The sequence below is a fragment of the Chryseobacterium sp. FH2 genome, assembly GCF_001045455.1.
Taxonomy (GTDB): Bacteria; Bacteroidota; Bacteroidia; order Flavobacteriales; family Weeksellaceae; genus Chryseobacterium.
Map to the genome: position 1 here is coordinate 57,672 of NZ_LFNE01000012.1, position 45,835 is coordinate 103,506.

Below are 45,835 nucleotides of genomic sequence, written 5' to 3' on the forward strand. Positions count from 1 at the left end.
ACGAATAACACCGTCCACAACGAAGCCGACTTGTCGGGGAATTTTCCCTGCTTCTGAAAAATACTCGTCTTTGTGAAGTTCTATTTCGGTGGCTTTGCTTGTGACAAGGTCAAGTTGTTGCTTATTCAAGTTGCCAAACTGTAAAATATATTCTATCAATTCTTTCATTGTCGCAAAATTAGCAAATGGCTTTGGCTATGATTTACCATTTGGTAAAAAGTGTTGGTTTGTCTTACTGATTGTTATTGTTAGGTGATTGTCTGTAGGGATAATTTTTTCTAAAAGTCAGCGTTGGACTGTCCACCGCAAAAGTTGATAGGAGAACTGCCGTTAAAGTTTAGGACAAAGTCCAATGAAAGTTCGTCAAGGACAGTCTTACGATGAGTTTTTCAAGTATCGGGCTGTGTGGTCGTCTAACATTGCCTGTAACTTGTTTATATATCTCGCAAAATTACACAAATATTCTAAAAATGGTCGGCTTGGTGTAGTTTTTTACAGTACCTATTTCAAACGTATAACTTTTTATTTTATGGATTTTATTGGTAAAATCAAAAACAGAGAACCAACGCTTAGAGATGCTGCAATTATAAACAGTGGATTATACCCCATCCCTAATCCTATTGCAAATGCGGAAACCATCGGTGCAAATACACCGCCCAAGCCATTGGCTACGCTTAAAAAGCTCATATCTTTTCCCTGCGAATTATCGTTAGGGATTACTTCAGAAGTTAATGCCGTGTGTACCGACAAATAAATTCCATAGCCTAAACCATTCAGAAATTTATACCAGGTGAACGAAGTAACGGTTGGAAAGAAAGCCATCAGCAAAATAGATGAACCGATTATAAATATCGACAAAACAGTCAATCCCTTACGTTTGCCGAGTTTGTCTGAAAGTGGTCCGCCAAGCAAACCTCCGATTAAAGCTCCCGTAGTGTAGGCAATAGCCGCATAATTCAATGCCTTTGCAGTTCCGCCTGCCTGTTGGTGCAAATGGTCGGTAATGATATAAAGCTGATAAGCCAGTATCATTTGTGTACCGAAAACAAGGAAAAAGCGGGAAACAACAGCCCAATAAAAATCAGGTGCATTTTTGGGCGGCAAAAACGATTTCCATATTGTTTTTGATTTTCCTTGAAATACTTCGCTCCTGTTTGATTTTTCCCTGATAAGGAATACAAAGGAAACGGAGATTAATATTTGACCACCGCCTGTAACCATTAAGCCCGTATTTACATTATCTACAAATAAACCTCCCAATGACAAGCCAATCGCCATACCGATTAATGAGCCGATTGCAATAGATGCGGCTAATGTTCCCCGTCTTGTAATGGGTACACGGTCGGGGATAATAGCTGAGGTTACTACATTACTGATGGTAACGAATACCAGAATTAGTGACGAGCTTAACGCCAGCAAAAAAGTATCGTTAGCCCACATCAGAAAAAGAAAGGACAAAAAAGCACCAATACCAGAACCTGCAATCCACGGATTGCGTTTGCCAATCAGCGAACGGGTACGGTCTGAAAGATGCCCTGCAAATACGGCAATAACAAAACCGCTGATATTGGCTACTGTTGCAACCCACGCTAAGGTAGAAATCTTAGCTGTTTCTCCCACAACAATACCAATTTTTTGCGGAAGTAATACGGCTAACAAGGAAGATAACGCCCAAGAAGAACCAATGGAAAGAAATGCTAAACCTAAGCCTAATCTGAACAACTCTTTATTGTTTTTTAATTCACTCATTATATATAATTATTAAAAAATGCTCACGACCCAAGCTGATTACTGAAAAGGAAATCCGTTTGGATTGAGTGTGAGCAAAGTGATTTATTATTGCAAAATAGCTTTAGGTTCCAAATAAGTTTCCAAGCCAAACACACCGTACTCACGTCCGATACCGCTCTGTTTAAAACCGCCAAAAGGTGCTTGTGGGTCGTGGGGAAAACCATTGATGGAAACCCGACCTGCATCAATCTGTGCAGCTACACGTTCTGCACGTTCTTTATCAGAAGAACTGATGTATGCCGCCAACCCATAAGTGGTATCGTTGGCAATAGTGATGGCATCTGCTTCATTTTTGTAGGGAATAATGACTAAAACGGGCCCAAAAATTTCTTCCTGTGCAATCCTCATATCGTTACGGACATCCGTGAAAATTGTTGGTTTTACAAAATTTCCATCTTCAAGCCCTTGCGGTTTGCCCTCGCCACCAACCAATAATGTTGCTCCCTCTTCCTGTCCAAGTTTAATATAGCTTTGCACACGCTCATATTGTTTTTCACTGACCATTGGTCCTACAATAGTATCTGCTTCATTCGGATTGCCTACTTTCACTTTTTGTGCGGTATGTTTTGCCAATTCGTTTACTTCATCCAATTTAGTTTCAGGAACAAGTAAACGTGTAGGAGCAATACAAGCCTGTCCGTTGTTCATATATGCTCCGAAAACAGCCATAGGAATAGCTTCTGAAAGATTGGCATCGTCTAAAATTATATTGGGTGATTTTCCGCCAAGTTCCAACGTTACCCTTTTCATTGTATCAATAGCACCTTTGGCAATCGTTTTGCCTACAACGGTAGAACCTGTGAAAGAGATTTTTGCAATGTCTGGATTGCGTGTAATTTCTGCACCTACTATATGACCCGAACCGTTTACAATGTTGAATACTCCTTTTGGCAAACCCGCTTCGTGAAAACATTCTGCAATCAATTGGGTTTGCTGTGCACTCATTTCACTTGGTTTAATGACCGTGGTACAACCTGCCGCAATAGCTGTTGCCAGCTTAGTACAAACAAAACCATTGCTTGCGTTCCAGGGTGTAATGATACCTGCAACGCCTAATGGTTCCATACGTACTTTTGAATGACCGACTGTTTTTTCAAAGTCGAAATTTTTCAGTGTTTCAATAGCAGTTGTAAAAGCTGATATAGCGTTTTGTACGCTCATTTTGCAGAATTGCAATGTGCCTCCGTATTCTTCTACCATTACTTCTGCCAACTCTTTTTCACGTTTGCTTACCGCTATGTGTAGCTTTTCAAGATAAGCAATGCGTTCCTGTTTCGTTGTCTTTGAAAAAGTTTTGAAAGCCTCTTTAGCTGACGATATTGCAGCTTTAGTGTCTTCTTCATCGCCTAAAGTAACCTCGCCAATTTTTTGATTGTTCGCTGGATTAATAAGGTTGAATGTTTCTGTTCCGTGGGGCGTTACAAATTCGCCATTGATGTAAATCTGATTAATGCGTACCATTTTTATAAAATTTTGATACTGCAAAGTTCTGATAAAATGAAAGGCTAAGGTTTGCTGTATGGCTCAAAATTAGTTTGTTGTATGGCTCTGTTTTGGGGCTTTTGGTGCATATAGGTTTAGTTAATATATTTATCTACTGCGTTTCCAATTCTTTTCTAAACGTCCATTAGTAATTATTCCTGCTGCACCAAATGCTGTAAGTTCGGGTCATTCTTGATACGCTCTATTTCACTTTCAACAATATGCAGAATGTCCGTTTTTATCTGACGGTAATTATTTTCAATCTGCTCTTTCATTTTATCCTCGCCCTGTTCATCTATAAAAGACAAGATTTGCGGTATCTTCTGTACAGCGCACGTTGAACATATTACGTCCGTGTTTAAGATTGAAAAACTTGATGATAGAACTATAGACTATTTGGCATCTGATCAGTATCTTTTAAATAACCTCAGTGTGGGCAGGTGATTTTTCTCCGGTTGTTCTGCAATATGGAAAGGCCATGGAAAATGAACTAAAGAAATTGTTCAGCTCTGTCAATGCTACGAAAAGCTGGAAAATAGCTGTGATGCAGAGATCGCCTGAAAAATTTAAATTTGGAGCGAACACGATATCTCTTTGTTGTAATACATCTGAATTTAACTTATTGAATACAGCATTACATTCTATGTTTGTCGATCCTTTTTCATTGAAAATAGGCATGTTAAATGAACTAAGAGAAACTCGAAATAATGCTCGTCACCCCGGATTGATAATGGAGAAGACGGATGCTGAGCAATATATAGGATTAATGACCCAGTCTCTTTTAACATGATCAGATAATATTGTGTTATTTTAATAAATAGAACGTAATTTTTGCAAAAGATGGTTAGATTTTTTCGGACGGATAATACAAAACAGAAAGAGCAATGCTGTTAAATGAGGACTGTCCACCAAGTGTATAAATAAAAAATACGGAGTTCAGTTCTGTTCCTTATAACCGGACTTTTTTTTTAAATAAAGTTAAGAACTGATTTAGGATAATACGCCAATTATGAATAGGTATCGTCCACTTTTTAAGATTTCTCTCAAAGCCAAGTAATAGGAATGTAAAGGATATTTGAGGAAAACAGAAGGTAGTGGTGGAATCACTCATATTATTACTGCTATGTTGGGCATACAATTTGATGGGTAGCCCTGCCGATATAAAGGGAGAAATTATGGCAAAATCTGTTTCTTCAAAAAAAATAAGTCGATTAATGCTTAGATGTTAAAGGATTCATGGTTTATAGAATTGGCGGAAATAGCATTTCACTAATTTATGGAGATCGTTAGAATCTTTTTTTGTTCTCTGTTGATAAAGATATCGTTAAGAAATTTCAATTCCGTTTATTTTATCTTTAAGCGGTAGTCTTTGGGGCCAACCCCTTTATGTGTCTTAAAAAATTTATTGAGGTGGCTTTCGTCCGTAAATCCAAATTCATCTGCTATCTGGCGTAAAGTAATTGTAGGTACACAGAGGCGTTTTTCAATGATTTGCAACCTGTAATCGTTGGTGTATTTGCGGTAGCTTATCCCAAATTCTTTCTTGAAATAATCACTGAAATAGGTAGTGGAAATCGCAAAATTAGCAGCAATGTTTTTGATCTGTATCAAAGAAGGTTCATAAATATGCTGATGTATATATGATATCAGCTCCTCCTTCTCGGGCTGACCGTTGTCAATCCTGATGTTGAGTTTGGCCGCTGCTTCTTTGATTAATCCCAAAATAGAAAGTATCTGATAAAACATCAGTGGCGAACGGGCAATTTCCTTTTTACAATTATAAGCTACAATGTTCTCTACAGTATTTTTCAGAATGGAAATACAGGGCTCATCCATTTTCAGCTTTTCCTCTTTCAGCAATTTATTCCGCATAATATTTTCTGGCGTAAATGAAATGAACGCATCAGCCTCATAATACATCTTATATCCCGAGAAATAATCATCCATAAATTTTATAAACGTAAAACGGGTACTTTTGGCTATTTCAAAATAATGCTCATCTGCTGGGCCAATGATGAATAGATCACCGCTTTCATAAGGCAGCCGGCTGTTGTTTAAGAAATGAATGCCGTTACCTTTATGGATATAAACCAATTCATAATAGGTATGACTGTGTACAGGCAAATGGAACGCTTGTTCTTCAAAATCGTGGATGATAAGGGGTTCAAACTGTAATTTTTTCATACACCTTTTATTTAGGATAAAAGTACAAAAATAGCCTTTATATATACCAGTTCCTTAATCTAAACAATAAGGAAATTTGTAGTATGGAAAGAGAAAAAAGCGAAATATCTGCTTGGCAAACTATATTAATGTCTGTTACGGCAGGGGTCTGTGTAGCCAATATTTATTATAACCAGCCTTTGCTAAAAGATATGGCGGACAGTTTCCATACCAACGAGCGGATGATCGGGAATATGGCAGTACTGGCGCAGGCGGGTTATGGTTTAGGGCTGTTTTTCATTACCCCGCTGGGGGATAAGATGAACCGTCGTAAGCTGATATTGCTGTTGCAATGGCTGCTGGTTCTAGCTTTGCTGGGAATGACGTTTTCCGATAGCCTGCACGTAACGATGGCGATGAGCCTACTTGTCGGCATATTTTCAGTAGCTGCACAGGTAATCCTACCCATGGCCGCCGATCTGTCACCACACAATAAAGGGAAAATCGTAGACATTATTTTTATGGGAATCTTGACGGGAATACTTGCCGCGAGGGTCCTCAGCGGATTTATCGCGGAGTGGCTTAGCTGGCGATATGTATACGGCATTGCAGCCCCTATGGTACTGGCTACTTCCATTGTGCTGTATAAGTCTTTGCCGGATATTCCTGCTGTATTCAAAGGAAGCTACCCTGACTTACTTCGCTCCACTCTGCAACAGTTGAAACGTTTTTCTGTACTTCGCAGAACGGCTTTATTGGGAGGTTTGATGTTTGGGGTTTTTTGTTCGTTCTGGACTACTTTAACCTTTTACCTGAGTGGTACACCTTTCCGTTATAGTACCGATCAGATCGGGTTGTTCGGTGTTCTAGCTATTTTTTCGGCTTTACTGGCACCTATGTTTAGACTACTGGCTGATCGGGGAGGAGCCAACCGTTCCCGTCTTTTGGCAGTGATGCTGGTCATATGTGCGATCATTGTTTCGTACGGCTTTCCTGGACTTTTATGGGCAGCCCTGGTAGCAGTGTTGTTGCTCAACCTGGGTGTACAGGCAGTACAGGTAACTAATGTAGCAGTTATTTATACGCTTGATGAAACGGCGTACAGCCGCATCAACACTGTCTATATGACTTCTTATTTTTTGGGTGGTGCTCTGGGTACATACAGTGGTTTGTTCTTTTGGCAATGGGGACAATGGAGCGCTGTTTGTCTGCAGTTATTAATTTTTTCATTGGTGGGTTTTATACAGCTGCTACACAAAGTCCCACTCCCTTTATCGCTGAAAGAAGGAAAATAAATTTTTAACACCAAAAATATCAGATTATGGATTTAAAAAAAATGATACAAATCACATTAGTTACCGGTATTGCACTGGTGGCAATATCGTGTAATAATGGTCAAAAGCAAAAAGCCGCTGATGGTTTATTGCTTCAGGATGTTACTTTGATTGACGGAAACGGGGGTAAACCGCAAATACACACCGATATATTATTGCAGGGCGACAGCATTGCAGTTATAGGGCAAAACCTTGATACCACGAATATGAAAATCCTTGACCTGAACGGTAAAACAATTATGCCGGCATTGATTAGTGATCACGTGCATATTGGCAGCTTAAAGGGGACGGCAAACAAAGCCGAATATTATACCGAAGGAAACATCAGGACGCAACTGAACAAATACCAGGATTACGGAGTGCTGAATATTATGGTAATGGGAAGTGATCGCCCTCTGCTTTTTGAAAAGGGTATCCGTGACCGGTCTGTTGCCGGAAATTATCCGGGAGCAAGGCTACATTCGGCTGCTTACGGCTTTGGTGTTCCCAAGGGTGCCCCTCCGATAGAATTTGCAATGGATTATGTTTATCGTCCCGAAAAACCAGAACAGGTTGCGGCACAAATGGACAGTCTTACAAAGCTTAAACCGGATTTTGTGAAAATCTGGATAGATGATTTTGGTGGAAAATATAAAAAAATGGATCCTGCAATTTACAAGGAAATCATTCTTCAGGCACATCAGCGAAACCTACGTGTAGCGGCACACGCGTATTACCTTTCCGATGCACGACAACTGGTTGTCGATGGGGTAGACGTAATCGGACACAGCATCCGTGACAATGTAATAGACGACGCGTTGGTGCAGCAAATAAAGGCAAAAGGAGTCACTTATATTCCGACCCTTTCTTTAGATGAATTTGCTTATATCTATGCCCGCAAACCGGAATGGATCAACGATCCATTTTTCAAAGCTTCTTTGCAACCGGGCGTATATGAAATGATCACTTCCGAAAAATACCAGAACGACTTAAAAAATGCACCGAACTACGCAACGAACATCAAGGCTTTTGAAACGGCTTTAAAAAATCTCAAGAAACTGTATGATGCCGGTGTCTTAATCGCTATGGGTACAGATAGCGGAGCTATGCCACTTCGTGCACAGGGATTCAGCGAGCACCTGGAACTGGAGCTGATGGTGCAGGCAGGCTTGACCCCTCTGCAGGCGATAACCGTCGCCACAAAGAATGCTGCCCGAGTATTACTGATAGATAAGGAATTCGGCACCATTGAAAAAGGAAAAACGGCCGACCTGCTTATCCTGAATGGCAATCCTGTATCCGATATTAAACAGACCCGATCAATCTATGCGGTATATAAAGCCGGTAAGGAAGTGAGCAGAGGCCCGATTAAATAGATATCCATCAAATAAATATATAAAGTGATGTTGACTGTAATCGCAAAAATGACGCCAAGCAATCAAAGATTGAAGAAACAAAAGCTTTGCTGCAATCGCTGGTAGCTCCTAGATTAAAAGAGGAGGGTTACATCCAGTATGATCTGCAGGAGGGAAAACCAGAAAAGCATGTTTTCTTTTTCTACGAAAATAAAATGTACGGTTATGAAAAGAAGATTATTCATAAAAAAAAACACGTTGGTCGTTGCAGGAATTTTTTTACCCCGACAATTAACCGCTATGACAGCAGCAGAACCTCAAATTTATTATTTTAAGGATGATGGCAATATTCCTAATAGCCAATTCCCGTTGCTTGTCTATAAGAATGTTTTTCCGCAGCGAGGTCAGAAAGGGGGGATTGGCTGGAACAACGTTTTGCTGAAAACGGCTGGACTAATAGCTGGCGGTGCGGTGTTTATCCCTTTCACCATTATCACTGCACCACACACGAGGTCTTGGGCTGTTTCAGTGGCGAGGCATTAGTTCAGCTGGGCGGCGAAAGCGGAAAGAAAATGAAAGCGCAGGCCGGAGATATCATCGTTATTCCTGCCGGTGTCGGACACAAATGTATTACGCATAGCAGTGACTTTACGGTTCTGGGAGCCTATCCGTTTCATTTAAGTCCCGACCTAATGATAGGAGAAAAAAGGGAAAGGCCCGGTGCAGATGAACGTATAGCAAAAATTAGGTTACCCGATACCGATCCTTTGGTGGGTGCGAGGGGCTTACCAAAATCTGGAAAAAATGATAAAATTAACTGTAATATTCATTAGTATGGTAGCAGGAACATTTCATGCTTCGGCACAAATGCCCGAAATATATCCCCAGGGCATCAGCGTTGCAGTGAGTTTAGCATACGTAGAGCCGGCAGGTATTGCCATAAGCGAAACCGGGAGAATGTTCCTTGCGTTTCCGCGTGGAGGAATGAACCATTCTTATCCGTCTGTAGTAGAGGTTGTGGATGGTAATCCAAGGGCATTTCCCGACGAAAAGGTAAATGAAAATGTAAACATAGATTTGCCAGAACATTTGGTTTCCGTTTTAGGCATTACGCTTTATAAAAATACCCTTTGGATATTAGACCAGGGCAAAAGAGCGGGCATTAACGGTATCCCTGATGGTAGCGTTAAAATCGTCGCCGTAGATATCAATACAAAAGAGATCATCAAAAATATTCCTTTTCCCAAACCATTTTTCAGGGAAACTATACAACTCAACGATCTCCGTTTTGATCCGACGCACGGCAAGGAGGGTACGGTGTATATTTCCAACAATGGTTTTGCCAAACCAGACCAGTCTATTATAGTAGCAGACGTTGCTACCGGAAAATTGCGGGAATTGTTCCGGAATGCGCCCGAAGTGTCACCCCAAAAAGGCTTTATGTCTTTTGTGGAAGGGAAACCGCACCTATTGAATTACGAAAAACCTACAATGCCCCAGGGTGGCGTAAATGGCATCGAGCTCAGCCCAGACTTTAAAACCTTGTATTGGACAACACCCACTATCCCAATTATTACAGTATTCCGACTGCTGTGGCCAGCAACTTTGCAATACCGGAAGAAGAAATTAAAAAGGCTGTCCATTGGGAAGGACAAACCGTTTCTAACGGAGGTATTACAGTGGATGCGGACGGTACCTTATATTTCGGCGATGCCTCCCGGTATAGCATCATCCAAAAAGATAAAAGTGGAAATGTAGTTCTTACAGCGTATGATCCCAGATTGATCTGGCCCGATGGAATGGCTTTCCACAATGGATTTATTTATGTAACGATCGGGCAATGGCACAGAGCACCCGGATTAAACGGAGGCAAGGATCTCCGCGACGGTCCTTAACAGGTGCTGAAAATTCCCGTTAACAAAATAAAATAATGATGAATTACCAAAAAACTGAAGTACGTGCCATTGATGATATTGGCATTACTGTTGCGAATATTGAAGCAGCAGCCAAATTTTTGGAAGCAGCTTTAGGTGCAACGGCAATTTATGAAAATATCATACCCCCGGATGCGCCGACAACCGGAGCTCAGGCCGAGGCAAAACTGGGATTTAAAAAAGGTTCTGGCATTATGCATATGCGGATGATGCGGATTGGTGATGGCGCCTGCATCGAGCTGTTTGAGATGAAAGTGCCCGGAGCGCGTAAAAAAGATGTTATCTCTTCCGACATAGGCTTAGCATTTTCCAGTATATACCGAGGATATAGAAACTACCAAAGAAAAGATTAAAAAAGCAGGTGGAAGGTTACTTCAGGTATCGAATGAAATGCTTGGAAGAGAAGGCGGAAAAGGAAATCAGTTTATGTATGCGGTTACTCCCTGTGGTACATTTGTTGGACTGATTACTTATCCGTCAGAGCATGCAAAAAAAAGACGACACAGCTCCGTTGGAAAACGCAGCAGGATAAAGGCCAGAAAAAAAAGTATCTGTTATGAAAAGAATATTAGTATTAATCATCATCATCCTGTTAAAAGCAACGAATATGAACGCACAGAATTTAAAAGGAAATAACTGGTCTGCCCGCAAGGTGGAAAGCACTTATATTGTAAGTGTTACGGATAAAAGCAGTGTTTTGGATGCATTGACTGACTTCGTGATATCGCAAAAAATTCGGGCAGGTCAGATTGCCGGTATCGGCGCCACACTACGAATTTTTGAACCTGTTACCAAAAAATATGTGGATAAGACTTTTAACGAACAGATGAAAATCAGCAATCTTTCCGGGAATATCTCTGAAGTAGAAGGAAAGCCCATGCTGCACCTTCATGTTACTTTGGGCAGAAAGGATTACACTGGATTGGCAGGGCACTTGCTTGATGCAAAAATTCGAGGTGCGGGAGAATTTTTTGTTTATCCTATCAGCAGCAAAGTCATAAAAGTCAAAAATGAAGCGGTAGGATTGAATTTTTATGATTTTGAGAAAGAGTAAAACTGTTTTAAATGAACTGTTATGATTGATTTTAAACACTTAGACCATATTTTGATTACTATTCCTCCGGGAGCGATAGAAGCTGCCCGAATATTTTATGGACAAGTGCTGGTGTTAAAGGAAATACAGGGTAGCCACCCTAAAGGTGCGATTTGGTTTGAAATAGGCAATATACAATTGCACCTTCGGGAAAAAACCGCGCACCAGACAAATTCTGACCGCCATCCTGCTTTTGTGGTGAACGATTTTGCGGCAGCCAAAAAGTTTCTGGAACAACAGCAGATTTCCATTAGCTACTCATCTGAGATTGAAGGAAGGCAAAGGTGTTTTTTCCGTGATCCTTTTGGCAATAGGTTTGAGTTGATTAGTTACAAAAATAAAGCATTATGAAACATTTGATAAAGGCGGTAGGCATCATTATACTGCTCATAAAAGCTACATTAGCAATGGCACAGCAAGATTATACAGTAATAGCGAGGATATCAGCACCAAATCCCGATATGTCGGGTATTGCGGTAAGTTCGGACAACCGGGTATTTCTGGGTTTTCCACGCCACGCAGATGATCACAGCGAATTTGCACTTGCAGAGCTGATAGATGGTAAGCCCATTCCTTTTCCTAACAAGGAATATACTTATCCATCCAGAAAACCTTATTCGGAATGGCTGGTCTCACCGCACGGAATGTATATGGATAAGAACGATGTGCTCTGGGTATTGGACGATGGCAAACGCTCCGGTCAAAAGGAAATCCCAGAAGGAGCCGCCAAAGTGGTCGGCATTGATATTCATTCGCAAAAAATACTGCACACGCTGGTTATTCCAAAACCTATACTATCTGACGATGCGCACTACAATGACCTGCGTGTGGACTTGACACACGGAGAAAAAGGAAGTATTTATATAGCCAATTCAGGTTTTGGAGAGCGTTATTCGCTGGTCGTGATAGATATAGCTTCGGGTAACTGCCGGGAAGTATTGCTCAATCATTATTCAACTTCACCCGAACTTCAATTTATGGGCTTCCTAGAAGGCAAGCCACACGCTTATGACTTCAAAAACCAGACATTTCCCAATGGCGGCGCAGATGGTATTGCATTAAGTCCTGACAGTAAAACATTGTTCTGGACTACCATTACCGGCAGAAATTTGTATAGCATTTCCACGGATTTACTGAGCGACCCAAAGATCTCCAACCAAAAGTTAGCCGAAGCAGTGAAAAATGAAGGTCAGCATCCGGCTTGCGATGGACTGGCCGAAGATGAGAAGGGTAATATCTTTTTTGGTGCGTTTGAGCAACAGTCCATTATCCGGCGTTCAGCCAACGGTTCTTATAATTTGATTGTGTACGATAGAGAAAATTTTGTATGGCCCGACGGATTGGCTTACCGCAACGGTTATATATATGTGACGTTGGGGCAATGGAACCGTTTGCCGGGATTTAACAACGGAAAAGATTTAAGGAAGCCGCCTTATCTGGTGGTACGGATAAAAGTAAGTAATTAATAGAAAATAAAAAAATGATGAGGTCAATAATTGGAATATTGATGTGTTTCGGTCCCTCAGCCATAGCAGTTGCTCAGCAGCGGGCTCCTGAACTAAATGTGGTAGCTACTACCTCGGAACCCAACTGGAACGGCATAGCAGTTTCCAATGATAAAAGGATTTTTGCTGATTTTCCGCGTTGGGAGAAGGGTAACAATCCATCACTTATCGAATTAAAAGACGGAAAAGAGGTTGCCTTTCCAAGTAATGAATGGAACGAATGGCAGCCAGACAAAAAAACCGAAACAGCTTTTGTTTCTCTTAATTCACATTACATCAACCGTAATGACAATCATCTCTGGGTAACGGATGCAGGTGAGGAATTGGGGAAAGATAGAGTAACCGGCGCACCCAAATTGGTTGAAATTAATCTGAACAGCAATAAGGTTGTCAATGTATTTTTATTCGGGGGCCAATATGCTCCAAGTGGTGGACACCTGAACGATATCCGTGTCCTTGGTGATGATGTTTTCATTACAGAATCCGGAACGGGCGCAATCTTGTTGCTGAACCGTAAGACAAGAGAAATCCGCAGGTTACTGGCGAAATTAACATTGACAAAAGCCGACCCGAAAGTACAACTTGTCATTGATGGTTTCCCCTTGCAGGGTAAGGATGGGAAGACACCTTTTATCAATGTTGACCAAATAGAACTTTCAGCAGATGGCAAGATGCTTTTTTCTATGTCGCCGTTCGGTCCTCATCTTTACAAAGTGACGGTGAAAGACCTATTGGATAGAAAGCTCAGCGATGAAGAGCTGGAAAAAAGAATTGCAATAGACCGTAAGGTCAATCCTGTCGGTGGTATTATTATGGACGGTGAAGACAATCTTCATCTTTCAGAAATAGAAAAAAGTGGTATTCGCTGTGAAAGTCCGGATGGCACAACCAAATGGTTCCTCCAAGATTCTCGCCTAGTGTGGCAGGATGCGTATTCCATCACCCCTGACGGTACGTTTTACCTGGTGGTAGCCCAGATCTCCAATATGCCGTTTATGCACAAAGGAAGAGATCTGAGAAAACCGCCTTATTATATTTTTAGTTTTCAAGCTGAAAGCTAAATGATTAATTGAATTCAAATAATTAAAATTTAAGATAATGGAATACAGGTTTTTAGGAGCATCGGGACTGAAAGTACCCGTGCTTAGTTTTGGAACGGCCACTTTTGGTGGTGGCAATGATTTTTTTAAAGCCTGGGGATCTACCCAAGTGGATGAAGCAAAAAAGCTGATTGATATTTGCCTAGAAGCAGGGGTCAATCTGTTCGATACAGCTGACATTTATTCAGACGGGCTTGCAGAAGAAGTTTTGGGAAAAGCGATAGCAGGAAAGCAACGCAGCGAACTGCTTATTTCTACTAAAACGACGTTCACTTTTGGTGACGGACCGAACAACCAGGGATCTTCACGCCACCATATTTTAAACCAGATCGAAGGCAGCCTGAGGCGTCTTGGAACAGATTATATAAATATTTACCATATGCACGGTTTTGATGGCAATACGCCTGTAGAAGAAACATTGAGAACGCTGGACGATCTGGTTGAAAATGGTAAAGTGCGCTATATTGCTGCTTCCAATTTTTCCGGTTGGCATCTGATGAAATCATTGGGGATTTCAGAGAGATACGGATGGAACAGGTATGTTGCTCATCAGGTGTATTACTCGTTGCTCAACAGGGAATACGAATGGGAGCTGATGCCTTTGGGTTTGGACCAGAAAGTAGGATCTATTATCTGGTCGCCATTGGCTGGAGGAAGGCTGGGCGGAAAGTTCAGCAGGAAAAAGGAATTGCCGACATCAGGTCGTGTAGCGGCAGGCGGAAGTCCTGTTCCTATCGAAGTTACAGAGAAGGAACGTCTGTTTAAGATCACGGATGTTTTGGAAGATATAGCCGAAGAAATAGGTAAATCTGTATCGCAGGTAGCGCTGAACTGGTTGCTGCAGCGTCCTATAATTTCAAGCATTATTATCGGTGCGAGAAATGAAGATCAATTAAAACAAAATCTGGGTGCTGTCGGCTGGAATTTGACAACGGAATAAATTAAAAAGCTGGATGAAGCAAGCGATGTTTCGCCCATTTATCCTTACTGGCACCAATGGCAAAATAAATCTTTAAACCCAACACCAAGGTACAGATTTGAGAAGTGAGCGAAATTTGTTAGATAAGACGGCACCATTAATTGAAGGTAGAATCATTACTGTGATCGGCAAAAATGAAACCGGAAAAATGCAACTATTAAATAATCTGCCGTACGATCTTTCACAGAAAAATTAGATGCGTTAAATAAAAAAATATCCTACCTTTAACAAGGTTATTGCAATCTCCTATAGTGTTTTTGATAATTTTACTTTACTTCAAAAAAAATGTAAATCTTAACAAGAAAAAAAATTATTGCATCAGTTGTATTCAGGAAAAATTAAATTCAGGCGGTAAAAAGTTAAACGGTGAATTTGCGTTAGCTGATAGCAAATATACAGAAATTAAACATAAATACTCTTCACATCAATTATATAAAATTATCTTAAAAATCACATTTTTTTATACTCCACAGGTGTCATTCCTGCCAGCTTCTTAAAATAAGTCCCAAAAAAAGACGGTGAAGCAAAATTCATCTCATCAGAGATTTGGGCTACGGAAAGGTCAGAGCTTTTCAGCAGGGCTTTTGCTCCCGTCAGCACCATTTCATCGATCCATTCTCCTGCGGTTTTTCCGCTGATTTCCCTGATGATCTTTGAAAAATATTTAGGACTGAGATAAACCTGATCGGCATAAAACCGCACATTACGTTCGCTTTTATAGTACTGAAAAAGCAAAGACATAAATTTTCTGTAAATAGCTTCGTGGCGGGAATAATTCTGTTCTTTGTGCTGCTCCTGTTCCTCCGAATAACACCTTAATACCTGATAAATAATGGTGTGAAGTAAACTTTTTACGATTTCGGTTCTGTATATCGCCGGTTTTTCATATTCCTTCACAATCAGGTTATGAAGTACCAATAATTCAGAAAACCTTTCATCATCGAGCAGGATACAAGTCCGTTTTTCCACTTCCTGAACAATGGTAGCGAGCTCAGAAACCACATCAATATCTGAAATAAAATCGAAAGAGAAATACAAAAGCTCTACCTGAAGATCTTCACTTTGCTCCAATATCTGGATGACGGAATTCGGAGTAAAAATACCGATCGTTTTTTCACAGACCTCATATTCTGCAAGATTGACATTCAACCTCGCAGTTCCTTTTGTGCATAACGTGAAACCGATATTTTCAATCATCTGCGGATAACTGAAATCATAAGAAAGATCACGAATAAAAATCGGTTCTCTGGAAATGACCAGATCCGAAGTCTGGATGATCACATTCTTCTGCCTGGACATATTCTCTATGGAAACTCGTCCAAAATTGTTCTTTTCACGCATTGATTTATTTCTATTATTATACAAATATAATAAAAAACGACTTTTTGAACATTAACCCCTGCTTATTGATAACATTAGGGGAAACTGATTTATAGACATTTGCATCATAATTAAAACGACTAAAAGTTATGGAACAACTAAAATCAAACATTCTCTGTTTTTTCTGCCTGATCGTGGCAGCAGGTTCTTTTACTTCCTGTAAAGAAAAACAGAAAGAACCCGAAGCAAAATCCGTTGCCGTAGAGGTTCAGAAACTCAGTTATGATAACGGTACTTACAGTCAAGAGTATATCGGTACCATAGAAAGTGAAAATACCGTAGATGTGAGCTTCCTGACTATGGGAACCATCGAACGGATGTATGCGGCAGAAGGACAAAGAGTCTCCAAAGGCCAGCTTTTGGCAAGTCTCAATATGGCTTCGCTGAAAAGCACGCACGATTTGGCTGTCGCTACGTTGAAACAGGCGGAAGATGCTTACAAACGGATGACCGCGATGTACGAAAGCAAAAGTTTACCGGAAATCCAGTACATCGACTACCGTACAAAACTGGAACAGGCAAAAGCCACCGAAGCGATTGCCCGTAAAAACCTGAAAGACGGTAATTTATACGCACCTCAGTCGGGTGTTGTCAGTGTAAGGTATGTAGAGCCGGGAGCGAGTGCAATGCCGGGAACACCTGTGTACCAGCTAATGGACATCGGTTCTGTAAAAATAAAAGTTGCCGTGCCCGAAAATGATATTTCTTCCATTCGTGTGGGCAGTCCGTGCAAACTGAAAGTTTCTGCACTCGGCAATCAGTCATTTAACGGGATTGTCGTAGAAAAAGGCGTTTCCGCAAATCCGATATCGCACACCTATGACATCAAGGTGAAAGTCAACAACAGTGCAGGACAATTAAGACCGGGAATGGTTTGCAAAGCCTATCTGGATGATGATGTTTCCGAAAATGCACAGGGTAAAATCGTTGTTCCGCTAAAAGCTGTACAGGTTGATTATTCCGGAAAGCGTTTCGTATGGCTCAAAGGCAAAGACAACAAAGCGATTTATAAAGAAATAACGATTGGCAAATTGCAAGGAAATGGTGTCGTAGTAGAAAACGGACTTAACGAAGGGGACGAACTGATCACCGACGGTTATCAGAATATCAGCGAAGGTGTATTGCTAACGGCAAAAACTGCCACTAAATAATGTTGGATATGGAAAAGAAAAAAGAACAAACCGGGCTTATAGCATTGGCTATGAAGTACAATAAGATTGTACTGCTGTTGATTTCGACTTTGGTATTGTTCGGTGCTTATGCACTCTACCAGATGCCAAAACAGGAATTCCCTGCTTTTACAATCCGTCAGGGTGTGGTGGTCGGGGTTTATCCTGGTGCTACCTCTGCCGAAGTAGAAGAGCAATTGGCAAAACCATTGGAAAACTTCCTTTTTACGTATAAAGAGGTCAAAAAAGCCAAGACTTATTCCCAATCAAGGGATGGTATTGTCTATGTGTTTGTGGAATTGAACGATGAAGTGAATAACAAGGATGAAGTGTGGTCCAAAATCAAACACGGGCTCAGCACTTTCAAAATGCAGCTGCCGTCAGGTGTATTGGCATTGATTGCCAATGACGATTTCGGAGATACATCGGCTTTGCTGATTGCTTTGGAATCCGATACCAAAACCTACAGGCAGATGGGTGATTATATGGAACAGCTGGAAGGACAGTTGCGTGGCATAGAATCAGTATCTAATTTAAGAAGATACGGTGAACAAAAAGAACAGTTGAGTATCTATGTTGATAAAGAAAAAGTAGCAAGCTACGGCATCAATCTGTATAGTTTGTACCAGACTTTGCTGACAAAAGGAATGATTGCTCCCTCCGGACAGATCGACAACGATGAACTCGTGGTTCCGATACATATTACCCGTCCTTTCGCTTCGGAAACCGACCTGGAAGAACAAATCGTTTATTCCGATCTGCAAGGGAATTACATTCGTCTGAAAGATGTAGCTGAAGTGGTACGTGAATACCCGAAAGCAAGCAGCTATACATTGAGCAACGATAAAAAAGCCCTTATACTATCTACGGAAATGCGTAGCGGCTACAACATCGTGCAGTACGGAAAAGATGTCGAGAAAGTATTGGAAAAATTTGAAAAAACGTTGCCTGATGATGTGAAAATCTATCGTATCGCCGACCAGCCGTTAGTAGTAGATGCTTCGATTACGACCTTTTTGAAAGAGTTGTTGATCGCCATTGCAGCGGTGGTACTGGTAACGGTATGCCTCCTTCCCTTGCGTGTGGCGGGCGTGGCGGCATCGACCATTCCGATCACTATTTTTATTTCGATTGGTTTGATGTTCGCTTTTGGCATTGAACTCAATACGGTTACTTTGGCCGCTTTGGTTGTCGTTCTCGGGATGATCGTGGACAATTCCATCGTTATCGTCGACAGCTATCTCGAAAAATTGGATGAAGGAATTCCCCGTAAACAGGCTTCCATAGAAAGTGCGAAGGAATATTTCAAGGCGATTTTTTCGGCAACGCTGGCAATCGGAATTACGTTCTTTCCGTTTTTGCTGACTTTCAACGGACAGTTATACGATTTCGTGAAAGCTTTTCCCTGGACAATTTTGATTACGCTGTCGATTTCCTTAGCCGTAGCGGTACTGTTCGTACCTTATCTGCAATATGTATTTGTAACCAAAGGGTTGCACAATCCCAACGAAGAGAAAAAGGATAAAAAGCCATCCGTAATGGACAAAATACAATCGGCCTATGATAAACTACTTCATACGGTGATGCGTTATCCGAAATCATTTTTCGCATTCGGAATACTAACGGTGGTTGCCGGAATATGGATGTTCCTTCAAATCCCGATCAAGCTGATGCCGACTGCCGAACGTAATCAGTTTGCCGTAGAAATATTCCTGCCGCAGGCCAGTTCATTGGCACAGACCGAAAACGTAGCCAAAGATTTGGTAGCCGTATTGAAAAAAGACGAAAGGGTAACCTCCATCACGACGTTTATGGGAACGGGATCTCCGAGATTCCATACCACCTATGCCCCGAAAATCGGTGGTTCTAATTTCGCCCAGTTCATTGTCAATACGACTTCTGCCAAAGCAACGATTGAGATTCTGGATGAATACAGTACGAAATATGCGAATCACTATCCCGATGCTTTTGTCAAATTCAGGCAAATGGACTATCAGGCAGGCGTAGATGCCGATGTGGAAGTTCGTCTGACCGGAGACAACATTGCAGACTTGAAAGAGATTGCAGGTAAATTACAATCGGACATCAAACAACTGGATGAACCTATCCGTGTGTACACCAACTACGAAGAAATATTACCGGATATCCGTGTTGCGGTAGATCCGGTAGAATCCAACAGATTGGGTATCAACGAAGGTGTGCTGGGTGTCGGACTGGCTTCCCGGTTTGGAGGTTTGCCGATCACAACGATATGGGAGAATGATTATAATATTCCCGTAGTGCTCAAATCCAAATGGGAAACCAGGGACCCGCAACTTTCCGACGTGGAGAACGAATACATTTCAGGGTTATTTTCGCCCGCTGTTCCTTTGCGTCAGGTAGCCGAAGTGAATACAGGTTGGAACGAAGGACAGATTGTCCGCAGAAACGGTGTGCGTACGCTTTCGGTTTATGCCGATCTCAAAAGAGGAAACCGCCCGGAACCGACACAAAAAGCCGTAGAAGAAATCGTACAGAAATATTCGGATGAACTATCCGCAAAAAATATTACTGTAACCTATGGCGGGTTGCAGGAAAGTAATGCCGAAACCTTGCCTACCATTATTTCGGGATTGTTGATTTCCGTAGCGATCATCTATTTTATCCTGGTTTTCCACTTCCGCAAGATCAAGCTGGCGTCGCTGGTTTTTGCTTCGACCTTGTTCAGCTTCTTCGGGGCAGCAGCAGGATTGTTACTGATGGATATGGAGTTTAGTCTGACTTCAGTACTCGGGTTGGTCAGCCTGATCGGGATCATCGTCCGAAACGGAATCATCATGTATGATTACATCGAAGAACTCCGGCATAAGGAAAATATGCCCGTACTGGAAGCCTGTCTGCACGCAGGAGAACGCAGAATGCGTCCGATATTGCTGACTTCACTGGCCGCTTCGATGGGTGTAATCCCGATGATTATCAGCAAAAGTCCGCTTTGGGCACCGATGGGAACGGTTATCTGTTTCGGTACGCTGATCTCGATGTTCTTTATCCTCACGATGCTGCCACTGATTTATTGGTTGGCTTACAAAAATGAGGATAAGCAAACAGAAGTTGTAGCTGTAGAAGTTTAAAATGAAACATTAATCATTGATAAATAACCATTAAGGAATTAAGAAAATTAAGCCTTAATGAACCTTAACTCCTTAATGGTTCAATATAAAATTAGTCAGAAGAAATAATTCAAAAAATCAATAACCATTAATGGATGAACAGAATTAAGCCTTAATGAATCTTAGCTCCTTAATGGTTCGATGTAAAATTAGTCGGAAGAAATTAATTCAAAAAATCAATAACCATTAATGGATGAATAGAATTAAGCCTTAATGAATCTTAACTCCTTAATGGTTCAATATAAAATTAAAAAAAATGAAAATAAATCACATATACACCATTGCTTTGATGCTCCTGACATCCGTGTCTTACGGACAAACACTAACCTTGGAACAATGCAAACAGCAGGCATTGGAAAATAATAACAACGTAAAAAACAGCCGATTGGAAATTCAGGCTGCGAAGGAAATCCAAAAGGAAGCGTACACCAATTACTTTCCGAAAGTAAGTGCCGGAGCTTTGGGTATGCAGGCAATTGATCCATTATTGGAAATCAATATGGCAGGAGGAAATTTACCGGTTTACGACGGAAATCCCGCTAACCTTGCCAATCCAACCCAGTTTGCCTATATGCCCGGCGTGAATATGGGGCTTTTCAACCAAATGGGACTTGGGTATGTGAATGCGCTGCAGCCGATCTATACCGGTGGGAAAATCAAAACAGGGAATCAATTAGCAGCCTTGAATACATCCGTTAAAGAGAGCCAACAGCAATTATCGGACAAGGAAATATTGATGAAAGCCGAAGAACAGTACTGGCAGGTAGTCGTCTTGCAGGAAAAAGAAAAAACCTTGCAGGCATACAGTGATTTTCTGGACAAACTGCACAAACAGGTCAATAATGCCTACAAAAACGGTTTGATTGTCAAAAACGATCTGTTGAAAGTAGAGATAAAACAAAGCGAACTGAAAGTCAGTAAAATACAATTGGAAAACGGCAAGAAACTTTCGCTGATGCAGCTTTGCCAGACTATCGGACTGGATTATCAATCCGGAATGAATGTGCAGGGCGATCTGAGTTTATTGCAAACTCCTGAATCGTATTACGTTCCCAACGATGAAGCCCTAAAAGTAAGACAGGAATACCAACTATTGGAAAAAATGGTGCAGGCATCCGAACTGGAAACCAAAATGAAAAAAAGCGACTATATGCCTACCGTTGGGGTTGGCGTCAATGGTTATTACCTCGACCAGTTTGAGAGTGGAAACAAAGGTGCTTTTAACGGGATGGTCTATGCGACTGTTTCCATCCCAATATCGGATTGGTGGGGTGGAAAACACAAGCTGAATGAACTGAAATTCAGGGAAGATATGGCGAAAAATACCCAAAAGGAAAACGAAGGATTGCTCAAACTTCAGATGGAAAAAGCCTGGACAGACCTCAATGAAGCACACGACAAAATTCAGCTTTTGGAAGAAACTTTGGCACAGACTGAAGAAAACCTCAAAGTGAATCAGAACAGCTATAACAACGGCTTGATTCAGTTATCGGACTTGCTGGAAGCACAGGCTTTGAAAACAGAAACCGAGGATAAACTCACCGAAGCAAAAAGTACTTACAAAGTGAAAATAGCGGATTACCTGAAAGTAACAGGAAGATAAGTGATAATTAAAACCATTAAGAAGTTAAGATTCATTAAGCCTTAATTTTCTTACTGCCTTAATGGTTCAACAGATAAGTTTAAATACAAAAGACGTGTTAAGAAAAATAAATAATGATTTAAAATTCACTGAAAACATCAGGCTGTTTTCCGAAAAAGAGATGTCCGAAGTAGTCGATACCGGGCATCCGTTCCGTCCGAAAAATTCGGCTGTACTGTTTGTGAAACAAGGTGAATTGCAGATTAAGGAACAGATTACGCCTATCACCATTACCGGAGAATCGTTTTCGTTCATCAACAAAAAATATGTGTACGAAATAGCATCCATAAGCGAGGATATTGAATTGGTTATCTTGACTTATCCGCAGGAATTTCCGGATCGGATCATTCCCCATATAAACAAACAGAAAGTGTACCGCAATCTGGACAAGCAACATCTTTATAATTTTCCCATTACAAACGGTGAATCGGATGTGTTGTGGAAAAACCTTGACGTTATCGGATATTATCTCTCACACCGGCAAGAGGTTGATTATACTACGGAAATTGTGGAAAGCTATTTCACCGGGCTTGCTTATCGTCTTATGGAGATTGTAGATCGCGATAATCAGGAACTGCGTGATAAAATGACACGTACCGAAAAGATCGTGTACGATTTTACCTCCTTGGTTTCGGATTATTATCTGATGAACAAACACGTTTCCTTCTATGCGGATAAGCTGCTCATTTCTGAAAGGCATTTAGGTACTGTAGTAAAACGTGAAACGGGGAAAACGCCCCTTATTATCATCAATGAATTTTTAATCAATGAAGCCAAAGCACAACTGGCGGATTTTTCACTTAGTCTTGCCGAAATAGCCCACAACCTGCGTTTCAGTGACCAGTATTCATTTTCCCATTTCTTTAAGAAACATCTAAAAATAAGTCCTACACGGTATAGAAAAGAAGTTGAACGATTGATATAAATAAAAACGAAGCAGTGGATAGTAAACGTTGTAACTGAAAGTAGTGCAATGATTTATTTTTTTATTTTTGAAACTGAACATCTATTTCTTTTAGATTCATAAACCTGACAGTAAAATCATCCAAATTATTACATAATAATGACCGTAGAAGAATTAAAATCAAGATTGAGTATTCCTGTTATCGCCTCGCCAATGTTTTTGGTTTCCGGGACAAAACTCGTTATCGAATGCTGCAAAAACGGAGTTGCGGGTACCTTCCCTGCACTTAATGGCAGAACAAGCGAACAGTTTGAAGCAATGCTCAAAGAAATCACTTCCGAGCTGGAAAAGTTTGAACAGCAAACAGGAATTAAACCCGCACCATTCGGAGTAAACATTATTGTCAATAAGACCAATCCACGTATCCTTCCCGATCTGGAATTGTGTAAAAAATACAAAGTTCCGATTATCATCACCTCATTAGGTGCAGTAAAGGAAGTGGTAGATTCCGTTCACAGTTATGGCGGACTTGTCTTTCACGACATCATCAAAAAACGCCACGCCGAAAAAGCTGCCGAAGCCGGTGTGGACGGTCTTATCTGTGTTTCCGCAGGTGCAGGCGGGCACGCCGGAACTGCCAGTCCGTTTGCATTGGTTGCCGAAATCAAAAGTTTTTACAGCGGAGTACTATTGCTGGCAGGAAGCCTGAATACAGGTAGTGATGTACTCGCCGCACAAACCATCGGAGCCGATTTTGCCTATATGGGAACCCGTTTTATCGCTACCGCCGAATCTCTTGCACAGCAAGAATACAAGCAGATGGTCGTTGATTCGGATATCGATGATATTATCTATACCGACAGTATTTCGGGTGTAAATGCCAATTTTCTGAAAAAGAGTATCGAAGAACATCACGTCAATACCGATGCCAAAGTACAGGAAGATTTTTCTCAACTGAATAATGAGCACGCAAAAGCCTGGAAAGATATCTGGTCTGCAGGGCAGGGAAGTGCCGGTATTCACACGGTACCGACAGTTGCGGATTTGGTAAAGCAATTGAAGACAGAATACCGTTCAGCATTGGATAAAAACATGAAAATAGCAGGACACTTTAAGCATTAATAGATTAATGACAAGAATACTTAATGAATCTTAATGCCTTAATGGTTTTTATAAGAAATACCAACATAAGCATTAAACCATTAAGAAGTTAAGGAAATTAAGGTCTTTTTCTTAATGGACCTTAATCCCTTAATGGTTAAGAAAAATAAATAAAAAGTTAAACCATTAAGAAGTTAAGGGAATTAAGGTCGTTTTCTTGTCTTATCTTACTGTTAAAATCAAATAAAATTGTCAAATTTCAAAAATCAAATAAATATTATTTTATGAACCAGGAAACCTTTAAACAACTACTCACCACCCAAATTCCTATTGCCTGGATTGCCGGTGTAAGACTTGAAAGCTTCAGCGATAATGAGATGCAAACTTCAGTGGAACTAGATTTCCTGAACCAGAACCCTTTTAAAAGTATGTTCTGGGCAGTAGAAGGTATGGCTGCCGAATTTGCAGGCGGTATGATGTTGCTTTCCAAAATAGAACAGTCCGGAAAAAATATTGCCACATTGGTAATAAAAAACGAAGCCACATTTACGAAAAAAGCAATGGGAAAGATCGTGTTTACCTGCAATCAGGGAGAACAAATAGATGAAGCAATCCGCAGGCTGTAGAAACCAAACAGGGAATTCTTGTACCGCTTACCAGCATAGGAACGGATGAAGCAGGAGACGAGGTGGCCCGTTTTGAATTTACGTGGAGCATCAAACTGCGTAATTCATGATAGCAAGATATTGTGTATTAAGAGCTTCAGTAAAGTTTAATGCCCTTGAGTATTTTGTTGATTGCAAAAATATGTTGTTTAATAAAAACGACTTTCTGAACATTAATACGCTCTAATTGATAATGCTATAACTGTTTGTTTTTTAGAATTTTGTATCGTTAAACAGGGATTGTCCACAAAAACAAAAAAATCTCAAAAATATCATTATGAAAAAATCACTTTATAAACTGTATTATAGGACCTACCAATCGATATTAAGATTGGGTGCTCCTCTGTTGCCTTGGAGAAAGCCAACACTTGTTCAAGGTCCCGGAAGTTTGTCTCAACTTCCAAAAATCATAGCAGATCTGTCTATAAAAAGAGTTCTTATCGTGACTGACAAAGGGCTCATGCAGTTGGGAATGGTAGACCCCTTATTGGAAGGGCTTCAGGCGAAGGGAGTGACTTACACCATCTATGACGGCACGGTACCGAACCCCACCATAGACAATATAGAAGATGCGCTAAAACTTTATCACAGTGGTAATTGCGAGGCCATCGTCGCTTTCGGTGGCGGTTCGCCGATGGACTGTGCCAAGGTTGTAGGAGCCAAGGTTGCCCGCCCGAACAAACCGATCCCGAAGATGAAAGGGCTTATGAAGGTGTTGTTCAAAACACCGACACTTTTTGCCATTCCCACCACTGCCGGAACCGGAAGCGAAACGACTGTGGCCGCCGTGGTTTCCGACAGCCGTACCCACGAGAAATATGCCATCAACGATACGGCACTTATCCCGAGTTATGCGGTTTTGGATCCCGAGCTTACGGTAGGTTTGCCTAAACACGTGACCTCGGTCACAGGAATTGATGCCCTTACCCACGTTGTAGAATCTTATATCGGACAAAGCAGTACAAAAAAAACCAGAGAAGCCGGTTTGAAGGCACTCTCGCTGATACACGCCAACCTGTACGAAGCCTATATCAATCCGACCAATATCGAAGCAAGAGAAAATATGTTAAAGGCTTCCTTCCTGGCAGGTTTTGCCTTTACACGAGCTTACCTGGGTTATGTGCATGCTATTGCGCACACGTTGGGCGGGTTTTACGGCGTACCGCACGGACTGGCGAATGCAGTGGTCATGCCGTATGTCCTCGAATACTATGGTGCTCCGGCACACAAAAAGCTGGCAGAACTCGCAGACCACATCGGAATTACCGGGAAGGATGATGCAGAAAAAGCATCTAAATTCATCGCTTATATAAGAGAATTTAATCAAAAGATGGACATCCCTGACAAGATCAGTTGCATCAAAAAAAGTGACATCCCGAAAATGGTCGACAGAGCATTGGATGAGGGCAATCCGTTTTACCCGGTTCCACGGATATTTTTCAGGGAAGATCTGGAGATCTTATATAACCGTATCAGCGGCTGATCATAATTTGCAATAGACCAATATAATCGTCAATAAGTAAAAAATAATTATGAAAGTGACCTTTTGAACAGTATTAAGCTCCAATTGAAAGCGTTATAAGCTATTGGTTTACATAACTTTGTAGTAGTAACATTAAGAAGTTAAGGATATTAAGGCTTCCTTAATGAATCTAAATTCCTTAATGGTAAAAAAATAAACGAATGATTGAAAAATATTTGAGCAGACATTAAAAAAAAGAAAATCATGGAAAATATTGAAAAAATAGTAACCGACCAAAGAGCTTATTTTTCGAATGAAGCGACCAAGCCCATCGATTTCAGGGTACAACAGCTCAAAAAGCTGAAAAGCCTGTTGAAAGCTCACGAACAGGAAATGATCGAGGGCATCTACCTGGATTTTAAAAAATCCGAATTTGATGCTTATACCAATGAGATTGCACTATTGTACAGCGATATTGATGAGGCGATCCGTAAAATAAAACGTTGGGCAAAAGTTAGAAGGGTAAGCACCAATATGGTCAACTTTCCGGCAAAGAGTTACATCATTCCGGAGCCTTTGGGTGTATCACTGATTATTGGTGCGTGGAACTATCCTTACCAACTGTCGTTCGCACCGATGATCCCCGCTATTGCGGCAGGATGCACGGTCGTGCTGAAACCAAGCGAACTTCCGTCCAACACCAGCCGCATTATGGCAAAGATCATCAATGAAAATTTCGATCCGAAGTACATTGCGGTGGTTGAAGGTGGTGTGTCCGAAACAACAGCCTTGCTGGAGCAGAAATTCGACAAGATTTTCTTTACGGGCAGTGTTCCGATCGGAAAAATTGTCTATCAGGCAGCGGCCAAACACCTTACTCCGGTTACGTTGGAACTGGGTGGCAAAAGTCCGGCATTCATTACGGAGAAAGTCAATATGAAAATGGCAGTCAAGCGATTGGTCTGGGCAAAGTTTCTGAATGCCGGACAAACTTGTATTGCCCCGGATTATATCCTGGTACATCGCTCGGTCAAGCAACAGTTTCTGGACGCGCTGATTGCGGAAATCAATGCTAATGAATTCAGTTTTGAGGCAGGAACGTACACACAGATCATCAACGACAAAAACATGGAACGTGTGGCAGAGTTGATTGATCCTGCAAAAGTGTATCACGGTGGAAAAGTGAATCGGGAAAACCGTTATATTGAGCCAACAGTGATGACCGATGTGGATTTCAATGATAAGGTCATGCAGGAAGAAATCTTCGGCCCGATACTTCCCGTTATCGAATACGACAATCTTTCCGAGGCTATTGGCTGGGTGAAAGATAGGCCACGTCCGCTTTCTTGTTATGTCTTCACCGAAGATAAAGCTATCAAAAATAGGGTATTAAGTGAGATTTCCTTTGGTGGCGGTGCCGTAAACGACGGGATTATGCATATTTCCAATCCAAACCTTCCGTTTGGCGGTGTGGGTGATAGTGGCATAGGTTCGTACCATAGCGAAGCCGGATTTAAGGCGTTCACGCATTACAAATGCATTCTGGACAAACCGACTTGGATTGAATTCCCTTTGAAATACTATCCGCATACGCCTTTCAAGTTTAAATGGATTAAGAGGTTGTTGAGTTAATTTTGATAGAACTATTAAGAAGTTCCTGGTGTTAAAGCTTAACCTTAATGGTTTAAAATTCCCAAAATAAACAGTTCAAATTATGGTAAGCATCAAAAGCAAAATTTTTCAAATACTCCTTCGTTTGGCGAATACGAAAGGAAGTTGGGAGAGAGAAATGCTTTCCGGTCAGATCGACCTGAAAAGTTACAGACCCGAACCGCCTAAATGGTTACGTTATAGACTGCAAGTTGAAACCGAACGAATGAACGGACGGAAGGTATATACTTTGTCGCCAAAGAAAGATATAAGCGATACCGTTGTTCTATTTTTGCATGGTGGCGGATATATCCATCCAGCGGCATTGCAGCATTGGCAATTTGTTCGTGACCTTATTATCAAGAGCAAGTGCACCGTTATTTTTCCCGATTATCCATTAGCGCCAACATTTACCTATAAGGATTCATTTCAAATGATCGAACCGCTGTATAAGAGATTACTCGCTGAGCATGGCGCCAGGAATCTAGTTGTGATGGGCGATTCGGCAGGTGGAGGTTTTTCATTGGCATTGTCACAAAAAATGAAAAACGAAGGTATCGAACCGCCAGCACAGACTATTTTGCTTTCTCCCTGGCTTGATGCCAGCACGTCCAATCCCGATATGAAAGCCATTGATCCGGAAGATGCATTTTTGGGAATAGATGGATTGCAAATGGCAGGAAAAGCTTACGCCTGTGATACGGATGTCAGCAATTACTTGCTAAGCCCGGTCCATGGTACGCTTAAAGGGTTGGGAAAGATCAGCGTTTTCATCGGCACGCATGATATTTTTGTGGCAGATACCAGGAAATTCAGATCCTTATGCGAATCACAAGGCGTGGATATCAACTATTATGAATATGGGGAAATGCCACACGTTTTTATGATCCTTGGTTTTCCAGAATCCAGAAAGGCGATTAATGAGATTGTAAGATTGATTAAGGGCTGAAAAACTCTATGAAACTTGCACAAGATTTAACATAATTCCAATTTAGATGCTTTTTTCGAATTTACGCGTAATAAAATCAAGAGTAAGATACATTAAAAAATATCGAACTTTTGTTCAATTGATATCAGCTATGCCCTGTTTATGACTGCGGAGGAAGACGAGACTATTACCTGGCTTAATACGAAAATCAAACCAGTACATTAAACAGGTACTAAAAGAAAAATATTTTGGTGTATAATTTCAAAAAAGGATAACAAAGGGTAGGGTTGGACTGGAATCCTTGTCGCCAGTGAAAGGGATTCCAGTCCAACCCGTGGATGGCGCAAATGCTGAAAACAGGTAAATAGACGGAGCTTATCTATTGAAGTGATATAGAAATACTACATTACCGATATAAGCTGGTTTTACTTGATTCTTGATGATAAGTTTTGCCCCAATATTGACTTTTACTGTGCCGCGAAGGTTGCAGATGGATTTTGCAGTCGCCTGCAATTGTACCTCATTATCTACGGGAACAGCTTGTCCAAATTTAAAATTTTCTATTCCGTAATTGATTTCCATTGTAACGTTTCTTACATCTGCAATCTGTTTCCATAAGTATGAAATCAGGGATAAGGTCAGGTACCCATGTACAATAGTAGAAGTAAAGGGACCTTTCTCTTCGGCTTTTTTCCTGTCAACATGAATCCATTGATGGTCATGTGTTGCCTTGGCAAAGCGATCGATCTGCTGCTGGTTAATCATATGCCATTTGGAAACCCCTATCAGTTTTCCCTCATAGGCTTTATATTCGTCAAAATTGTTAATAATTACCATATAAACTAGCTTGGTCTGTCAATAACTGATATAGGACAAGTTTAAATAAATAGATGTTAAAATCATAATTTAAAAACTTATAAGTTTGCAAGACATTATAAGTTCAAAAAAATAATATTTGTGCCCTGGAGCGAAGTAGGAAATATTTGAGCGCTTTTTTGTAAATTGTTTTTAAATAAATTAAAGAAAAAATAATCAACAGGTCCAAGTACGGTGAATTGTTCCGAAAATTACCTAAACTTTGTTTTTATTTTGAAAAGTGCTTAGAGCTGCTATGTTAACTGTATTTTTTTTGTTTTTAAATAATTAATTATAAACCACTTAAAATAAAAATACGGTGTGCAATGAGAAAAGTGATAAATCGGGATTAGTACTGGGATTGGTGGTTTGCTCCAGTGGAGAGAAACGAGAAACAAAATTAAGAAAAAATCGAATGATTTAAAAGATCAGCCAAAGAGTAAATATGGAGAACTCTCGGATTCTGTGAAAGAGCAATACGATCATGTTGTGTCAGGTGTCGAAGAGACGTTGAGCAGTGTGGCTATTCCAAAGCTGAAAATGTAAAAGAAAATGCAGAGTCGAAACTGAATGATCGTAAAAAGCAATACTTATTTTCCAAATTATTATAGCTAAAAAAAGTACGTGACCAATCGTTATCCACTTTTGTTTTTTCTAATATCCATACTCTTTTGGATGGCTTTTCTTTGGCTGTTTTTGACAAATGATGATCCATAGAGGTTAACTCTGAATATGGTTTAAAATTTTTTACGACCTTTAAAGCACCAAATGCAGGATAATATGATAGAAATATTGTTAAGGGAGATTGAAAAAGCTGTCCATGTTGAGCCGCATGAAAAAGGACTTATTACCGGGCTATTTCATGAAAAAAAGTATAGGAAAGGTGATTACTTTTTGAAAGAAAGTGATGTGTGCAGACATGTCGGATTTATAATAAGTGGTGTGATGCGCTATTACATTAACGATGATGGAGAGGATAAAACCTACGGATTTGCGAAAGAATCAGATTTTGTATGCAACAATGAAAGTTTTCTTCCACAGCGGCCATCACGACAAATTATCCAGGCGTTGGAGGACTGTACTTTATTGGTTGTAGGATATAATGATCTTCAAACGTTTTATACGTCACTTAAAAATGGCGAGCGTTTCGGGCGGATGGTTATCGAACAGGTTTTTGTCAAGACTTTACGGGGTCTCAATTCTTTCTATACAGATTCGCCGGAGCTCCGTTATGAAAAATTTGTAAAAGAATATCCTGATCTGCTGCAACGTATTCCACAATATTATATTGCCTCCTATGTAGGAGTCAAACCACAATCGCTGAGTCGTATCCGAAGTCGAAACACGAGTAGGAAATGAGTTATTAACCCAGGTGCATGAAATTTGAAAACGGTACAAATAACTTTGTTGTCAACTTAAAAATTAAATATTATGACAACAAGAATTTGTTACAGCATTTCATTTTTGACCGGAATAGCGCTGCTATTTATAGGTCTACGGTTTTTGATTTCACCTATCAATGCTGAACTCGATTATGGAATCTCCACCAAGACGCATGCAGATTATTCCTTTCATTACATCAAAGGTATCCGGGATCTATTTTCAGGGATACTCCTGATACTTTTAGTATTGGCAAAGGAAAGAAAGGCTCTGGCAATCGCACTGCTTGCAGCCACTGTCGTACCTCTTGGTGATTTTATGATTGTAATGGGTGAAAATGGAAGTAATTGGCAACATGGCATAGCACATCTGATTGCTGTAGCTATCTGCATTATAATCGGTCCGATACTTTTTATTCAAAAAAATAAAAAGAGCAGACCTGAGAGCCAAATATCCTACAATTTAATCCAGTCTGCTGCTGATGGAGGACCTACGGTAAGTGAATGCGATTTGCTTGCAGGAGCAAAAACACCATGGCACTACCATACTTTATTTTCTGAAAAGTTTGAAGTCCTGGAGGGTGAACTGGAAGTGGGTAAAGCCGGTAACCTATACCAGCTCAAGGCCGGGGACGAGATTAATATTTTGCCATACGAGAAGCACCTTTTTAACAATAAATCCAAGAACGTGTGTCGGATACGAACAACTATAGAGCCTGGAAATATTCCATTTGAGAAGGCTTCACTAATTCTTCTCGGGCTTGCAAAGGATGGCCTAACCAACAGCAATGGAATTCCTAAAAAGTTTTCAGACCTTGCGTTGTTCATATATCTGAATAACTCCAAGATGACCGGAGTTATGGCTATTGCTGAACCATTTTTAAATCTGGTTGCAAAAATTGTTATACATCGAGGCCGGTTGAAATTTCTTGAGGACAAGTATTGCAAAACATTCAATGCCGGTTAATAAGTGGAAATTGTAATAATAGCCAACAAACAAAATTAATTATTGTCTCCAAAATACTTATATATGCTTAAACTTAATGAACTGCAAGATTTGAAAAAATGCTGAATGTGGCTACATGTCTTGAGTGAAATGTATAAATTTACATATGGATATATTACAAGCAAAGGAACGAAAGGGGCAATTCCGTGTAGCAGAAATAGGGGAAAACAAGTGTACGCTGGAATCTTATAACAGAAGAGATTTTTATAAAATCAGCCTGGTAACAAAAGGCTGGCCCCCTTGCGAGTTGCGTTACGGTGCCTTGGATCCCATTGAGGTTGACAGGCCAGCATTAGTTCTTCTCAATCCGCTTGTTCCTCATTCCTGGGTTGTTTCGGAACGGGAAATTGAATCGGAAGGTTATTTCTGTGTATTCGATTATGATTTTATCAGTCATAATACCGAATTGAACGGATTGTCAAACTTGATTTTTAACAATCAGAAATCTCCTGTTTATTTTCCTAATGAAAAAGAACTGAGTTTCCTTACCGTTCTTTTTGCCAGAATGCGAACTGAGGCCGATCTGTTCTATCCTGATAAGGACAATCTTTTCAGGAGCCATTTAAATCTTCTTTTTCATGAAGCTCTGCAGATACACTCAGATGACAGTAAGATAGAAAAAGGCAGTTCAAGGATTGCCAGTGCCTTTTTTACTATGCTTAGAAAGCAGTTTCCGGTGGACCTGCCCTTACAGCCTATTAAACTGAAAAAGGCTTCTGACTTTGCGGATCTTCTGGCGGTTCATGTTAATCATCTCAATACAGCAGTTACCAAAGCATCGGGAAAATCAACCACGGCCCATATCAATGAGCTTATCTTTGCCGAGGCCAAATCTTTGTTGAGTTATACTACATACAGTGTTGCAGAGATATCAACTGGTCTTGGTTTTGAATATCAGAGTTATTTTACACGGTTTTTCCGAAAGTTTGCAGGACTTACTCCTTCAGAATTTCGAAATACCTTTGAAAAGTATAAATAATACTTTGAAATGTCTTTGTCTTCCAAAAACAATGTGGATAGTTTTGCTTATATAAAAAAATAGTATGGACACATCAATTCAATCAACCTTTTTATTAGGTGGCGACCTTGAAATCAACCGTATGGGATATGGAGCCATGAGGATTACCGCACCAGATCTATTCGGAATGCCCGAAAATCCTCAAAACTCTATCGATGTATTACGAGCTGCTGTGGAATCAGGAGTAAATTTCATAGATACAGCAGATCAATATGGCCCATTTGTTTCTGAGCAATTGATTGCAGAAGCCCTACATCCTTATCGGGAAAATGTTATTATAGGAACAAAGGGGGGACTTGTACGTTTCGGGTCCTGGGCAGATATTAACAATGATGCAAGCCCACAACATCTGCAAGATGCATTGGATGGTAGCTTACGACGGTTAAAACTTGAACGGATCGATCTTTACCAATTGCACCGGATCGATCCTAAAGTTCCTGCTGAAATAAGTTTTGAGTTTCTTGCCGGTGCACAGCAACAGGGAAAGATCAGGCATATTGGTTTATCTGAGGTATCTGTTGACGAAATTAAACAAGCACAGCAGTATTTTAATGTAGTTTCCGTACAAAACCGCTACAGCGTCATGGAACGTCAATGGGAATCTGTACTCGAATATTGTCAGTCACAGGGTATCGCCTTTATTCCATGGTTCCCGATAGGCGGAGGAATGACTCTAATAAAAGATAGACTTCAGAACGTTGCGGACAGGAAAGGGGTGAGTATGCATCAACTTGCGCTCAGCTGGCTCCTAAACCGCGCTGAAAATATCCTTCTTATTCCTGGAACATCAAGTTTAAAGCATCTTAAAGAAAACATAGATTCTCAGAAAATAAAGCTCGATGAGCAAGATCTTAATGAATTGGATACTTTTGCTGAAAATGCATAAAGCCAATAACTTTAGATATTCTTTTAGCCAAGTATGGGGAATTTATGAGAAAAAGGTTTAAATATCTGAAAGATTTTACAAATTAATATTGTTACTATTTTATGCAAATAGCGAATTTGTATTTCTTAAATTTAGATATATATTGTCATATTCTAAATTAGATCCTGTTTTATATAGAGTAAAACAGGATCTTAATAAAAAAAGGGCTTTAATATGATATGCGCAGCAACCGAAATTGTCAAGCGTTAAAGCTATTATTTAGTTGAATAAAATCAGATAAGTGGCCAGAAAGCAAGAAAGCATACCTGTAAACTCAATGGATGATGAATTCGTCCAGGGTATTGACATAGACAAAATTTACATTGAACAATCTGACTTTAAAGCCAGTGAGTATTATGCGGAAGCGAGCTTGGCACATCGGGACGAGGGACATACATTCCATATTGTTGAGAAAGGAAGTGTTGTTATAGAAATTGATTTTCAAAAATATAAAATCGATGCACCAGCAATAGTTTATATGCATCCAAATCAAGTGCATCGAATTTTGGAATTTTCAAATATATGCGTATGGACTCTTGCTGTCAAAAATGAAAATCTAAATACAGTTTACTGTGACTTGTTGGAAGAGCTTGCACCTCTTAAACCATTGTCTTTATCAAACGATATCAGTGCAAAAATATTTGAAATTTTTACTATCTGCCTAAATTTTTCAAGAGAAAACAATGACCACCTTCATTATTTAATTTTGAAAGATAGTTGTAATACCTTAGTAGGCTTAATCATTTCAGTTTTTTTAAGTCAGAAAAAATCTCCAGTAAAACTTTCAAGAATGGAGCTTATTTCAAAAGCGTTTCAACAATTGTTGGAAAAGGAATATTGTACAATAAAGCGGCCTGGCAGATATGCGGAGCTGTTAAATATCTCGCCCCATTATTTGAACGAAAGTGTAAAAATACGACCGGTTTATCAGTTTCACAGCATATCCAGAATCGTATTGTACTGGAAGCAAAACGTTTGCTTTACCACACCGATAAATCGGTTAAAGAAATCTCTTTTGAGCTGGGTTATGATGACTACCCTTATTTCTCCAGATTTTTTACCAAAGCTGCAGGAATGTCTGCATTGAAGTTTAGGAGCAAAAGGCACAGATAGTCCAATACTTTCTCCGATTAACCATTTTCCTGCATTGTTTTACTTTGGATATTTGTACTATAAAGTTTAAACAAATGGAAATGCAAGAAACTAAAATGGTGCTAATATCCGGAGCAAGCTTTGCCGGCTTGACAATGGCATATTGGCTGAATAAAAGAGGGTATAAAATAACTGTGGTTGAAATCGGAACTCATCTAAAAATGGGAGGCACACCTGTTGATATTAAAGATAAAACTGTTGATATCGTTAGACGGATGGGGCTTTTTGAACAGATAAAAGCCAATAGAATCGGGCCCAGCAAGTGGGAATTTAAAAATGCCAATGATGTTAGCGAACATACTGTTTTATTGGAAAAATTACCTAACAATGAGTTTGAAATAGAAAGAGATGTATTACTCAATATGTTCTTTGATCTCGTAAAGGATGATGTTGAATTCATTTTTGATAATAGCATTGTTTCACTATGTGAATTAGAGAACAATATTGAAGTTATTTTTAAAGATGGTTCGCAATATGTTTATGATCTGGTGTTTGGCTGTGATGGCGTACATTCGACGGTAAGGAAAATCTGGTTTGGAGAAGAAAAGGTGTACAGTCATTTTTTAGGGCAATATTTTTCTATTGGTATTGCGGATAGATTACTGGTAGAAGAGGGGGCTTACCAAATGTATGCAGAGCCCAATAAAGGCGTTGCGCTTTACGCATACAACAACAAAACTGACATTATCTTTACTTTCCGGCCTGAAACAGAAATTGAATACGATTTCCGTGATCCGGAGCAACATAAAAGAATCATTGTGAAGCAATTTGCAGGGGCTAGCTGGCGAACTGCCGAATTATTAAAAGAAATATTAAATTCTAAATCGTTCTACTTTGATAAATTTTGCCAGATCAAAATGCCAGCATGGACAAAAGGACGAGTTGCACTGGTCGGGGATGCGGGCTATTGTGCGTCACCGGCGGCCGGTATGGGTGGTTCATTAGCGATAATAGGTGCGACGGCACTGGCTGATGCTTTTGAAAAATATAATGGAAATTTTGAATTGGCCTTTGAAGGATACAACAGGGAACTGCGTCCTTTTATAGAGAGTATACAGGCAGGTGCTGTAGAAACGTTGGATAAACTTCTACCACGGACAGAGGAGGAAATAAGATTAAGAAATAAAAACGGAGTGAACCTTTAAAATAAGCAAAAATGAATTGGAAATTCATATCCTTATGCGAATCACTACGAATTAGAGTTTTTGACCTTGAAATACTTATATTTGCTTAATGAACTTAGTTTATTGTAGTTAAGATTTTACAAGAATTAACAAGATAGACGAGTGTGTGGCACATATGTGGCATCTTTCAATTTTAAATTTGTAACAATCTTATTTCTAATTGATTATGTCGTTAGGTGATATTCCCTCTCTCTCCGCCAGTACACGGAAGAAGATTTCTTAGAAGTGTGGTAAAAGCTAAAAAAGCCTGCAATTTTAAAAATTGCAGGCTTTTTTTCAAAGAACTCCTGAAATTTTCAAAATGATCATAATTATTGTGGCAGAATCGTGGTACTTTTGGGATACTTATTTCGGAGATTTGGATAATTCCATCTGAATTTTGTTATTGAAATTTGTATCAAAAAAAATAATGATACAGGAAAGGGTAGTACTAAATTGACATGTCAACAATCCTATTTTGTAATTTTGTCCATCGTTATTTGCAAGATTATACAATATTGCTGTATATTGAAATAGTTTTAATCTCACTTAAATATCAATCATTAAATGGATAAAGTAATTTTAAAGGAAAAGTTTCCCTTGTTTTCAGAATATTGGTCGCCAAAAATTGTTGGCGAGCTCAACGGGCAAAATGTTAAGCTTGCTAAATTCAAAGGCGAATTTGTTTGGCACAAACACGACAATGAAGATGAAATGTTTTTTGTCGTAGACGGTACTTTGAAGATTGAATTTCGCGACAAAACCGTAACGTTGAATAAAGATGAATTTTTAATCGTTCCCAAAGGGGTAGAACATAAACCCGTTGCTGAAAACGAGGTTTTAGTAATGTTGTTTGAACCCTCAACGACGCTCAACACAGGCGATACTGAAAACGGATTAACAAAACACCAATTGGATTGGATATAAAAGTTGTACTAATTCACTTTTGATTTTTTCTTTTTAAAGTGAATCAGTGCCAACAGATAACATCTTCATCATACCCACACTAATGGTTTTGTTCATTCCTACTGTTTCCGAAGAATACGTTGATACATTAATGATTTGGTTTTCGCCAACATTTATGGTAAGATTTCCGCCAACCTGTATTAGTAAATTTTTAGGAACATTAAGCGTGGCATTTCCTTGCCCATCAAAATGTAAGAAATTTCTGTCGGGTGTGCTTTGTTTCCAGCTTCCTTCGGCATCATTGCCGAGATTTTCAATGCCGCTTCTCGTTTTAAATACTTTCAAATCATTGTTCGGTGTGGCATATCCACTCACATCATTACCATTATACATTGCTCCCGGCATAAAAGGTTTCTCGGCATTGCCACCTTCAAAACCCACCAAAACCTCAAAAGGCAATCCATTTCTAATTTCAATATCTTTGCCCATCAATGTATCTGTTCGTAGTTGTAGCTTTTATTTTGTTATCAGAAGTTCCATATCCGCTTGTTTCTGAGCCATTATAATGCGTTCCCATCACAAAAGGCTTTTCGGCATTCTGGCCTTCAAAGCCAACCAAAACTTCCTCACCAATTTCAGGAATAAAATGAAACCCTTTTCCTGCTCCGGAGTGGGGTTGTATCAACCGTATCCACGTGTCATTTGGTTTTGGGCAATTATCATTTACTTATACTTTAAAGTGATTCTATCCCTACCTTTGGAACAGTACCTATTTATTTTATTTTTTCAACCCCAGTAACATCTACAAATATTATTTCTTTAAAAGAACTTTGATATTTTGCACAAAAACCTAATATTTTTTCATAATTTATAATATCATTTGTGCCTGAAAAACATATTATTGTTATTTTTTTTTCATTTGGATTAAAAAAATAAACGTAATTAACCCCTTTAAAATAGTCAAAATATTCATAGTTGTTTTGTTTTTCTATTTTTTTTAATTCAAATTTTAAATTTTCAAATGCGACCTCTGTTTCTTCACTATTAGAGTAAATAAAATCATAAATTTGGTATTGACTCTCATTTTTATATTTTCCAGCTTCCTGAGGAAGATTTTTTTGAAAGTATAGATTTTTTGCAAGACATTCTTCATTTGAATGATATAATGTGTTTTTATGAATAGATTCTATTTTTAATATTGTTTTAGGGTTAATTAATTTCAAAAAAATAGGAGTAATTGAAGAAGGAGATGTTAAAGGAATTTCAGAAATTTTACATAACAGAGTATTGTTTATCTCTTTTTTTGGAGGATAAGTTTCGATACTAATATCTTTTTCTACCTGTTTTTTAACGCAAGAGTTAAAATTAATAGTGAATAACAAAATAAGAATAAGAAATAGCATTTTCATTATCTATAATCTTTTAAATTTATTCCTTCTTTATTTTATCAATTATAACAACATTTTCAAAATCTTTACCAAAATATGCTGTAATTACAAAAACCTCTATTGTTAATTCTGATACATTTTTTAGTTCCTTTATAATATTACTGTCTAATACTGTAAAGTAAAATTTCAAATTATTTTGCCTTATACTAATTGCCGTTGGTTCTGTCCCCAGATTTTTATACTTAGTATATAATTGAAATTCTAAACTATCATTGTTTAATGTTTTAAAGTTTTTTTCATTTTGAAATAAAAAAAAACCTTTCCCAAAATTATTGTCAAAAACTCCTCTAATTTTCTTTTTAGAAATTAAGACTGAATCTGTAGATACTAAACGAATCTGCGACACTATATTACATAGTTTGGTTTCATCTGTAAAATGTAAACATTGCTCTTTATTTATGCTCTTCGAAAAATTTGTGTTATGGACTGTTTGTGTGTTTTGATACCAACATCCATTAAATATGGTTAATATAAACAATGCAATTAATTTCATTTTGATTCTCTTACTTGAGTTACAATATACTTTTTATAGCTTGAGTTTGTAAAGTAATCATTTCTTGAATCTGCAGCCCCTTCTAATTTATATTCCTTACAAATACAATAAAGTCGATTTAAATTGGAAGTACCCACGTCAGCATTTCCTGTTGCATTATCATCAAACAAAAAGTAATTTCCATTCTCATCACTTAATATCTTTTAAATTAGCATCAAGAACTCATTAAAAAAGTAATTTAACTTTATTGTACTCACTCTTAATTTCATTTATTTTTCTCTCAATTTCTTTTCGTATTCCTGATATTGTTGCATTATATGTTATTAATGTTAAACAATTTTTTTCTTTATTCAAAAGAATCACCATTCCTCTTTTAAAAAATTCAAAATATTTTACACTTTTTCTTGCATTTTTTGAAAGTTCATCAATCTTATTATAAATATATTCAGCCTTATTGTTTAAGTAGTAAATATCATATACTTTTATTGAACTGTCTGATGTATTGTAGTTAATACCCGATTTTATTTCATTTATATAAAAAATAGAGTCTATTAATAATCTATCTTCACCAAAAAACAAATCGCTATTTTCCAGCGAAATACTCGATTCTGTATTAATTTTAAATTTTTGTTTTAAAGATTTATTAATTAGTCTCACATCAGAAATTTCAATTTTTATTTGTTTTTGTATAATCGTATCTTCTATTGTATTTACTTTTTTATTATTTTCATTTACTTTACCATTACAAGAAAATATTGTCAAAAGCAAACTTAAAAATATTACCATCTTAGATTTTTTCATTTCTCATCTTTTAAATTAGCACCAAGTAAAATTCGCTCATTATTATTTTCGAAAACCAACTCTTCACCTATCCCATGGTAATCATAATATCTTATCTGAGCAATCTTATTATTTTTGTCATATACATAGGATTTAAAAATCACAGAATGTCCATATGAAAAATATCCGTCATTTATTTTACTAAGTGAATTTTTAATTGATTTTTTTAAAGTTTCCCAATTTGTGAGTTTTTTATTCCTCCAAAATTGAATCATAGCCCCCTCTTCCAATTTTCCTCCCCAAACTTCTTCATGAGTTAATAATTCTGCATATTCGTTCTTTGCTAAAGCACCTCCAACTCCATATCCAAAATAGTCATCAGGAATATTTTTCGATATTGTGCCAGAATATATATAATCATCTCCTTTTGTAGTAATTTTTATCGCATCTGTAATTTTACAATCTTCAAATGCTTTCCCAACCCTTGCCATCGAAACAGCAAAACACATTCCTAAACAATTTTGATATTTATTTGCAATATCTATTGATTCTTGAGGATGTCCAAATGTATATTCATCCGTAGCTGGTAGATGTTCCCCAAGTTTAGCTATTGGTAAACCTTCAATATTTTTCGTTAAAGTTCTCCCTACTTTAGAACCGTATTTTATAGCCCCACAAAAAACATTTTTCACTCCTCCGTCAAAAATCCAATCGTTATCATCGGCATAAAAACTTATTTGTCCTATCTTTTTAGATTTATCCCATTCTACTTCAAAACTATCTCCGTATTTTAAATTTTTAAAAACTTTACTCTCTATAAATTTATCATCTACATCATAAAACTTTGCCGTAATATTACCGCCATCACTATCGTTTGCCGTTGGATTTCCTTTAATTACATTAAGTTTTACCTTTACAATCTTATCTTCACTTATAAATTTAATGTTTTTAGATTTTGGCTTCCTCAAACTTTGCTGTATGTATATGCTCAAAGTCCATTCTTTATTTCCATTCGTTTGAACTTTATTGCTACTATTTTGTACTTCATCAATATTTACAACAGGAATATACGAATTATCAGAATCCAGTTCAACTTCCTCATACTCTCCAATAAAAGTATTTGGGGCAACCCAAATATTTTTGCCTTTTGCGTTAAACTCGGCACTTCCGTCAAAAGTATGAAACACAATCTCTCCTTTGCTCGTGATTTCTGTTATTCCCTCTACCACTCTAATTTTCATCCTATCATCATTTAGTAATCATTAGACTTTTCTCCGCTGTTTCTTTTGACGGTAGTAGAAGCATTCACGTTTACATTTGTTTCGCTACTTACTTTCATCTTATTTGTAATCGTTTGAATGCCTTTTTCACTATAACTTTGCAAATCGCCCATTATATGTTCTATCATTTTACCTACAACCGTAATATTCGCATTTCCCATTACAGAACTCACATAATTCATTCCAACAGTTTGCGTATAATTCATTCCTGCAGAAGTGAAAATATTCATATTGGCATTTACATTCACGTTTTCTCCTGCGGTAATATTGATAGATTTTCCTGCAGAAATATTAATGTTTTCAGGGGCTTTTATATCAATATTACCGTCGCCGTAGAAAATCGCTATCGTTTGACCTTTTTGGCTTTCCAATGTTACATCTCCCGTTTCATCATTCATAATTAAACGGTTGCCAATTCGGCTGTGCAATACTTTCAAACCATTGTTCGGTGTGGCATATCCACTCACTTCATTATCATTATACATTGCTCCCAGCATAAAGGGTTTCTCGGCATTGCCACCTTCAAAACCCACCAAAATCTGCTCACCAAACTCAGGAATAAAATGAAAATTGTTACCTAACTATTAATTATACAAACCCCTATAATTCTTGAATGAGATTACAATATTTGAAACAAGAAACGCAGTTATAAGGACATATAACACACTTTCAATCAATAGATAATTTTTATTATAATAAAAAATTTCAGAAATATTAATAAACTCAAATAAATAAATAAATAATAGTAACAGTATATTAAATATCAATAATGATTTTGATTTTTCAACACTTAAAATTTTAAAAGGGATTATTAAAATAAAAAAATTTAATATAAACAAAAAAGGTATTGTTGAACCAGAGCCAATTTTAAGAATATTAAAAAGCAAGCTTGCGAGTAAAACAATTGTACTGAGATATTTCTTTTTTAATAAGAAATAAGTAACACAAATAGTTAGTAATATTGATATCCAATTAAAAATTATTATACTTTTTGTTACAGAATAACACTCTGTACTAGAATCACAAAATAATCCTAAGTCAAATTGTGAGTTGTATAATATAGTATAACCAAAATAGCTAATTAAGCCCAATAAAAAATATACTATTAATAATTTTTTCATAAACTAGCCTTTTGGAAATGCCATTGTTTGACATGGAATTATTACATCTTTGTCTTTTTGAAAAATACACATACAATTAGGTGGTCCCAAGGGAAAATCCCCTGGCTTTACCTCATTATATGCGCCTTGCGGTTGCCAAGGATAAATTTTATCTAATTTCATTTCATGTTTTTTATACTCTCTGAATTCATCGTCTTTCGTTATATCAATATTGACTTTCTCTAAATTATCTGCTATTTTTAAATCGATTCTATCCGCTCGACTACCCCAAGTATTTTCATAATTACTTCTTTTTAAAAAAGCATGAACTTTTCCACCCAATCTATCCGCAAGCTTCTGAGCAAGACTTTCTTTTTCTCCCCATGTAAATCGTTCAATCTCTGTATCATTATCTACACTTAAACCAGTTCTACAAGCAAAAGACCAAATCTCATTATCTTTAGAAAAACTTTTAGGATTAAATTTGGAATAATTATTTAAATTCAATTCATTTGACTTTGCTGTTTCTGTTGATGTTATTTTGTTATTTTTTTTATAAATGTCCCAGTCTAACATGAAAGTTATTCTACTAGGCATTCCGTGGGAATAAATATATATACTTTTAACCTTATATATATTCCCATACATATCTGGTTGAGTTCTACAATCAGTTCCTAATTTTGAATATCCAAAATTTATATAATTAAATAACTCAGAAATATTACTAATTTCTATAATCTTTATATTACTTTTATATTTTTTAAGAGCTTTTTCCATTTCATTTATCATGTTCTGTGAATAACCATATTTAAAATAAATCACAGTCTGTACACTCGATATCCTTACGCGTCTTATAGCTTGTGCCATAACATTAATTTATTTACTGGTTTTTTATCATGAACTTCACTTCCAATGACTATAATATTTTCATTATATGCCACAATATGGTTTAAACTCGGTTTTCCAGGCTTATATACTCCAATACTATTGCTTGTTCCCATTAGAAGAGATTTTTTTAGCACTATTTAAAATCAGTTTCCCTTCTGTAGCTTCTACCCACTTAGATTCTGTGATTTCCTCAATCTTTTTACCCACGATAACGGTTTCTTTATTTTCCGTTTTAATAATCATATTCTTGGAAGTCTTAATAATCGCCATAACTAAAAAAGATTAGATTTTTCCCCACTATTCCATTCTATGGTCTTAGCACTCTGCATTGTCATATTTTCCTGCGTACTGCTTATATTGATTTCTCCCGCAAAAGTTTCTGAAGTTTTAGATTGTCTTAACACTGTTTCATCCACCATTTCGGTCCTATTATTAGCCATCTCCATTCTATTACCTGTTGCGGTTTCCATAATATCATTCCCTGCTGTAACTCCAATATTATTTCCTGCACTGGTAGAAATATTTTGTCCCACAGATGTCGTCATATTTTCCCCCACATTAATGTTCATGTTTTTACAGTTAAAAGTCATTGTTTCTGGTGCTGTAACCGTAATATTACTTCCTACAGTATCGAAAATCATTTCGTTACCACTTTTGTCGGTCAAAATAATGCTTTCATCTTCTGTAAATTTCAAAATATGTCCGCTTCGTGTATGGATTGCTTTAATGCTGTTATCGGAAGTTCCATATCCACTTGTCTCACTTCCATTGTAGTGCGTACCCATCACAAAAGGTTTCTCGGCATTTTGAGAATTGTAATTTTGTTTTTGCTAAGATTAGTTAGCTTCTTTGAAGATAACAACTATATTTATCTATTCAAGATTGATTTTTGAACATTTTATTAAATATTCTCTATTGTTAAATAAATTTTCTTGTACATCATCAAAATTATTTTTTTTCAAAGAAAAATTTATTTTTTTAGGGATTTTGTATTGGCATTTTTCAGTTAGTAATCTTTCATTTAGAGGATTAGTTCTATAACTTGAAAGATTTAATAAAAACCAATCTCTTTTGACTTTATCATAGGTGAAACTTAATAAATCATAATCAAGATATTTTGGGGCATATGTAAATTTAAAAATAATAATATTTCTCACTATTTTTAGATTTATAATACCTGCTTCATCATTATAATTTGAGAAAAAAAATATTGAATCAACTTTTTTTCCGATATCTGATTTTTTATATTCAAAAATAAATCTATTATTAACAGGATCCTTATAAACAATATCTTTTATTTTATCTAGATCAAGATCAATTTTCGCTATTACTTTATATTGCGCACTACATATTGTACAAAATAATAAAAATAAAATAATTTTACTTTTTCTTAGAGATACATATTTCATCATATTTAAATAGTAATTTTAAATTTTTTGTGAATTCTTTTCGTTCTTTAAGTCCATAAGGATTTTTTACTTTTCCATTTATACATTGTGATACTCTTAAAACATCATCTGTATCTGCAACCAAGTTAATATTTTCTCCTGTTGGCACTGTTTTTCCAAGATTTTCCCAGTACCAGCCAGCTGAGCCAAATGCAAAATGCAAATTACTCGCAATAAGTGATGCAGAATCTACATCTACTATTTCGATAACTTTTTCCTTAAGTGGTTTACCATTTTTATTTAGAATTTTCTTACCATTAACATCTACTTTATCTTTATAATAAATATATTTTTCCTTATTGAGAGGCTGCCTGTTAAATAATTCATCTATTTTTTTATTATTTAATAATTGTGGTTCTTTTTCTAATACATAAGAAAAATATTTTTTCTGAGTTTTCCTCCAAGTCAGTTGAATTATGCCTCGACCTTTATATCTTGGACCATCTCCATCTACAGTATGTTCCATAGCTTTGGCATCACTGTGATTTCCAGGATTATATTTTTTACCAGAAGAATATTCTAAAGTAGTTCCATATCTTGATGACTCGTGATATGATTGTGCCAAAAAATGAATTTTTCTAATACAACTATTTATACTATGATTTTTCATTATATTATTAAGTTCATCACACAATCTTTTATAAGTTTTGTCAGATTCTGGCAATGGACAGTTTTCATCATAAAATAGAGATGTCGTTTTTATTTTTTCTGTTTCACGTAAAGTTTGAATGATTGTTTTAATTTCATTCTCTGTAAAATCTCTATTACAATAGCATTTTTTTTCCTCTATATCTTCTTCTGAGGATGGCGGTTTTTCAGGTTCGCCATTTAATATACCATCCATAGCATTAAAAATAATTTCTTTTCCTGAAGTAATTTCGTAACCTTCTGTAGCATAGACTTTATAGCTTCCTCCTATCTCTTCTATCAAATCTCCACCGATATAAGTTTCCTTACTCATATATTTAATGACTTTTAGATTTTTCCCCCGAATTATGTTGTATCTCCTTTTGGGAATGGAATTCGTGATTTTCAGTTGATTGAATATTTCCTTTACCGTTGATGATGGTTTGTTTGTCTTTTTCTATCTTACTTTCCTTATTCCCTTGGATAAACTCGACTACTTTTCCCACAACATTGGTCATAAAATCCATTCCTACAGAAAGATTTTTAAGCATCCCCACACTTTCAGTATGGTTCATTCCAATGCTGTCTGATTTATTCATACC

At 38.0% G+C, this 45,835-nt stretch carries 47 protein-coding genes and 3 pseudogenes (1 of these 50 running past the window's edge); 29 read left to right on the forward strand and 21 right to left on the reverse strand.

What is annotated here, in order from left to right:
* From ACM39_RS16575 to ACM39_RS18945, 4 genes and pseudogenes are all read right to left on the reverse strand, one after another.
* Positions 1-168, reverse strand: partial view of a Crp/Fnr family transcriptional regulator gene (locus tag ACM39_RS16575; protein ID WP_048512165.1) — the beginning only. 399 nt of this gene lie to the left of the window's left edge; 168 of the gene's 567 nt are visible here — the first part of the coding sequence; the start codon lies at positions 166-168; its stop codon lies beyond the left edge, outside the window.
* Positions 169-522: 354 nt separating this feature from the next.
* Positions 523-1,749: an MFS transporter gene (locus ACM39_RS16580; RefSeq protein WP_048512166.1), complete on the reverse strand. Its 1,227-nt coding sequence runs from the start codon at positions 1,747-1,749 to the stop codon at positions 523-525.
* Positions 1,750-1,836: 87 nt separating this feature from the next.
* Positions 1,837-3,252: an aldehyde dehydrogenase family protein gene (locus tag ACM39_RS16585; protein ID WP_048512167.1), complete on the reverse strand. Its 1,416-nt coding sequence runs from the start codon at positions 3,250-3,252 to the stop codon at positions 1,837-1,839.
* A gap of 173 nt (positions 3,253-3,425) precedes the next feature.
* Positions 3,426-3,605, reverse strand: a pseudogene (locus ACM39_RS18945) (conjugal transfer protein TraG); the annotation flags it as partial.
* Positions 3,606-3,751: 146 nt separating this feature from the next.
* Between ACM39_RS18945 and ACM39_RS16590 the strand changes: the two are divergent.
* On the forward strand, positions 3,752-4,063 hold the full coding sequence (locus ACM39_RS16590; RefSeq protein WP_131701476.1) for a hypothetical protein: 312 nt from the start codon (positions 3,752-3,754) through the stop codon (positions 4,061-4,063).
* 554 nt (positions 4,064-4,617) lie between these two features.
* On the opposite strand, the gene ACM39_RS16595 is transcribed toward ACM39_RS16590, so the two are convergent.
* Positions 4,618-5,457, reverse strand: a complete 840-nt coding sequence (locus ACM39_RS16595) for an AraC family transcriptional regulator (RefSeq protein ID WP_048512169.1) — start codon at positions 5,455-5,457, stop codon at positions 4,618-4,620.
* A gap of 83 nt (positions 5,458-5,540) precedes the next feature.
* Here ACM39_RS16595 and ACM39_RS16600 point away from each other — a divergent pair, with 83 nt between their 5' ends.
* The 11 genes from ACM39_RS16600 to ACM39_RS16650 all read left to right on the forward strand — a co-directional run bounded on the left by ACM39_RS16600 (position 5,541) and on the right by ACM39_RS16650 (position 14,676).
* Positions 5,541-6,731, forward strand: coding sequence for an MFS transporter (locus tag ACM39_RS16600; RefSeq protein WP_048512170.1), 1,191 nt, complete (start codon positions 5,541-5,543; stop codon positions 6,729-6,731).
* A gap of 26 nt (positions 6,732-6,757) precedes the next feature.
* Positions 6,758-8,125, forward strand: coding sequence for an amidohydrolase family protein (locus tag ACM39_RS16605; protein ID WP_228377136.1), 1,368 nt, complete (start codon positions 6,758-6,760; stop codon positions 8,123-8,125).
* Positions 8,126-8,329: 204 nt separating this feature from the next.
* Positions 8,330-8,647, forward strand: a complete 318-nt coding sequence (locus ACM39_RS19490) for a hypothetical protein (RefSeq protein ID WP_228377137.1) — start codon at positions 8,330-8,332, stop codon at positions 8,645-8,647.
* Positions 8,620-8,937, forward strand: a complete 318-nt coding sequence (locus tag ACM39_RS19495) for a hypothetical protein (protein ID WP_053073342.1) — start codon at positions 8,620-8,622, stop codon at positions 8,935-8,937. Before ACM39_RS19490 ends, ACM39_RS19495 begins: the two co-directional genes overlap by 28 nt.
* Position 8,938: 1 nt before the next feature.
* A complete protein-coding gene (locus tag ACM39_RS16615) occupies positions 8,939-9,862 on the forward strand; it encodes an L-dopachrome tautomerase-related protein (RefSeq protein ID WP_165585129.1) in 924 nt (307 codons plus the stop codon).
* Between the two features lie 172 nt (positions 9,863-10,034).
* The gene (locus tag ACM39_RS16620; protein WP_048512171.1) at positions 10,035-10,391 is read left to right on the forward strand and encodes a hypothetical protein; all 357 of its coding nucleotides are present in this window, start codon (positions 10,035-10,037) and stop codon (positions 10,389-10,391) included.
* A 203-nt stretch (positions 10,392-10,594) separates the two neighbouring features.
* Positions 10,595-11,092: a PPC domain-containing DNA-binding protein gene (locus ACM39_RS16630; protein ID WP_228377138.1), complete on the forward strand. Its 498-nt coding sequence runs from the start codon at positions 10,595-10,597 to the stop codon at positions 11,090-11,092.
* 21 nt (positions 11,093-11,113) lie between these two features.
* On the forward strand, positions 11,114-11,482 hold the full coding sequence (locus tag ACM39_RS16635; RefSeq protein WP_048512174.1) for a VOC family protein: 369 nt from the start codon (positions 11,114-11,116) through the stop codon (positions 11,480-11,482).
* Positions 11,479-12,597, forward strand: a complete 1,119-nt coding sequence (locus tag ACM39_RS16640; protein WP_228377139.1) for a major royal jelly family protein — start codon at positions 11,479-11,481, stop codon at positions 12,595-12,597. Before ACM39_RS16635 ends, ACM39_RS16640 begins: the two co-directional genes overlap by 4 nt.
* Before the next feature lie 14 nt (positions 12,598-12,611).
* Positions 12,612-13,697: an L-dopachrome tautomerase-related protein gene (locus tag ACM39_RS16645; protein WP_082140635.1), complete on the forward strand. Its 1,086-nt coding sequence runs from the start codon at positions 12,612-12,614 to the stop codon at positions 13,695-13,697.
* Between the two features lie 37 nt (positions 13,698-13,734).
* Entirely contained in the window at positions 13,735-14,676 is a 942-nt protein-coding gene (locus ACM39_RS16650) for an aldo/keto reductase (protein WP_228377140.1), read from the forward strand.
* A gap of 489 nt (positions 14,677-15,165) precedes the next feature.
* On the opposite strand, the gene ACM39_RS16655 is transcribed toward ACM39_RS16650, so the two are convergent.
* Positions 15,166-16,056, reverse strand: coding sequence for a helix-turn-helix domain-containing protein (locus ACM39_RS16655; protein WP_082140636.1), 891 nt, complete (start codon positions 16,054-16,056; stop codon positions 15,166-15,168).
* Positions 16,057-16,184: 128 nt separating this feature from the next.
* On the opposite strand from ACM39_RS16655, the gene ACM39_RS16660 reads away from it, so the two are divergent.
* The 9 genes from ACM39_RS16660 to ACM39_RS16700 all read left to right on the forward strand — a co-directional run bounded on the left by ACM39_RS16660 (position 16,185) and on the right by ACM39_RS16700 (position 28,786).
* A complete protein-coding gene (locus ACM39_RS16660; RefSeq protein WP_048512178.1) occupies positions 16,185-17,246 on the forward strand; it encodes an efflux RND transporter periplasmic adaptor subunit in 1,062 nt (353 codons plus the stop codon).
* 8 nt (positions 17,247-17,254) lie between these two features.
* Positions 17,255-20,374, forward strand: coding sequence for an efflux RND transporter permease subunit (locus ACM39_RS16665; RefSeq protein WP_048512208.1), 3,120 nt, complete (start codon positions 17,255-17,257; stop codon positions 20,372-20,374).
* Between the two features lie 295 nt (positions 20,375-20,669).
* Positions 20,670-22,016 (forward strand): TolC family protein, encoded by a 1,347-nt coding sequence (locus ACM39_RS16670; RefSeq protein WP_048512179.1) that lies wholly within the window; start codon positions 20,670-20,672, stop codon positions 22,014-22,016.
* A 61-nt stretch (positions 22,017-22,077) separates the two neighbouring features.
* On the forward strand, positions 22,078-22,980 hold the full coding sequence (locus ACM39_RS16675; RefSeq protein WP_048512180.1) for a helix-turn-helix domain-containing protein: 903 nt from the start codon (positions 22,078-22,080) through the stop codon (positions 22,978-22,980).
* Between the two features lie 138 nt (positions 22,981-23,118).
* Entirely contained in the window at positions 23,119-24,081 is a 963-nt protein-coding gene (locus ACM39_RS16680) for an NAD(P)H-dependent flavin oxidoreductase (protein ID WP_048512181.1), read from the forward strand.
* A 263-nt stretch (positions 24,082-24,344) separates the two neighbouring features.
* Positions 24,345-24,686, forward strand: coding sequence for a DUF4442 domain-containing protein (locus tag ACM39_RS16685; RefSeq protein ID WP_228377141.1), 342 nt, complete (start codon positions 24,345-24,347; stop codon positions 24,684-24,686).
* 316 nt (positions 24,687-25,002) lie between these two features.
* Entirely contained in the window at positions 25,003-26,208 is a 1,206-nt protein-coding gene (locus ACM39_RS16690; RefSeq protein WP_048512182.1) for an iron-containing alcohol dehydrogenase, read from the forward strand.
* A 243-nt stretch (positions 26,209-26,451) separates the two neighbouring features.
* Positions 26,452-27,819, forward strand: coding sequence for an aldehyde dehydrogenase (locus ACM39_RS16695; protein ID WP_048512183.1), 1,368 nt, complete (start codon positions 26,452-26,454; stop codon positions 27,817-27,819).
* Between the two features lie 82 nt (positions 27,820-27,901).
* Positions 27,902-28,786 (forward strand): alpha/beta hydrolase fold domain-containing protein, encoded by an 885-nt coding sequence (locus ACM39_RS16700; RefSeq protein ID WP_048512184.1) that lies wholly within the window; start codon positions 27,902-27,904, stop codon positions 28,784-28,786.
* A gap of 354 nt (positions 28,787-29,140) precedes the next feature.
* Here the strand turns inward: ACM39_RS16700 and ACM39_RS16705 are convergent, their stop codons facing one another.
* The gene (locus tag ACM39_RS16705; protein ID WP_048512185.1) at positions 29,141-29,602 is read right to left on the reverse strand and encodes a MaoC family dehydratase; all 462 of its coding nucleotides are present in this window, start codon (positions 29,600-29,602) and stop codon (positions 29,141-29,143) included.
* A 387-nt stretch (positions 29,603-29,989) separates the two neighbouring features.
* On the opposite strand from ACM39_RS16705, the gene ACM39_RS19075 reads away from it, so the two are divergent.
* From ACM39_RS19075 to ACM39_RS16745, 8 genes are all read left to right on the forward strand, one after another.
* Positions 29,990-30,166, forward strand: a complete 177-nt coding sequence (locus ACM39_RS19075) for a YtxH domain-containing protein (protein ID WP_165585130.1) — start codon at positions 29,990-29,992, stop codon at positions 30,164-30,166.
* A gap of 234 nt (positions 30,167-30,400) precedes the next feature.
* The gene (locus ACM39_RS16715) at positions 30,401-30,979 is read left to right on the forward strand and encodes a Crp/Fnr family transcriptional regulator (RefSeq protein WP_048512209.1); all 579 of its coding nucleotides are present in this window, start codon (positions 30,401-30,403) and stop codon (positions 30,977-30,979) included.
* A gap of 72 nt (positions 30,980-31,051) precedes the next feature.
* The gene (locus ACM39_RS16720; protein ID WP_048512187.1) at positions 31,052-31,966 is read left to right on the forward strand and encodes a DUF4267 domain-containing protein; all 915 of its coding nucleotides are present in this window, start codon (positions 31,052-31,054) and stop codon (positions 31,964-31,966) included.
* A 145-nt stretch (positions 31,967-32,111) separates the two neighbouring features.
* Positions 32,112-32,984, forward strand: coding sequence for a helix-turn-helix domain-containing protein (locus ACM39_RS16725; protein ID WP_048512188.1), 873 nt, complete (start codon positions 32,112-32,114; stop codon positions 32,982-32,984).
* Positions 32,985-33,048: 64 nt separating this feature from the next.
* A complete protein-coding gene (locus tag ACM39_RS16730) occupies positions 33,049-33,909 on the forward strand; it encodes an aldo/keto reductase (RefSeq protein WP_048512189.1) in 861 nt (286 codons plus the stop codon).
* A gap of 876 nt (positions 33,910-34,785) precedes the next feature.
* Positions 34,786-35,061 carry a helix-turn-helix domain-containing protein gene (locus tag ACM39_RS19500; RefSeq protein WP_228377142.1) on the forward strand — a complete coding sequence of 92 codons (276 nt, stop codon included), beginning with the start codon at positions 34,786-34,788 and terminating at the stop codon, positions 35,059-35,061.
* Positions 35,062-35,156: 95 nt separating this feature from the next.
* Positions 35,157-36,245, forward strand: a complete 1,089-nt coding sequence (locus tag ACM39_RS16740; protein ID WP_228377143.1) for an FAD-dependent monooxygenase — start codon at positions 35,157-35,159, stop codon at positions 36,243-36,245.
* A gap of 585 nt (positions 36,246-36,830) precedes the next feature.
* Positions 36,831-37,190, forward strand: coding sequence for a cupin domain-containing protein (locus ACM39_RS16745; RefSeq protein ID WP_048512190.1), 360 nt, complete (start codon positions 36,831-36,833; stop codon positions 37,188-37,190).
* A gap of 33 nt (positions 37,191-37,223) precedes the next feature.
* On the opposite strand, the gene ACM39_RS16750 is transcribed toward ACM39_RS16745, so the two are convergent.
* The 14 genes and pseudogenes from ACM39_RS16750 to ACM39_RS19300 all read right to left on the reverse strand — a co-directional run.
* The gene (locus ACM39_RS16750; protein ID WP_048512191.1) at positions 37,224-37,658 is read right to left on the reverse strand and encodes a bacteriophage T4 gp5 trimerisation domain-containing protein; all 435 of its coding nucleotides are present in this window, start codon (positions 37,656-37,658) and stop codon (positions 37,224-37,226) included.
* A 13-nt stretch (positions 37,659-37,671) separates the two neighbouring features.
* Positions 37,672-37,863: pseudogene (locus ACM39_RS16755) on the reverse strand (phage baseplate assembly protein V); the annotation flags it as partial.
* A 79-nt stretch (positions 37,864-37,942) separates the two neighbouring features.
* Complete coding sequence (locus tag ACM39_RS16760) at positions 37,943-38,578, reverse strand: hypothetical protein (RefSeq protein WP_048512193.1); 636 nt, start codon at positions 38,576-38,578, stop codon at positions 37,943-37,945.
* 19 nt (positions 38,579-38,597) lie between these two features.
* Entirely contained in the window at positions 38,598-39,110 is a 513-nt protein-coding gene (locus tag ACM39_RS16765; protein ID WP_048512194.1) for a hypothetical protein, read from the reverse strand.
* Positions 39,111-39,335: 225 nt separating this feature from the next.
* Complete coding sequence (locus ACM39_RS16770) at positions 39,336-39,911, reverse strand: hypothetical protein (RefSeq protein WP_048512195.1); 576 nt, start codon at positions 39,909-39,911, stop codon at positions 39,336-39,338.
* A complete protein-coding gene (locus tag ACM39_RS16775; protein ID WP_048512196.1) occupies positions 39,908-41,131 on the reverse strand; it encodes a hypothetical protein in 1,224 nt (407 codons plus the stop codon). Before ACM39_RS16775 ends, ACM39_RS16770 begins: the two co-directional genes overlap by 4 nt.
* 11 nt (positions 41,132-41,142) lie before the next feature.
* On the reverse strand, positions 41,143-41,730 hold the full coding sequence (locus tag ACM39_RS16780) for a hypothetical protein (protein ID WP_228377144.1): 588 nt from the start codon (positions 41,728-41,730) through the stop codon (positions 41,143-41,145).
* Positions 41,731-42,294: 564 nt separating this feature from the next.
* Positions 42,295-43,137, reverse strand: coding sequence for a hypothetical protein (locus ACM39_RS16785; RefSeq protein WP_131701478.1), 843 nt, complete (start codon positions 43,135-43,137; stop codon positions 42,295-42,297).
* Positions 43,122-43,271, reverse strand: a complete 150-nt coding sequence (locus ACM39_RS19290) for a hypothetical protein (protein ID WP_165585131.1) — start codon at positions 43,269-43,271, stop codon at positions 43,122-43,124. Before ACM39_RS19290 ends, ACM39_RS16785 begins: the two co-directional genes overlap by 16 nt.
* Positions 43,255-43,428: a hypothetical protein gene (locus tag ACM39_RS19295; RefSeq protein WP_165585132.1), complete on the reverse strand. Its 174-nt coding sequence runs from the start codon at positions 43,426-43,428 to the stop codon at positions 43,255-43,257. Before ACM39_RS19295 ends, ACM39_RS19290 begins: the two co-directional genes overlap by 17 nt.
* A gap of 2 nt (positions 43,429-43,430) precedes the next feature.
* On the reverse strand, positions 43,431-43,943 hold the full coding sequence (locus ACM39_RS16790; RefSeq protein WP_048512199.1) for a hypothetical protein: 513 nt from the start codon (positions 43,941-43,943) through the stop codon (positions 43,431-43,433).
* A gap of 87 nt (positions 43,944-44,030) precedes the next feature.
* Positions 44,031-44,570, reverse strand: coding sequence for a hypothetical protein (locus ACM39_RS16795; RefSeq protein ID WP_131701479.1), 540 nt, complete (start codon positions 44,568-44,570; stop codon positions 44,031-44,033).
* The gene (locus ACM39_RS16800) at positions 44,539-45,567 is read right to left on the reverse strand and encodes a hypothetical protein (RefSeq protein WP_048512201.1); all 1,029 of its coding nucleotides are present in this window, start codon (positions 45,565-45,567) and stop codon (positions 44,539-44,541) included. The genes ACM39_RS16795 and ACM39_RS16800 overlap by 32 nt, the downstream gene beginning before the upstream one ends.
* Before the next feature lie 4 nt (positions 45,568-45,571).
* Positions 45,572-45,835: pseudogene (locus ACM39_RS19300) on the reverse strand (Vgr family protein); the annotation flags it as partial.

What these genes read in the sequence shown, in the direction of transcription:
- ACM39_RS16580 (WP_048512166.1), bottom strand. Translation starts at nt 1,749, where the DNA reads ATGAGTGAATTAAAAAACAATAAAGAGTTGTTCAGATTAGGCTTAGGT.
- ACM39_RS16585 (WP_048512167.1), bottom strand. Translation starts at nt 3,252, where the DNA reads ATGGTACGCATTAATCAGATTTACATCAATGGCGAATTTGTAACGCCC.
- ACM39_RS16590 (WP_131701476.1), top strand. Translation starts at nt 3,752, where the DNA reads ATGGAAAATGAACTAAAGAAATTGTTCAGCTCTGTCAATGCTACGAAA.
- ACM39_RS16595 (WP_048512169.1), bottom strand. Translation starts at nt 5,457, where the DNA reads ATGAAAAAATTACAGTTTGAACCCCTTATCATCCACGATTTTGAAGAA.
- ACM39_RS16600 (WP_048512170.1), top strand. Translation starts at nt 5,541, where the DNA reads ATGGAAAGAGAAAAAAGCGAAATATCTGCTTGGCAAACTATATTAATG.
- ACM39_RS16605 (WP_228377136.1), top strand. Translation starts at nt 6,758, where the DNA reads ATGGATTTAAAAAAAATGATACAAATCACATTAGTTACCGGTATTGCA.
- ACM39_RS19490 (WP_228377137.1), top strand. Translation starts at nt 8,330, where the DNA reads ATGAAAAGAAGATTATTCATAAAAAAAAACACGTTGGTCGTTGCAGGA.
- ACM39_RS16615 (WP_165585129.1), top strand. Translation starts at nt 8,939, where the DNA reads ATGGTAGCAGGAACATTTCATGCTTCGGCACAAATGCCCGAAATATAT.
- ACM39_RS16620 (WP_048512171.1), top strand. Translation starts at nt 10,035, where the DNA reads ATGATGAATTACCAAAAAACTGAAGTACGTGCCATTGATGATATTGGC.
- ACM39_RS16630 (WP_228377138.1), top strand. Translation starts at nt 10,595, where the DNA reads ATGAAAAGAATATTAGTATTAATCATCATCATCCTGTTAAAAGCAACG.
- ACM39_RS16635 (WP_048512174.1), top strand. Translation starts at nt 11,114, where the DNA reads ATGATTGATTTTAAACACTTAGACCATATTTTGATTACTATTCCTCCG.
- ACM39_RS16640 (WP_228377139.1), top strand. Translation starts at nt 11,479, where the DNA reads ATGAAACATTTGATAAAGGCGGTAGGCATCATTATACTGCTCATAAAA.
- ACM39_RS16645 (WP_082140635.1), top strand. Translation starts at nt 12,612, where the DNA reads ATGATGAGGTCAATAATTGGAATATTGATGTGTTTCGGTCCCTCAGCC.
- ACM39_RS16650 (WP_228377140.1), top strand. Translation starts at nt 13,735, where the DNA reads ATGGAATACAGGTTTTTAGGAGCATCGGGACTGAAAGTACCCGTGCTT.
- ACM39_RS16655 (WP_082140636.1), bottom strand. Translation starts at nt 16,056, where the DNA reads ATGCGTGAAAAGAACAATTTTGGACGAGTTTCCATAGAGAATATGTCC.
- ACM39_RS16660 (WP_048512178.1), top strand. Translation starts at nt 16,185, where the DNA reads ATGGAACAACTAAAATCAAACATTCTCTGTTTTTTCTGCCTGATCGTG.
- ACM39_RS16665 (WP_048512208.1), top strand. Translation starts at nt 17,255, where the DNA reads ATGGAAAAGAAAAAAGAACAAACCGGGCTTATAGCATTGGCTATGAAG.
- ACM39_RS16670 (WP_048512179.1), top strand. Translation starts at nt 20,670, where the DNA reads ATGAAAATAAATCACATATACACCATTGCTTTGATGCTCCTGACATCC.
- ACM39_RS16675 (WP_048512180.1), top strand. Translation starts at nt 22,078, where the DNA reads ATGGTTCAACAGATAAGTTTAAATACAAAAGACGTGTTAAGAAAAATA.
- ACM39_RS16680 (WP_048512181.1), top strand. Translation starts at nt 23,119, where the DNA reads ATGACCGTAGAAGAATTAAAATCAAGATTGAGTATTCCTGTTATCGCC.
- ACM39_RS16685 (WP_228377141.1), top strand. Translation starts at nt 24,345, where the DNA reads ATGAACCAGGAAACCTTTAAACAACTACTCACCACCCAAATTCCTATT.
- ACM39_RS16690 (WP_048512182.1), top strand. Translation starts at nt 25,003, where the DNA reads ATGAAAAAATCACTTTATAAACTGTATTATAGGACCTACCAATCGATA.
- ACM39_RS16695 (WP_048512183.1), top strand. Translation starts at nt 26,452, where the DNA reads ATGGAAAATATTGAAAAAATAGTAACCGACCAAAGAGCTTATTTTTCG.
- ACM39_RS16700 (WP_048512184.1), top strand. Translation starts at nt 27,902, where the DNA reads ATGGTAAGCATCAAAAGCAAAATTTTTCAAATACTCCTTCGTTTGGCG.
- ACM39_RS16705 (WP_048512185.1), bottom strand. Translation starts at nt 29,602, where the DNA reads ATGGTAATTATTAACAATTTTGACGAATATAAAGCCTATGAGGGAAAA.
- ACM39_RS16715 (WP_048512209.1), top strand. Translation starts at nt 30,401, where the DNA reads ATGATAGAAATATTGTTAAGGGAGATTGAAAAAGCTGTCCATGTTGAG.
- ACM39_RS16720 (WP_048512187.1), top strand. Translation starts at nt 31,052, where the DNA reads ATGACAACAAGAATTTGTTACAGCATTTCATTTTTGACCGGAATAGCG.
- ACM39_RS16725 (WP_048512188.1), top strand. Translation starts at nt 32,112, where the DNA reads ATGGATATATTACAAGCAAAGGAACGAAAGGGGCAATTCCGTGTAGCA.
- ACM39_RS16730 (WP_048512189.1), top strand. Translation starts at nt 33,049, where the DNA reads ATGGACACATCAATTCAATCAACCTTTTTATTAGGTGGCGACCTTGAA.
- ACM39_RS16740 (WP_228377143.1), top strand. Translation starts at nt 35,157, where the DNA reads ATGGTGCTAATATCCGGAGCAAGCTTTGCCGGCTTGACAATGGCATAT.
- ACM39_RS16745 (WP_048512190.1), top strand. Translation starts at nt 36,831, where the DNA reads ATGGATAAAGTAATTTTAAAGGAAAAGTTTCCCTTGTTTTCAGAATAT.
- ACM39_RS16750 (WP_048512191.1), bottom strand. Translation starts at nt 37,658, where the DNA reads ATGGGCAAAGATATTGAAATTAGAAATGGATTGCCTTTTGAGGTTTTG.
- ACM39_RS16760 (WP_048512193.1), bottom strand. Translation starts at nt 38,578, where the DNA reads ATGAAAATGCTATTTCTTATTCTTATTTTGTTATTCACTATTAATTTT.
- ACM39_RS16765 (WP_048512194.1), bottom strand. Translation starts at nt 39,110, where the DNA reads ATGAAATTAATTGCATTGTTTATATTAACCATATTTAATGGATGTTGG.
- ACM39_RS16770 (WP_048512195.1), bottom strand. Translation starts at nt 39,911, where the DNA reads ATGAAAAAATCTAAGATGGTAATATTTTTAAGTTTGCTTTTGACAATA.
- ACM39_RS16775 (WP_048512196.1), bottom strand. Translation starts at nt 41,131, where the DNA reads ATGAAAATTAGAGTGGTAGAGGGAATAACAGAAATCACGAGCAAAGGA.
- ACM39_RS16785 (WP_131701478.1), bottom strand. Translation starts at nt 43,137, where the DNA reads ATGGCACAAGCTATAAGACGCGTAAGGATATCGAGTGTACAGACTGTG.
- ACM39_RS19290 (WP_165585131.1), bottom strand. Translation starts at nt 43,271, where the DNA reads ATGGGAACAAGCAATAGTATTGGAGTATATAAGCCTGGAAAACCGAGT.
- ACM39_RS19295 (WP_165585132.1), bottom strand. Translation starts at nt 43,428, where the DNA reads ATGGCGATTATTAAGACTTCCAAGAATATGATTATTAAAACGGAAAAT.
- ACM39_RS16790 (WP_048512199.1), bottom strand. Translation starts at nt 43,943, where the DNA reads ATGGGTACGCACTACAATGGAAGTGAGACAAGTGGATATGGAACTTCC.
- ACM39_RS16795 (WP_131701479.1), bottom strand. Translation starts at nt 44,570, where the DNA reads ATGATGAAATATGTATCTCTAAGAAAAAGTAAAATTATTTTATTTTTA.
- ACM39_RS16800 (WP_048512201.1), bottom strand. Translation starts at nt 45,567, where the DNA reads ATGAGTAAGGAAACTTATATCGGTGGAGATTTGATAGAAGAGATAGGA.